Here is a 57,671-nt window from a genome sequence, read left to right on the forward strand (position 1 = left end):
AAGTCAGTTTGCACTGACTTTCTGGACAGCCCCGCTTAATCATTTACTTGCTAAAAACTTCAGATACAATTTCATAAGAACGAAGCCGGTCCTCATGATCAAAAATTTGTGCGTTAATAATCATTTCATCAGCTTGTGTTTCATCCAGGAATGCCTGCAGTTTTGCTTTAACCGTTTCAGGTGTCCCGATCATGGTGGTGCGAAGCTGCTGGTCAATGGAAGCTTTTTCGAAAGGAGACCAGATTCCCTCCATGCTTTCAACCGGCGGCTTCAGTTTGGACGGAATACCGCGGACAAGATTCAGGAACTGCTGCTGCATGGACGTCGCAAGAAAAGCGGCCTTTTCCTCGGTATCGGCCGCAATGACGTTTACCCCGACCATGGCATATGGCTTATCAAGTACCTCTGAAGGTTTAAAATTACGTCGGTAAACATCCAGCGCCGGCAGTGTGTTATCCGGTGAAAAATGGCTGGCAAACGAGAATGGCAAACCAAGCTGCGCGGATAGTCTTGCACTGAACCCGCTTGAGCCAAGGAGCCAAATCGGAATGTCCAGTCCTTCTCCAGGAATGGCACGAACTCTGTTTCCTTCACCGTCTGCTTTTAAGTAAGCACGGAGCTCATCGACCTGTTCCGGAAAATCTTCGCCATTGCTCATATTCTCCCGGCGTAGGGCATGGGCAGTGACCTGATCTGTTCCAGGTGCTCTGCCAAGTCCCAGATCAATTCTCCCCGGGTAGAGGGATTCCAGTGTGCCGAAGTGTTCAGCAATAACAAGAGGCGCATGGTTTGGCAGCATGATCCCGCCTGAACCTACACGAATCCGTTCAGTGCCTCCTGCCACATGCCCAATCACAACTGAAGTGGCTGAACTGGCAATGCCGGGCATACTGTGGTGTTCTGCCAGCCAATAGCGGTTATATCCCCATTTTTCCGCATGCTGGGCCAGGTCCAATGTTTTCTTTAATGAATCTGCAGGTGTTTCTCCCACAACGACTGGAGAAAGATCCAGTACAGAGTATGGAATGTCATGAAGCTGCTTACTGGACATTTAAAAGTCCCCTTTCTGTATATCAACGACAGTTCTAATTATTTTTACCTTCATTTTGATTGTAACAAGTAAATGTAAAGCTTCTAAATTTTTTGCTCATGAGGGGTCAAGGAAAATATTAGAAAGAAGTTCATAGGAATGAATGCGGTCACGGTTATCATGCGCAATGGTTACAATCATTAATTCGTCTGCCTGGTATTGAGTTCGCAACTCTTCAAGACGCTGTTTCACTTTTGCCGGGCTGCCGGTTATCGTTCTGCTTTTCATCTGCTCCAGAAGTTCTTTTTCCTCTTCTGCGAGTGAATAATCTTTCGCTTCTTCCAAGGAAGGAACGCCTTTTCGCCCCTCTCCCTTTTGCAGCTGAAGTTTCCATATGTGATTGGGCAGCGCCAATTCTTCTGCCCTTTGAGCTGTTTCTGCACAAAAGACGGATACCGTTAAAATTGTGTATGGATCAGCCATCCAGGAACCTGCCTTAAACTCGGAACGGTACTGTTCAAAAATTTCCGTACCTTCCTGATCACTCATAAACTGCCCGAAAACATAAGGCAGCCCGTGTTTGGCCGCGAGTAAAGCGCTCTTTTTGCTCGTTCCAAGCATCCAGGGTACCGGCGGCATGTCTGGTACAGGGGAAGGAGATATCTTGGAAAATATATGATCCTTTGGAAAATCATTTTTCAAAAAACGAAGCAGCTCTTCGACAGACTCGGGCATCCGGCGAACCTGTTCCAAATAGTTATCCGATATCGCCATGGTCGCCTCCGCCGAGCCACCGGGAGCCCTTCCAATTCCCATGTCAATTCTTCCCGGAAACAACGTTGCCAGCAGATTATACGTTTCCGCCACTTTATACGGTTTGTAATGGGGCAGCAACACCGCGCCTGAGCCGATTCGAATGGATTCCGTCTGTCCCCCGATATACCCGAGCATCACTTCAGGAGCAGGACACGACAATCCCGGAAAATCATGATGTTCCGCAATCCAGTATCGCTCATAGCCGAGCCTCTCTCCGGCCTGGGCCAATGCCAGTGAACTTTCCAGTGCCTGCCTGGCCGTTCCCCCGTTTGCAGCCGGCGACTGGTCAAGAATGCTTAATTTCATAGGGAGCCTTCTTTCCTCGTAATAACATCTTTTTATTAATGGGTAAGAAATTTTCTTTGTATGTATGATAAAACAGAATTCCTCTACAACAAATAAAATTGCCTGAAACCATAGTTAGCTTGTCCTGTGCTTCAATCGTTTAACTACAGTATGAAAAACAGAATCACAGGGGTTTATGTGTTTTGTTATTCTTTCGAATTCGTTTTGGACAAACAAAAAAACGCGTACAATCCTATTATCGGATTGTACGCGAAATTTATTTGTTCAATATAATACGTCTTAATGAATTACAGCACCTTTATCACTGTATCCCTGGGGATTGTTATTTTGCCATCTCCCCGAATCTTCGCACATCTCTTTTAGCCCTTTTGCTGCTTTCCAGTTCAATTCTTTATATGCCTTTGTTACATCTGCATAGCAGACAGCAATATCTCCCTGGCGACGTGACACCATTTCGTAAGGGACGCTGCGTCCCGAGGCTGCTTCAAACGCCTGTATCATTTCCAATACGCTGTATCCCATTCCTGTACCCAGGTTATAAGCCTCGACTCCATGAGTGGTTGCCAATTTTTCAATTGCCTTCACGTGCCCGTACGCTAAATCCGTAACGTGGATATAATCCCTGACACCCGTTCCGTCCCTCGTAGGATAGTCATTTCCAAACACTTTCAGCATTGGCAGCTTCCCTACAGCAACCTGTGTAATATAGGGTACAAGGTTGTTTGGTATCCCGTTTGGATCTTCGCCTATTCTTCCGCTCTCATGTGCTCCCACCGGGTTAAAGTATCGTAAAAGCGCAATGCTCCACCTGGAATTTGACACATATAAATCCCTCAGCATTTCTTCAATCATTAGCTTGGTACGCCCGTATGGATTGGTGGCGCCAAGTAAAGCTTCTTCGTTAAACGGAACGGTATTCTGTGCTCCGTATACGGTAGCGGACGAACTGAACACAAGCTTAAATACATTGTACTTTTCCATTGCTTCTATGAGGTTAAGAGTTCCGGAGATGTTGTTCTGATAATAGCGAAGGGGCTGATCTACGGATTCCCCTACAGCTTTTAAGCCGGCAAAATGAATCACTGCATCAATGGTATTTTCTTTAAAAATCGATTCGATCTCCCCTGCGTGTAAAAGATCAACAGAGTAAAACAACAGTTCCTTTCCCGTGATTTCTTTTACTCTTTCCAAAGATTCTTTGCTGCTGTTTGATAAATTGTCAGCAACAATCACTTTATAACCTGCATTTAGCAGTTCGATGCATGTATGAGATCCAATATAACCTGCGCCACCGGTAACCAGGATGTTCATTATTTACTCTCTCCCATCTCCATAGAAAAAGACCATAAGCTCCATAGCTTATGGTCTCTACCTCTTTTGTTATATGCTTGCATTTTTTAATACATTAATCATGATTTCAGCGTTTGGATAGTCGTGCTCTTTATACTGCCGAATCACTTGTTCCATGTCATACCTCACCCGGACAATGCTCGTATGGTAACTCGTTTCATTAACTTCCAACAATAAATAGGATGCCCGGGGGACACCATCAAACGGCAACCCTACACTTCCCGTATTCGCCAGACATTTGCCAGCCAGGTACTTCACGTATGCTTTATGTATATGGCCATATACATAAAATTCAGCCTGTTTCCCCATCATTTTTTCTTTCAAAACAGGTTCACTCTCAGCGGGAGTGACCACTTCAAACAGACTGTCAGGTGTCGCATGAAAAGCATGGACACGAATCGGACCGCTGTTTAACGTTAAATCTGAAGGCAGTTCCTGCAGATACGCAATATCTTCAGGATTCAATCGTTCATAGCACCATAAACGCTCCTTCTCCATCATGTCCATTACATGAGACGGAACTTCTCCTTCTCCAATTCCCCGCACAACCCATTCATCCGCATTGCCTTTAATTACTTTGGTATTGAGTGCCTGAACGAGCTCCAGTGACCGCTTTGGCTCAGGCCCCCGAAAACATAAATCTCCCAACACGACAACCTGGTCAACACTCTTTCCCTTCACATCTTGCAAAACTGTCTCCAATGCTACTGCATTCCCATGAATATCTGAAATAAAAGCGATTTTCATTCAAGCACCTCCAAAATTTCAACAATAATTATGCAAGTTTGTCTAATTCGCCCTATCACTCTACTATAATCTGAATACTATGTTTTTAGAAGAAGCGGGACAAATGACTATTTTTTAACGTAAACGTCAAGCATTTACTTCTACTGACACCCTCACTCTACCAATTTTCTGTCAGTATAACCATTAATGAGGTGCATGTAATGAAAGGTTTTTGTATTAAACGAAATGAAGGGAATACTCCTAAATGAGCAGCTATGTACTAGAGCTACAGCGATGGAATGTCAAAAATGATGGTACGGATGCTCCAAATACTTCAAAAGGTATAAATGCTGCTCTCGTTTGGGCTGCCCAGCAAAACTACACAGAAGTGGTATTGCCAAAAGGAACTTATTTAATAGATGAAACGAATCCGATTCAACCTCAGAGTTACCAAACTCTGAACCTTGGCAGCGCGACCTTACGAATAAGAGATAACGGGCTACCAGGTTATTCTATTGTTTCTTTTCGAAGTAAACAGCAATACTCCCGAGTAACCAATGGAAAGATTGAAGGTGACCGCTATTCCCATAACTACTCCAGCGGGGGAACTCATGAATTTGGGGTAGGTGTGGAATTAAAATACGGTGTGAAAAATATCACCGTTGACCAGCTTGAAATCTATAACACAACCGGTGATGGTGTTATCGCTATTACGTCGTATGGTGGAATCAGCAGTGCAATGGACGCCATTGCAAGAAATTTAGAATTAGGTGGAATAAATACACGAACTGGAATCCCTGAGACCAATCCAAAAAGGATACGAACCAGAGATAAAATCCCTATGGTTCCACAAATAACAAATGTCGGTTTCTTTGGGCTCTTTGGCGACAGTTACGGAGGGATTGGCCGTGAAATCACAACAGATACGTATGATATGATTTTTTATAAAAGTGATGACTCATTCCTTTCTTCCGCAACTGATCTGCACTTTTTTGACACAGTTGAAATTCCTCAGGGTGCCAGTTATGCAAAAGCAACTCTTCACCAAGCAACTCTTCCCTCTACCACAGGGAACACACTCACAATCAGGACACCAGAGTTCCCTACTCATTGCTATATTGAAAAATGTAACCTGCACCACTGCCGCAGGCTTGGAGTGGCCATTTGTGGGGTGAAACATTTTTATGTAAGAAATTGTGAGATCCATCATATTAGTGGAACTGCTCCTGCAGGTGCTATTGATATTGAAGATGGATATGATATTAACCAATTTATCTATATTGAAGAAAATAACATCTTCGATAATTCCGCTTATAACATTATTGCAGTAGCAGGCAGGCATATCACTATTACTAAAAACAGAATTCATTTAGGTATTTTCACCATCAATCCAGGTGTAAACCTTGCCTTTGTCACAGATAATTACTTTGTGAACGCTGGTCCCCGTCTTTCTGGGGAGTGCCAGTTTTCTAATAATCAACTGAGTAACTGCCGATTGCTGCTATTGGATCAGAAAGAAGCACTTATTGATAATTGTTTTTTTCATAACTCGCCTATTAATTTCAGTAAAACAAAAGCTTATGTCGCTCAAGTTAACAATTGCAAATTCCTTTATGATGACGACTTTTATAATATTTCATCAAATTCTGGAGCACCACTGATATTTAGTATTGAGCCACAAAGTATTACAGACTGTGTGTTTGAAGGCAGTGGAATTGAGGCATTTACTGTGGTCCCAGTCAATGCTTTTGGCTGGCTACTCGATTCCGTAACATTTCTTAATATCAAACATCGACAAGGAAGAATGACTGGCTTACCACCTGGCAGCTATACGGGATGCCAGTTTATCAATACTGGTTCATTAACGTATGGCACAAATTTAAATGCAGAGTTTAATTTTACTAGCTGCATATTTAAATGGGATTCTTACGACTTGTTTTATCTTGGTTCAAAAATTGCAAAACTCAGCTTTAAAGACTGTAGTTTTTTTGGTGGCAAACAAAGAACTGCTTTCTTCTTTTGGGATATTGGAGGAAAGATAGAATTAATAAATAATTCTTTTTCCTTTCCTGCTTCTGAAACAAATACTGCAATTATCGACTTTTGGAGCAGCACATTTACAGCTGAATCAGTTCTAATATCGGGCAACAAATTCGCATCTAATAGACCTATGATTGCTGTAAACGCAAGCACTTTATTGGATACTATCAGGCTTATATTCAGAGACAATATCTTAAGCACAGTTATTGTAAGATTAGCCAGTAACCATATAAAATTAAATAATATTTATAACGGGGTTTTAGGTAATTAATTGTTTTTCATCAATAAGTCCACTTTGGTGGACTTATTGATTTTTTGCTTGTGTAGGAACGATCAAAATCTCTTCCCTTTTACTATCATTTTCTCTCATTACAAACTTTAAGACAGGATGAAATATAAGGTTTATCACAAACGATGAAGTTAAACAAAGGATTAAGAGCCAAAAGAAAATAAACACTGGATATCTTGGTGCAAATGTAAGGACTGGAAATATGGACATATAAAAAAACATATGAGTTAACCATATGTTTGTTGAGTGATTGCCCATAAAGGCAAAAAATCTTTCAACAGATTTACTTTTATTTAAAAGACTAAAGAGACAGATGAATCCTAATGCTGTAAAAGGAGCAATAAACATGGATTCAATTAAAGCATGAATAAAACCTAGGGTTAGAATTCCTAGCAAGCATAAAAGATTTTTCATTGGCACCTTATATACTTTACTTTTTAAATTAGAATAAATTTGCTCTTTAGCAAAAATTGCACCCAGAACAAAAGCAAATTGCGAAGTACCAAGTAAAACAATGGAATTCATAACTCCATCAATGAATGGATTACCGAAGATAAAGATTTGCTTAATTCTTTGAACGTAGGTAAAGAAGTAAATGATTAGAGAAATAAATAATATAATCTTATTTGGATACCGATTAACTAATCTAAATATAGGTGGTGCCAGAAAAACTAAAAGGATATACGTTTGTAAAAACCACCAAGCTCCATTATAAGAATTTGATACGAGGAAAAAGTTGCCTAAGAATTGTGTGAATCCACCACTCATAAATTCAGTTTTTCCTGAAATAATTCCAATAACTATAAACAGAAACATAATGATCCAGAAATTAATAAGCAATTTAGTAATCCGTTTTAAGTTTTTTTTCATAGATGTTTTTATGGAATTATTCTCTTTTTTACTCATAAACAGCCCGTAACCACTACAAAAGCAAAAAATAGGAACGCAAGCATCGCCAAATAATCCTAAATAATAAATCAGTGGAACGTTATTTACCAAGGGATAAGCATCATATAAACCATTTACATCTTTTCTACAAAATAGGTGGAGAAGCAACATAAATAAAATAGCAGTACCCTGCAATACCTTCATTTCGTTCTTCGTAAATTCTCCCACTAATATTTCCCTTTCAGTAAGTGATTTTCATTTATATCATTGGTGTTTTTGCTACTAAATGTATCATAAATCTCTTTAATTTGTTTTTGTTAAAAGAATCTAATCCTAAATTATACAAATAATTTATATCACCTTCTTGTATTGCCATTAGATATTCATCTGAAAAATAATTTTTAGCTCCAGAATTTCGAATGCTCTCACGGACTGCCATGTTGGAAACATAGTTAGAAATTATTGATTTCCTTTGGGTTATATCAAAATCACTATAAAAAAGATTACTCAAACACGTTTTTAATGTGTTAAGTAACATGATACTAATTCCATTCATTTGCTTCTCTAATGTATGATGATACAAATTTTCAATTATCTCTTTTTGTATTAAATACCCATTAACCATATCATCGAACAAAGCAGGCATGTATTTACTAGTAAATCCTCCAGCCCGATAATTATATAGTGACTTATCTATAACTTTTATTCTGTTAGTTTTTGTTAATATCTCAATGTTGTAAAATAAATCGTCTCCGAGAAATTTAATACGATCTAAGTACTTCCCGCTGTTCATCAGTAATTCTTTTTTATATAACTTTGCTGACAAAGAAGACGGAAAAGGATGACCATGAAAGTAAGCAACAACTATGCTGTTCATTATTTTTTCTTTATCGTATATCTTAGAACCTTTAAAGTATGTGTTATCTCCTACTTTTTTTACTAGGTAACCATTACCCAAAACTTTGCTCATATTACAAACAGTAATATCCACGTCATTTATTACTAATTCATTGTGTAATAGTTCAAGAATCCGTGCATTTACCCAGTCGTCTGCATCTACAAACATTATCAATTTAGAATTTGATACATTTAATCCGGCACGTCTGGCTTCTATACTGCCTTTATTTGCTTGGTTAATTAAAAAAATTCTATTGTCTTTTTCAGAAAAATTCCGGCATATTTTTAAACTATTATCTGTAGAACCATCATTGACTAAAATTAATTCAAAATCTCTAAACGTCTGGTTCAGTATCGATTTAATACATTTGCTTAAATATTTTTCAGCATTAAAAATTGGTACAATAACGCTAATTTCCGGCATTTTATCCTCCTACAGATTATTTTAATAGCACACTATTGTAAAATTTTCCGCAGCTTAGGAATCTTCTTTAATAAACGATAATCATTAATATTATTCCCGATTAAATTAATACTCTCGAGGTTACTGAAATATTGTAATCCATCTAGATTTGTAATATTTTTATTACTTAAATCAAGTTGTGTTACATTCTCGAGGTCTTCAATCATAATCCATTTTCTTGAAGAAGCAAATGTATAACGGATATAACTCTCCAAGTTTCGGTCAATAAATGAGGCAATCCCAGCTAATTCTGATGTTGTATAAAAAGCCAGTCCATTTTCTTTTGCAATTTCTATTATTTCTCCCAGCAACTTTGGAGATATCCTCCATTGTCCAGCAGGTTTAGATTCTTTTCCCCATCCAAAATCATCCCAATTCTGCTCATCAGGTAGGATCGAATGGCAGGTTAGGATTAAGTTTTTATTAAACTCTTTTAAGAATTTAAGTATTTTTTTTAACATTTTAATACTTTTAAGAAATTTCACATCAATGCAAATTGATGGAGTAAATCCTGTATAGTTAAAAGGAATTAAATTTTGTTTATCCAAATGTCCTCTAACAACTTTAAAATACTTTGGTACCAAAGCATTAACACATTCTTTGTTAGATTTAAAATATGGGAATGCAAAAGTAGCTGGTTTTTTTAACTTTTCTTTGGTAAGAGAGTGAGTTTGTTCCTCCATCCACTCAAATAAGGTTAAAATTTCCTCACTAATCCATTTTTCCATTCCAAACATTTCAACAAAATCTGTAGCTCTTTTATGTTTAAAACCATGATGAGCTATTTCGTGACCATTTGATTGTAAGTCCAAAAGCATATCAATTTCTTCTTGGGTAAATGATCTTTCATTTTCGAAATGATGGAATGCATTTATATTAAAAGTCACTTTCACATCATAATAACCAAATAAGCCTTTTCCATATTGAAGCCAATGATGTATACGGAAATTGTCATCAAATGAAAAAGCAATCCCTGGCTTATTGAGATAAGTACATGTCTTATTGTGCTGACTATTAATATCCTTTAAATTGTATTTCATACTTTGAATAATATTTTGCCAATATCGGTAATTATAATAAGCATTTAACATAGATTTTTTGTATCTAGCTATCAACTTTTGTTTTCCTCTCAATTTTATATATGCATCTTAACTTCTTTCATTTTTAATGTTAGTTTTTGTATGACGTTTTTTAGAGGGATTAAAAACAAGCTTTTCTCATAGTTATTCATACCAGCAAACCACATTATTAATATGTAACTTATTGAGAAGATTAAAGTTTTAAAAATAAAAAATAACCAGTCGTTTGCTGAAAAATTTAAATTGATTGTCATAGAATAAATAACACTTAACAGCATTGGAAAACTCATTTTTAAAATGTTCTTCCAAAAAAGGGGGATATTAATACCTACTTTTCTCCAATAATAAATGTTAATAATAATGATATTTCCTATTGTATAAGCTAAGGCAGTCCCAAGTGCACAACCTATTGCTCCCCAATACCGTACAAATATGATACTTATTACTACATTTACAATCGCAATCAACACGTTTACTACAGATTTAAACTTTTGCATATTTTTAGCTTGTAATACTATTCCGCCCATCCCCTGTATTAAAGAAACAATCATAGGAATCAAAATAAGCAAAGCAATTATGAATGATTCACTATAGTTTTTCCCTACCCATAACACAATAAATTCTTTTCCGAAAACAATAAAACCGCTTAAAGCAAATGAAATTACAATATATTGAACTCTGCCAATTCTAATAAATAAATCAGATATTTCCTTATCAGGGAGATTTTGAGCCACCATTCGTGAAACCTTACTCAAGAATACGTTAGAAATAGCAGAGGAAAAACCAGAAAAATATCCTGTAAAAGAGGCTGCAAGTGAGTAAATTGAAACAGCTACCGTACCACTGTAAATCCCCAAAATCACTTGATCCGTTGACCAATACAATTGTCCAATTACCAGATTTAAAAAGATATAAGAAGAGAAGACTAAAATTTCTTTCAATAAACTCGATTCGAATTTTTTAAAAACTATTTTTATTTTTAATACTTTGAAACAATAATGTATATTTAATAGAATCGTTATCAGACTTATAACAGTATTTACAACTGATATTGTTATTACTCCATAACCCATTTCTAATAGAGGCCACGTTAATAAAGGTGTGATCATAGAACTGATAATGTTCAATGTTTTTTGATATATAAATTTTTCGTGCGCTAGTACAATTACACTAAATACCCCGAATCCAATACCAACGGCTAAATTCAATGCCATTATACCTATAAGCACTTTCAATTTAATGACTTCTTCCCCAGTCAAGGAATTTGAAAAAATAGTTTCTGAAAAAAAAGTCACAATGATACCAGCAATCAAAGCCAAGAACCCTAATACACCATACATAACGCTGAACATACCGTATAATTGATTACATTTCTCTTGATCACCTATAGCCTTATATTTGGCCGTATATCTGATTACCGCATTTCCAAGACCAAAATTCAATATGCTAACATATCCAATTGCAGAACTGGCAAGGCTAAATAAACCATAGTCTGACTGGCCAACAAGCTTTAACATTATAGGAGTATAAACTATCGATATTGCACTATTCAGCACGAGTAATAAATAAGATAAGATTGCCCCTGCTTTGAGTTGGCTTCTCATAGTTAACTACCTTTCACTTCATTTTTTTTGCTGCTCAGCAACTATGCCCTATATTATTTTTAGCAGCTGACTAATGTCAGATTTATTTTCAACATCAATATTTGATAAATTTTTTTCAAAAGTTTGCATTAGTACATTGTTATTTAACAAGCAAAGAATTTGTTTATATATAAAGTCTTCACCGTATTCAACTATCAATCCTGTAGTGCCATGAATTATTTGCTCTCTTGCACCAGCAAAATCTGTAGTAATAATTGGTCTATTAAATAGTCTTGCTTCAGCAAGCGTGATACAATACCCTTCATGTTGAGAAGGTTGTACATAGAGGTCGCAATCCCTTAAATAACGATAAGGATTATTCTTGGATCCAAGTAATATAAGGTTGTTTTTTAAATGTAACTCTTTGATTCTTTGCTCCAACACTCCCCTGTTTACCCCGTCACCTATACAATACCATCTAACGTTAAGACCTTTTGAAAGCAATTTCTTTAAAATACCTGGAATTAATTCTTGTCCTTTTTCTGACGTCAATCTTCCAATTGTGAGTATTTTAAATCCATTAAAACCGTCATCATATTGTTCTCCAGTTTCAGATAATAATTTCAATCTCTCTTTATCTAACATATTATAGAATAATTCTGTTCGTCCTTTTAAATTTGGAAGGAATTTGTTAAATTCCTCCATAGCCTGGTGTGATACACAAAATATCTTATCGTATTGTTCATAGTATTTAATATATCGCTGAAGAGGATCAATATAATTAGAAACATCACTATGAATCCATGCCACTTTGTGTTCTGCATTTAAGCTATTAATAACATAGATTACGGGAAAAGACGCAGGGACATGATAAGCTATAGCTAAATCGAATTTTTCATTCACAATAGGAGCAATTTTAGATAAGTACATTTCTTGGTCAAAAACTGTTTTTGTTTTTTTTGCTAGAATGGAATACCATCCAACTTCAAAAGCATGAATAATTTTTAATTTTTTAATAGATTTCGATACTTTCTCAAAGATACTCTTCTCATAACCATATAAACATTCTAACTTCACGTTCTCTGGTAAATCTTCTTTGAGTTCACCCCCGGCTCCCATCACAAAGACTGTAATATCATAGTCTTCCTTTGGAATGGCTTTTAACATTGTAATTAATGCTTTTTCAATCCCACCTAAAACTAATTCTCTGGTTACAATCGCAATTTTTCTCATTAATTTATAGTCCCGTTAAATTGTATTTTCAAGTAAATATTTAATTGGACTTTCATTCTTCATGTGTGTTTCTCTTTTTAATTGAGAAACAAATCCTTTGCACTTATCTGGGTTATCCAATATCTTTTTAATCGCCAGATACAAATCTTCTTCATTAATATCAACGATTAAACCAGTTAGCTCATCGGTTATTTGTTCTTTAGCGCCAGTAAAATTGGTAGCAACAATGGGCTTTAACAAATGCTTTGCTTCAGCTAACGTAATACAATATCCCTCGTGTCTGGACGGTTGCACATAAAGGTCGCATTGTTTCATGAAGGGATACGGATTTGGGGTAGAACCAAGCAATACATAATCCTTTTCGAGTTTGTACTGTGCAATTAAGTTCTCATACTCTTTTCTAGCAGAACCCTCTCCAATGCTATACCATCGAATAGGATAACCCTCTCGCTTAAGTCTGGCCATTACACAAATGGTCATATCCTGACCTTTTTCTTTACTTAATCTCCCGACAGTAAGAATTCGTATGCCATCAAAATAATCAGTAAATCCTTTTCCTCTTTCAGACATTTCAACAATATGTTTTGATGAAATAATATTCTCAAATCTAACTGTTTTATGTTTCAAAAACGGCATTAACTTACAAAACTTTTCTTTTCCTTCTTCTGATACAGTATAAATTCTATCGAAATGAGAATAAATTTTCCGAACGAAATTTCTATTAAATCCAATCTTTGTTACGTCAAAATGAATCCATTGAACTTTATATTTTGCTCTGATTTTATAAATAATAAAATAGCTTATGAAGTCCATAGGACCAGCATAAGCTACAGCAATATCATAGTCATTTTCATAAGTGTTAAACTTTTTTAATAGATACTTATAATATTGTGTTCTTTCCTTCATCACCTTTGCCATGCCATGGTAAGCACAAATCTTTATTGTTTCTATTAACCTTCCTTTTTTAAAATAATTTATAGCGACTGTTTTGGGAGGGTTGTTCAATTCGTCCTTTATCTCCAAATATCCATCTAAAATTTTCACGTTTACCCATGCTGGTATTAAATCTAGGAAGCCACCGTACTTTTCCAGCATTAAAACTGTCACATCGTACTTTTCCTGAGGAATCTCTTGGAGTAAAGATAAAAGAGCTTTCTCTGTTCCCCCAATATTCATATTTATAACCATGAATAATAGTTTTTTTTTCATCGCCAAAACTCTCTTTCGATATTTTATTAACCAATAAGTTGGTAGAACTTATTGATTTCCTTGATATTTCCTTTCTTTTCTATTTTAAGGTAATTAACAATACTTTCTCTCAACTGATGGTCGTTTAACATTTTTAATATTCCTTCGTAAACAGCGTCACCATTCATATCCACTACCAGACCATTTTTACCATCCACCATCTGATTGTAAACTGCATCAAATCTTGTGGTTACAACCGGAATATTAAGCATCCTGGCTTCTGCCAGTGCGAGACCGAATCCTTCAGTGCGGGAGGTTTGAACATAAATATCGGTATTTTTAATGAATGAATAAGGGTTTGGATCTACCCCTAAAAGTATAAAATGTTCAGTTAAGCCCTGTTCTATAATAGAAGCCTGTATTTCCTTTTTTAAAGGTCCCTTACCCAAGGCATACCATCTAAAATAGATACCTTCATCCTTTAATTTTTTGCATGCCCTCAATGCTATATCATATCCCTTTTGCTTTGCCAATCTCCCGATGGTAAGAATTCTAATCCCATCAAAATTGTCTTTATAGCCCTCCCCTAGTTCCGCCATTTCTGATATAAATTTAGGATTATTTATATCATAGATTACTTCTGTTTTATTTTTATATGAAGGAAAGGTTTCAAGGAATACTTCTTTTGTTGAATCTGAAACTGAAACAATTTTATCTATTTGATCGTAAAACTTAGTTTGAAACTTTTTGTCTTCCTCCAGTAACCTGTAAGTTACATTCACCCAGGCAAACTTTCGTCTTGCTTTGATTTTTTCCGCAACATAAAAAGTTGGGATTCCTTGAGCATAACTGATGGCTATATCATACAATTTTGTACTGGACTCTATTGATGAAGAGATGCTTTGCCAAAACAGCCTTGCTTTTTGTGGGTTGCTGTATTTTTTTCTTCGTATTCTAGTGGAATACTTCAACCTTGCATAAAGCATTTTCCATTCGTTATTTTTTGCTGTGTGGATAAACGCTTTCTTTAACCCTATTTTTGAAAACTTTGTATATTTTAGAGGAGCTAATATATTCACTTGTTCAGGCACAAGTGGCTCAAGTGCTGTTCCATGTGCAAATAACATTAAATCAACATTAAATTTACTATAGTCTAGTAAGGATAATAATGTTACTAAACTCTTTTCAGCACCTGCGCATTCCAATGAATCAATAACAAATAATAGATTTTTTTTCATTTATGGACCACCCTATTTTTCAATAATACTCTTTTATTCAACAACTTCTTAGCAGAGTTCCCCAATAAAAATAAGTTAACGTGAAAAGCCAATAATGAAACAAGAGCTTTATATTTTGCCGGCAGTATAGGATTGAAAAGAATATCCATATATCTCTTCCTCAAAAAAGTTTGCAGTTTCTTTATATACCCCTCTTTCTCCTGCTTATTGTTAATTTGGCTGCAAATATAGTTCACATGATCCATACAAGCAAATGTAAAACAAGCAATTACCTCGTTAAACACTTTTGAGTATCTATTAGACATAAATAAAAGAATCTCTTCCCACGCTATAAACGCTTGGAGTCTTTTTTTTGTATAATGGGAAGTTAAAATGCTGTTTTCCCTCTTAACATAAATATAGCCTGTAAAGTTGGTATAACTTATTTTATTCGCTTGGGCCAGAAGTCTGTATGTGGTTGACAAATCTTCATGGATCCGGCCTTCCGGAAAAGAAACGTCTTGAAAACATTTTTTATTGAATAATTTGTTGCATAAAGAAAAACGATAAAGGATTCCTTTAAACAGCTCCCTCATCGCCTCCTCGTTACTCATTACCTTTGTGAAGCCATGGGTATCAAAGTTAATGACTTTCCCATTTACTTCTCTTCCCAGTTTACATATCGAGATGTCGCACTCGTTTTCAATACAGAGATGATATAACGTTTGATACATATCCTTATCAATATAATCATCTCCGTCAACAAATCCAATAAATTGCCCTTGTGCAGCAGCCACACCTGCGTTTCTCGCGGCGCTTACTCCTTTGAACACTCTGTTTATCACTTTGAATCTCTTGTCCTGGAAGGCAAATCTCTCACATATAGAAAGGCTTTGATCGGTGGATCCGTCATTGACAAGAAGAACTTCTATGTTTTCATAGGATTGTTGACGTATACTTTCTAAGCATTTCACCAAATACTGCTCTACATTAAATATCGGTATGATAATGCTTATAACCGGAGTCACTTACCTCACCACTTCTTTATAGCTAATTTTTTCTTTCAATAATGTGGAGGAGACTCCTTTTGTGTAAGGGAAATATACAATATCAACCCCTACTTCATTAAATTTGCTCTGTAAATCTTTAAATAGTGGATTTCCTTTCCAGTCATCCCCCACAAACATAGCGTCAAACCTTAAGTTCTCCCATGCTTGATACTTATCTCTGTTGATTTGACCAACCACCATATCCACATATTTAATTCCGGCTACAATAGCTACTCTGTCTTTATGCGGAACAACAGGCTTTTTATTTTTATACTCCATGACCAATTCATCTGTACTAACTCCAACAATTAAAAAGTCACATAACTCTTTCGCATTCTTCAAGATATTTAGATGCCCAACATGAAAAAGATCAAAAACACCCGTGGTATATCCTAATTTATACGGCTTCATGATAAGAACTCCCTTTCTGCTCAAAACAAATTTTATGTAAATGGTCTACAAGTTTTTTACAAGCATTGCCATTTTCAAATGTTCCTATCTTGCTCAGAAATTCAGCTAATGAACGTTCATACTCTTCTTTTTTATAGCTGTCTATTTTTTCGAGCAGTTCTGGATGTGTCTTTGCTTTTAAAAAAGGGAGCTGTTGTATATCAAAATAAAGCTTTCTGTCATTTTTTATATAGCTTTCTACATCAGGGATATATTGAAAACAAGGACGAGAAGTAATGGAAAAATCAAAAAGCAAGGATGAATAATCCGATATTAATACATCAGATGCTGCTAATAATTCTTGGATATCGTCATAATAAGTAACGTCTTTTACATTTGAACTGAAATGAAGCTTATTGGATTCTCCCATCAAATGTGGATGAAGTTTAACGAGACAAACCCAATTGCCGCCAAACCTTTCTTTTAAACTTTTCAAAATGGTATCAAATGGGAGATGATAAATCTCTATATCGTTATTCTTTCGAAATGTAGGAGCATATAATACTATTCTGGCATCAACTGGTATTCCTATTGTTTTTTTTATACTATCCTTAATCATTAATGAGCTGTTGAAAAAAACATCATTTCTCGGTGTACCATGTTCAAACATAGCACCTTCATACCAGAATGACCTTTTAAATATGAAAGAACTACTTTCGCACCCAGATAATAATAAATCACATTTTTCAGAATCCCTTTGGGCCATTTGTATATATTGGTCTGGAAGCGAATCTATTGCATCCATTTCAATTTGCTTTAATCGTAATGAACTGTGCCATGTTTGAACATAATATTGTTCTTTTCGCTTAACAAACAAATCCGTTGTTCGGTAATTTGTAATGATTACTTTAGACGTGCATAACTCATAAAAGCAACGTAAAGACATTGTATTAACTTTCCGGAAACCTGTTAATTGTTGCTTTGATTTTGGATTATTAAATGCCCATACGATATCAAAATACCCATCTGGATAATGAGCCCTGATATACTCTGTTATATATTTTGGGTTGCATCCATATTGGCTTCCATAATAACTGAAACAGAAGATCTTATTATTTTGGATTGGTAAAAAATTAAAGAGATGAATAAACAACAGTGCTACATACTTTTTAAAAAGCGCTACGATCTGCATCTATCAACCTTCTCCTTTTTTGCCCCCTAAAGATCAATCTTTTTTAACTGCAGCTGCTTTGTTCTTTTTATATACTTCTCAGCTGCCTTTTTTAATAGAACATAAAGCATATTAACGTTGGGATGAATGGAAAATAGAAACAACTGATACCTTAAATCTTTATCTTCTTTTACCGCTTCAAAGAAGTGACTATAATTCAGCTTTACGTCTCCATGTATCATCTTTCTAAAATATTTGTCTTTATCCTTGCTATTGTTCATCATAAGCAGCCAATAATGAATGATACTCGTTTTTAACAAAAGCTTGTATGATTCTAATTTTAAGTCGCTGTATTTCTTTTCAATAAACTCATGACGTTCTTTTAACCCCTTAATGATATCCAAATTTTTCGGGCTATAAGAAGAAACAATACTATCCTCACGCTGATAGTAGTAATACAATGGCTGGTGTATCATTACATATCTCTGAATTCGGTCCATTACAAGGTGTGTCCAGAAAACATCCTCGAACAATACACCCTTTTTAAACGGAAGATCATTTATCATACTTGTTTTAAACAACTTACCCCAAGCAAAATTTTTCACTTTTTCATTAATGACCAATTCTTTCATTAATGAGTTTCGATTGAAAAGAATTGGAGGATCATCTTCAGCATAATACCGGTTGTCATAAAGCAAATGGTCATCATGGGCATAAAAAAAAGCGGCCTGCACCGCATCTGCTTTATATTTCAACATATAGTTAACTAGAACTTTTACCATGTTGGTATCGAGCCAGTCATCACTATCTACAAAAAGAGTGTAATCCCCGGTAACCAGTTTCATACCCGCGTTTCTGGCATCAGAAAGCCCACCGTTCTCTTTATGAATAACTTTTACTCGTGGATCCTTCTTTTGGTATTCATCAGCAATTTTCCCACACTGATCAGGTGACCCGTCATTTACCAGGATAACTTCCAGATTTGTGTAGGTTTGGCCAAGAACACTTTTCACACACCTATGAATATATTTTTCTACCTTGTAAATAGGAATAACCATGCTTACTTTATCCATCAATCCCCCCTCCTGCTTTATCGATTGACTGCCGAAACAGTGAGTAAACACCGTTTCACACAACTGATCACTTTGTCTTGGTCATATTGTGTAAGGTTTGAACCCGAAGGCAAGCAAATACCGTTGTTGAACAATTTCTCTGATACACTCATTCCTTCTTCACCATGAGAATAAAAATGTTTGCCCTCAAATAGTGGCTGTAAATGCAGCGGCTTCCATACAGGACGAGCTTCGATATTTTCCTTTTCCAACTCATTTATTATTTGAGGTATTGATATTACTTCTGGATCAACTGTTAGTACAGATAGCCAGCGATTGGAAAATGTGTTTTTAAGTTCAGGCATAAATTCAATACCTGATAAACCTCCAAGTTTTTGCTGATAATAGGAGAACACCTTTCTTCTTTGAGAAACCCGCTGATTCAATACTTCAACTTGAGCTCTTCCCATACCAGCCAGGATATTGCTTAACCTGTAATTGTAACCCATTTGGCTATGCTGATAATGCAAAGCTGGGTCTTTCGCTTGAGTCGCAAAGAAACGCGCTTTCTTCAGGTCATCTTCATGATTGGAAACGAGCATTCCTCCCCCGGAAGTGGTAATAATTTTATTTCCATTAAAAGAAAAGATACTGTATTTTCCAAAGTTGCCGCTGCGTTTTCCAAAATAAGAGGACCCCAATGATTCAGCTGCATCCTCGATAACTGGCACCTCATACTCATCACAAAGTTCCAAAAGTTCCTTCATCTTGGCAACCTGGCCATAGAGATTTACAATAATAACCGCTTTTGGCAGGTTGTTTTGCCGGTCCGCATCTTCAAGTGCTCTTCTTAACGCTGGAGGAGACATATTCCATGTTTCAGGTTCTGAATCAATAAATACAGGCTCAGCACCTTGATAGAGGATAGGGTTTGCACTTGCCACAAATGTCAGGGAAGAACAAAAAATCCGGTCTCCCTTTTTAACATCCAGCAACAATAGAGCTAAATGAATGGCCGCGGTGCCTGAGCTCACCCCTACAGCTCCACTTGCTCCAACATATTTGGCAATTTCTTTTTCAAAAGCATCAACATTGGGACCAAGAGGAGCAATCCAATTAGAATCAAAAGCTTTCTGTATATAGTCTTGTTCCTGGCCGCTCATATGAGGAGGTGAAAGAAAAATTCTTTCATTATTTTCCGCTAGCTGCACCTTACACACCTTCTATCTTTTGTTTTACTTTAGCGGGAACTCCAATTGCTGTTGAACTAGGTGGTATATCATGAATAACCACTGACCCTGCACCGACAACCGACCAGCTCCCTATTCTTTTTCTAGGTATAACTGTAGCTCCCGCCCCAACATGTACCCCATCCTGAAGGATAACTCCTCCGGTTAATGTTGCACTTGGAGAAACATGAACAAAATCACCAATCTGATTATCGTGTTCTATAACGGCATTTGTATTAATGATGGAATGCCGGCCTACACAAGCATCAGCCTGGATCACTGAATTCGCCATAACAACCGTTCCGTTCCCTATCAATGCTGAGGGGCTTATGATGGCTGATTGATGGATAACAGTAATGTAGTCTTCACAATGAAGATTCAACTTCATACCTATCTTTTTTCTTACCTCATTATTTCCGATTCCTATAACAAACTTGACCGCTCCATAGTGCTCTTGTACTTGTTTAATCGCCGTAAGTGGTCCGTAGAATACATCTTCTTTTATAAAAGTACGTGTAAACTTATCATCCAGGTATCCCGCAAGGACGTTTCCGTCTTGAGATAAAATGATATCTTTAATCACTTTGCTGTGCCCTCCATGACCAACAATGACGATATTCATAGTATCTCTTCCTTCGTATGCTGAGAACCTTTAAATGCTTCCATAGTAACCATCGGTGAGTGATTGACTCCCTCTGAATTTACAACTTTGAAAAACGTCAGCCACAATATTTTAAGATCCAGCCAAAAGGATTGGTGTTCAACATACCACACATCCAGTGTAAATTTTTCCTCCCACTCAATGGCATTCCGTCCGTTAATTTGTGCCCATCCAGTGATTCCCGGCTTTACCAAGTGACGTTTTGCCTGCTCGGGAGTATACAGCGGGAGATAATCCATCAGGAGTGGACGCGGCCCCACCAGGCTAAGTTCTCCTTTTAATACATTGATCAGCTGCAATAGCTCATCCAAGCTGTACTTACGCAAAAACCTCCCCGTTTGGGTTAAACGAAGATGATCAGGCAATAAATTTCCGTTCCCATCCTTTTCGTTTGTCATCGTTCTGAATTTGTAAAGGTAGAATGGCTTTCCGTATAATCCCGGACGCTGTTGTCTGAAAAGGACCGGAGAACCAATTTTGATTTTGACAAGTAGAATGGTTATTACGATGATCGGTGACAAGCCCATTAATAACAATATTGCCATTGTTAGATCCAGCGTCCTTTTCAACCTCTCCGCCTCCTTTATTGTTTTATTTTGTTGATAGCAGAATTTGTTTTTTTATTTCCTCAATGATGTCCTGTGCACTTCTATTCATGTTTTCATCGCTTTTACGGCAGATTTCAAGCAAAATTTCCTGAAGCTTTTGCTGAGTCAGTTTCTCGGATATACTCATTTTTCCGTATCACTTCCTTTACGCCATTTCAATCAGTTCATATAGCTTTTCAACTTCCTTGGCATTGCCATAGCTTCTATTCTTAATATTTTCACGCAAGGAAGCTACTTTCTGATGATTATTGATCAATTGAATGATCCCTTCAGCTATACCTTCAACTCCCTGCCGGATGATTACACCGTCTACCCCATCTTCAAGCTGGCTCTTGGATGTTGGGAAATCAGTAATCAGTACAGGCTTTTCCAGGATCTGAGCTTCACGTACGGTTACTGCTTTTCCTTCATATCGGGAGGGCTGAACATAAATATCACATGCTTTGATAAATGGATAGGGATTCGTTTGCTTACCCAATAAAATGAAGTGTTCGTGAAGAGTTAATTCATCAATTAATCTCTTAAGTTCATTTTCTAATGGACCATAACCGACAACATACCATTTCACTTGATACCCCTGGTCTACTATTTTCCTGCAGGCTTTTACTGCATCATCAATTCCTTTCGCATGTGAAAGCCTTCCTACGGTAACCAATATGGTTTCATTCGCATGTTTTGTCAGTTTCGGCAAGTCACTCACTCGTGCTTGTTCATAAATAAATTCAGGTGTCAGAATGTTCTCGATCACTTCCATTCGATCTTGAAAGTGAGGGAAAACGGAAAGAAAAGAATCTTTGCACCCCTCTGAAACTGCCACAAGGTGATCCATTTGCTCCCACATTTTCGCTTCTTCTGCCTGATTTACGGAAATGGTTGAGTAATCGGTGTGAATCCATCCTATTTTCTTTTTGGCTTTTACTTTTTCAGCTACAAAATAATGCGGCCATAAGAAACTGATGGCCGTATCATATTCTCCTTTCAGCTTTGGCAGGTAGGGAAGCGCAAATTTCCATCCATACTGGATAATGTAGTAGCCTGGTTCAGCGCTGCCTGACAATCTTCCATGGAGTGCTCCTGCACATCGGGCAAACACTCTTGAAAAAAGAATGGGAAATGCCCGTTGCTGCATCACTTGTTTTATCGATTTTCGAAAGGTGGTGTATTCTGCTATTTCGTTTAATAATCTTGGCCCTTCGGGAAGCAATGGCAGAAACTCTCCTTCGTGTTTAAAAAGCATCAGGTCCACATCATACCTGGAGTAGTCGATACTGTTTAACAACCCTATTAAACTTCTCTCCACCCCGCCAATCGCCAGATCGAATGAAGCAATCAGTATCTTTTTCTTCATCAGCTATCCCTCACCTTATGCTTTTATCCCATACAGCTCCATCCATGCAGGGAGATTGCCTGTTATGCTGTACCCTTGATTAGTTATGCTTTTACTAATCATCTCCCGCCTCGGTCTATGAACCATCAGAGCTTCATTAACCGCCTGAGTCCAACTGCTTATCTCAGCGTTAAGATTAAGGTATGAAACCAAGCCCATCCCCATCTCTGTACTGCGCGGCACTGCATCCGACAATACACATGGGGTTCCAGCGCATTGAGCTTCCAGTGCTGCAATTCCAAACCCCTCAAATTTGGACGGAAATAAAAAAACGTCCATGGCATTCATCAGCCGTGAAACGTCAGTTCTAACTCCCAAAAACTTTATATTTGATAATAGATTCATCTTTTCAGCTTTTTCTTCAACTTCCTTTTGCAATGGACCGTTCCCGATGAACAGCACAACCCATTTCTTATCTTCCCTGACCAATTGTTCCAGTATGTTCAAAATGAATGCCTGATTTTTAGATGCTGAAAAACGGCCAACATGTCCTAAAATTTTCACATCGGCTGTCAGCTGCAATTCCTGAATGACACTGCTTCTGGACTCTTTCCGGTTTAAGGATTCAAACGGCTTTAAATCGATCCCATTTTTTAATATGCTTACTTTGTTTCGCTTCAAAGAATGCTCTCCATAGAGGAACCTTGCTGCCTCAATACTGCAGCTGCAGTATTGATTGGCTGAAGCCTTTATTGTCGATTGAAGCAGTTTAAGAGCTATTCGTTCTTTTATCGATTTCCCTCTAGGCCAACCGGTGCTGTGAGAATGACTAATTCTTTTTTTAATACCTGAAAGCCTGGCAGCCAGGGCAGGAAAACCGCTTTGATAATCTGTATGGGCATGTATTGCAACGTATCGATGATCCCGCATGATTCTGACAAGATTTTTTATATACATAAAGGGACCAGAAGATCCAAGGCTTGGAATGGAATAAATGAATCCCCCAAGAGACTTGATTTCATCATCATACTCTCCTTTGAGCGAGTTATGGGTGACAAAATCAAATTGAACTTTCGTACGGTCAATGTTTCTGTAAACATTCATGATCAGTGTTTCTGCCCCGCCACGATCCATGGAGCTGACAATGTGCAGAACTCTTTTTATTTCTATATCTTCATCCATAGTCAACAACTGCCTTATAGAAAATTACTTTCATACATAATATTCAAGCTAATCACATTCTCGAAATAGTAATAAGCAAGGTAACAGATCAACAAAACATAATAGAAAAATTTCTGGTCCTTCTTTCTGAAAAGAAGCACGAGCCACGAAATTAAGATCATTTGATAAAGAGTGAAATAAATGGAAAAACGAGCAAATATCCAATTCTGTGAAGAAACGATCATAAATACAAAACCAATGATCGCCATATTGATGATATAGTCACTTTTGGGGAAGAGCTCTCTTAGTCGCTCCCTGCCAAAAAAAGCCACCAATAATGGTGCACCGTTAACCGCGACCCTGATCGTGCTTGCACCACCCTCGGAAAAATCCTGATAATGTCCATATTGAGTGTCCTGTATCGCTGAAAATAATAGGGTGGAAAACTGATCAAAAGCGGCTACAACGAGGACGGAAAGAAATAAAAGGAAAAGTGTACCTTTGGACCAGGCTTTAAAGCGAGCAATGAAATAGATAGGAATTAATACCAAGGCACTTTCGTGAAATAACGAAGCGAAAAGTACGATAAGCATGTACTTTTTCCAATCACCATTCAATAGATACTTGGTTGCTGTGAACACGATGGCTGCAGCCAGACACTGCCTCATACCATTCATGGAAACAAGATATAGACCCCCTGTAATATATACAAAAATACTAAGCTCTATCATTCTTGAGTACTTATAAAGAACCATGATAATAAGAAGATTGGTAATCAGGGCAGTAGTAAAAATAAGAACTTGAGGATCATTGCTGAACATCTTCAGCAACTTTTGCAGAATCCCAAACCCAATGTCTTTTTGGTTCAGAATATAGTCCCAGGTAAAATCACTGATTTCATACGTATGTTTATAAAAATAAGTATCCCCAATATTGGATCGCAGCCCCGATACCAATACCAATGATAAAAACGCCACAAAGACTAATAGTTTGTTAGGCCGTATAAAAGATAACGAAGAGGCAACCATTGCGGGAGCTATGGAAAAGTACCTGGCTAAGAACGCTACGGCAAAGACAACGGCAAGATTCATCCAAAGTATAGCCATTTTGCAGTTCCTTTCTTCTATGAGGTCTCAAAGTCGAAGCTGGATATGGATTAAGCACTTCTGGTTTTTGTCCCAATATACAAATAGAGGAGCAATCCCATTGGCAGCGCCAGCAGTGTCAGCCCTTTCTCCGGTGTTTCTCTTATAAAGCTGCGGTTATTCATCATCAGACTGCTTGATACATAGTGTACGGCCTGGCGAAATTTGAAGACCAAACCGGCTGATGGCAGCTTCATTAATTCTTTGCGATAAAAGGAAAAACCCTGAGGATTTTTCTGATACTGCAGAAACATATTTAGAGATGAACCGTCCGGAAGATATTCCACACAGCAAATCGTTTCGTTCATCAATAACATTTCAAATTCCTGATCCAGCTTGAAGTATTTATAGGCAAGTCCTACATATTTCTCTCCCTCAAAGAGAGGGTAGGGATAGCGTTTTGTCAGTGCCGACCGGTATACGAGCTTCTTGTCCCCTTTTACACCGTGCTTTTGATACAGATCAAATAATGTGGACGTCTGTAAATTTTCCGGCAGCCTTGTTCCAATGATGCTCCCGTTCGTATCGGCATCCAGTCCAATTAATCCGCTTACCTTGCTGTTTCCGTATTTGGTCCAAAAGAGAACGATCTTTTCAACTGCATCAACCGGCATGTAATCGTCTGAATCAATACAAACGTTGAGCTCTGTAGTGATCCGTTCATAGGCTGTATTATGAGCTCCATGCATACCTTGATTGTTTTGTTTAATGTAATCAATCTCGATTTCTTTTTCCTTAATCCATTTTTCGACCAGTTCTTTTGTGGTATCTGTGGAGCCATCATCGATAATCAGCCAAACAAAGTCTTTGCAGGTTTGTTTCTTCAGGCTTTCATAACACTGATGAAGGCAATAAGCTCGGTTATAGGTAGGCGTAAACACGGTTAGCAGTTTCACCTGGCTCCTCCTCCCAATAAGAGATAGGTTTCCTGCGTTTGCCTGGCTGTTTCACGGATATCAAATCCTCGGGATGCGAAAGCATTACTTTCAATACTCCGGTCTTTACTCATACATTGTGTATAATGCTGGAGTTTGTCCAACCAATTTTTCTTGTTATCCAAGGGTAGAAAGTTCACAAGATTTAAACCCAAATCAGCTTGTTTTGTTATGGTGTCGGAGATCATACAGGGTAATCCGGTTCCCTGAGCCTCAATCAGCGTGACCGGGAGTCCCTCATGAAGAGAGGGAAAAACAAATACATCAAACACCTGGTATAAACGCTGAACATCATTTCGAATGCCCAAGAATTTCACACTAGAATTTAAATTCAGCTGCTGTACCTTTTTCTCCATCTCCTGGCGCAGAACTCCGTCACCAGCCAAAAGCAAAACAGCTCGTTTATTGATTTTGTGATATTCAGAAAATAGTTCAATTAAAAAAGAGTGGTTTTTTTGCGGAGCAAACCTGCCCACATGGCCCATCACAAACGTGTTATCTTCTATGTTGAGTTCTTTTCTTACAGCATTTCGACATTCCCTGGTATATAAAAACTTTTCGGGTTCAATTCCATTGTTCAGTACTCTTGCCTTTTGCGCGTCTTGTGAAAACAGCCATTGAGCCGCTTCATTAGAGCAGGCGAATAAATGCGTAGCATTTTGTTTAATGCGGGTCCCTGCGTACCACTTATAAACCCGGGCAGCTTTCCCCCCCTCACTTCTTGTATTATGACTATGAGCAATGCGATGAGGGATTTTGTGTTTTTTTGATGCCCGCAGCACAAGGCCGCTCATCTTATCCATGTGAGAATGAATGATTCTGTACCCGCTGTTTTGTTTAAAAAATCCATTCAGAGCGTCCACATACTTAAAATGGCCAATATCAGTAAGGTAAGGGATCCGGTGAACCTTTCCGCCCATTTCTATGATCTCTTCATCAAATACTCCTTGGCGGTTGGTTAAAAAGTCGAATTGCACCTTTGTTCGGTCAATATTGCGGTACAGGTTCATAATTAATGTTTCAGCGCCGCCACGGTTCATATTCACCACGGCATGAAGGACTCTTAATGGATTTCCCATTTTTCTTCCTCCAATTCATTCATGTATTCTTTGCAAATGGCTGTTTTTTCTGCCAGTACTTTGGTTATAGAGAACTTCTCCAAAACCACGCTTCTTCCGTTTGCCCCCAATCTTTTTCTTAATTCAGGATTAGAAGCAAGCAAACGAATCTTTCTGACATATTCAGCAGCGTGTTGGGTTTCAACCATCCAACCTGTTTTATTGTTTTGTATTAAATCGTGGTGCCCCCTGTTTTTGTTGGCCAGCACAGGTAATCCGCACGCCATCGCTTCCAAAATGTTTACAGGAAGTCCTTCCCGTAAACTTGATGCGACAGCAAGATCACTGACATTCAGAAAGGGAAGAATGTCTTTTTGATAACCAAGAAACTCGACCTTATCTTCAACTTTCTTATCCTTAGCCAATTTACGGCATTCCTCCAGCAATGGACCTTCTCCAGCAAGAAGTAATTTTACCTGTGGAAGCTCTTTTGTCAAATCAGCAAGGATGTTAATGAGTAATTGCTGATTTTTGTTTTTGTTAAATTCTGCAGCGTAAAAGAGCAGGAATTCATTTTCCACATACCCCAGTTTCTTTCTTAATTCTTGCTTTACAGCATCGGGAATGGGTCGGAAACGGGTGGTATCAACTCCAACACCATGTACATGGTGAATGGCTGCTGCCCTGAACCGGTTACTGGTCGCTGTCTGATAATCCTCTTTATTAATGGTTATCAGGCTGTCTGTATTCTTAGCCAGCAATTTTTCAATGGGATAATACAACAGCCAGTTTAGGCGAGGTGCCCCTTTATAAAAGTGAAATCCATGTGCAGTATAAATCACCTTTGTCCTTTGGCTTTTCGCTGCCAGACGGGCGAGAACTCCGCCCATCGGCGTATGACAATCAATAATTTGATACTGATTCTCATCAATTAAGGCCTTCAGCTCACGATAAGCCAGGAGATTAAGCTTACTTATGGGAGATCTCTGAATGGGCAAATTAAACTTTTTATCCGTATAGGGAAGTTCAAGGTTTCCATGAGCTGCAACATGCACGCTCCACCCCTGCTCCTTAAACCATTTCATGACAGGTAAGTGGAATTTTTCAAAGTGAAAATCAACGGTTGCACAAAACAATATCTTTTTCATAGGTATCCCTTTTTCTATTAACTTTTTTAACTCGGAACAGTGACCAATTGTTCTTGAGCTTGATATTCATTGGTATAGTACAGCAGCTTTGCCCTCAAAGTGTTGGCATCAAGCAAGGATGTCTGTACAATAAGTTCGTCAATCTCGCTTCGGTAAACTCCTGGTGTTGTTTTGCCTACATATATTTTTGGAAAGACCTGCTGATCATGAACCTCATCAGGCTTTAATAATTCTTCAAACAATTTTTCTCCTGGTCGGATCCCAGAGAATTCAATACCGATATCTTCAATGGAATGGCCTGAAAGGGTGATTAAATTTCTGGCAAGGTCCACAATCTTAACTGGATCTCCCATGTCCAGCACAAAAATTTCTCCGCCTTGTGCAACCGCTCCAGCTTGAATAACAAGCCTGGAAGCCTCTGGAATGGTCATAAAGTAGCGAATCATCTCGGGATGGGTGACGGTTACCGGTCCGCCTTTTTCAATCTGCTTTTTAAAGAGCGGAATGACGCTCCCCCGGCTGCCCAGAACATTTCCAAAACGGACCGCAACAAACTTTGTTTTGCTTTTGGTGTTTAAATCCTGAATCACCATTTCGGCCAGCCGTTTGGTTGCACCCATCACACTAGTTGGATTGACGGCCTTGTCAGTCGAAATCATGACAAATGTCTCAACCCCATGCCAGTTTGCCGCTTCAGCAATATTTCTCGTTCCCATCAAGTTATTTTTCACAGCTTCTTCCGGATTCCGTTCCATTAAAGGAACATGCTTATGTGCAGCTGCATGATAGATGACATGCGGACGATGCTTGCCAACCACCGTCAATATTTTTTGCTGGTCCTGCAAATCTGCAATTTCAGTTATAAACTCAATGCTTGAATGTCCAAATGATTCTCTCAGTTCCATTTCAATAGAATAAATACTGTTTTCACCATGTCCTAAAAGAATCAGCTTACCAGGTGAGAACTTGGAAATTTGACGGCAAACCTCAGAACCGATGGACCCGCCTGCTCCTGTTACAAGTACGGTTTTACCGGTTACATACTCGGAGATACTGTCAATGTCCAAATGAACAGGCTCGCGCCCCAATAAGTCCTCCACTTTCACGTCACGAAACTCGTTAATTGACACCTTTCCTGTCATTAAATCCTCGAGCATGGGAATGATTTGTGTCTTAACATTGGTTTTCGTGCATGCATGCGCAATGGTGTTTAATTCTTTTTTTCTGAGCGAGGGAATAGCGATCACGATATTCTCGATTTCGTATTCTTTCACAGCTTGTTGAATTTGACCAAGTCCTCCAATGACGGGTATCCCCATAATGTCCAAATACTGTTTTTTGGGATCATCATCAATAAAACCCACAGGCTGTAACTTGCTGTTACTGTTTTTCAACAATTGCCGTACAATCATTGTCCCCGCCGATCCCGCTCCAACAATCAATGTTTTTTTCTTGTCCGTTGCTTTTAAGAGATAGGTGTCCCTAAACATTCTCCAGCAAAAACGCGAACCACAAATGGACAGGACATGAATCAGCCACGTTACAACCAGCAGCCGGAAATAGATATCTTCCAAAAGAACTTCCTGAATAACACCTGCACACAGAATGGATATGGTAACAACCTTCAGAATGACAATTAACTCGCCTATGCTTGCATATTCCCATGCCTTTTTATACAGCTTGAATTTGATAGAGAACAAATGGTGGCTGATTAAAATAACCAGCGAACTTAAGACAATGGGCGGGGTCAAGACATGAATATCAGCACTCACTAAAAACCGGCTAAAAAAGATCGCGGTTAACACAATGACCGAGTCAATTGCTAAAAATAAAGTAAGCCTTTGTCTGTATGTCATAGCCTTCCTCCTCTTTTTCTTTATCTTGGCTAATGTAAATAAAAGAATTTAAGTATAGGTTCTTCGTAAAGAGCACATACTTAAATTCTTTTATGTACAGTAATACCGCCCGCTCCTGCTAAATGCAGAAGCGGCCAGCTTACGTAATACCGGGGGCATTTAACCCCACCTCACATCACACTTCCGACGACAAGCGTCTAAGGTTCCTTAATAACCCACAGCATGACCGAGTGCCTCCATTGATATCAGGAAGGAGACATCCCCATTAAAATCTCAATACAGAACGTCTTATTCTTAATAGAGAACAAAACAATTAAAAAAATAGGCAGTTATCGATTAACAACTGCTCCCAGGATTGGTGTTCTTGATAGCTCAAGAACACTTTGGGTCTCATATACTTTTGCTTTTTTTGTGACACCCCGTCTCATGACAAGGATAATACCATCGCTGTGTTCAGCAACCAGCTTCGTGTCCGTAATATCCAGTACAGGAGGTGTATCAATCAGGATGATGTCATATTTATCATACATACTGTTCAGAAAATCTTTTAAAAAATTTGAACTTAGTAATTCTGCCGAGCTTAGCGGTGATGGTCCGCTTGTCACAATATCCAGCCTTCCGATTTCAGTAGATTGAACGACCTTGCTTGATGGCGAAGAACCATTGAGAATCGTAGAAAGCCCCTGCTCGTTGTTTATCTTAAATATAATGTGTAGAAAAGGATCTTTAAGGTTTGCATCAATGAGCAAAACCTTTTCTTTATGCTGGGCGATTGAAACCGCTAAATTGGCAGCAGTGGTCGATTTTCCCTCTCCCTTTTCAGGGGAAGTAATTACAAATACTTTCTTATTGTCCTCTTTTGTAAGGAAGTGAATATTTGTGCGAATGGTACGATATTGCTCTGAAACAGAGGAATGTGGATGTGAAAATGTCACTAAATTTCTTTTTTTGTTGACTTTTCTTTTTTTATTTAACATCAACACTTTCACTCCTTACTTCATAGGGCTTCTCATTTTTTTGAAGTTTTCGTTGATCAATTTTCGGAACGCTTCCCAATAGAGTAATGCCCAAATCATCCAGTTCTCTTGATCCGCGTATTGTATCATCCAGTGAATCACGCAAGAAAGCAAGTCCAATGCCGGCCATTAATCCGATTATAAAAGAAATGGTCATCGTTCTCGTATCATTTTCATTTATTGGATATGGATTTACCTTTGCTGGTGATAGATATCTCACATCCTTAAAACTGAGAATATCGGGAATTTCTTTTTTAAATACGGTGGCTGTGGTGTTGGCTATTCGTGCCGCCATTTCGGCGTTAGTGTCTGTGACATTGATGCTGACGACTTGGGATTCATCCACACTTTCAACATTAATTTTCCCTGCCAATGATTCTGGTGTGATGTGCAAGTCTAATTGATCTACTACCTTTTGCAGCACGGTGACATCCCTGATAATGACTTGGAGGGTCTTCATGTTATCCTGGTTTGCTCCAATAATAATACGTGTGGAAGATTGGTAGAGCGGTGTTGTGTAATAGGTGGCATAAAGACTTCCACATAAGGTGAAAAGAATTGTGACTGCCGCAATAATCCAAAGCTGACGCCGCATTACATTAAATAATTCTTTAATATTGATTTCCTTCGCTCGTTCTCCATCCATTAACATCACCCGCTTGGTTGTAGTAAAAAACTTATGTTCTTTGTGAAGAACACTAACGTTAAATGTTTTTGTTCAAATTGGAAAATATATAGTAATATTTTAGTTCTTTATAAAGAACAAGTCAATGCTTAATAGGTATAATTACATGCTTAAACGAACGTTAGGAACAGATTACCTTCTCTTCCTCAAAGAAAAAAGAGATTTCAACATTGTAAAACTGAGACAGCTTGCTCAAAAGTTCAACTGACGGCATTCGGCTGCCCCTTTCTATTTTTGAGAGATTGCTATAATTAAATTGAATCTCTTTTCCCAATTCCTGCAATGTCACTCCATGCTCGAGACGGAGTGTTTTCATACGTTGTCCAATACCCTTCATCGTATTCCCCTTTTTCGCGTGTTCTTCAATCTAACTTAAATTGCCGATTTGTTTACTTAATAAATGCTGAAACATGCCCTTTCCCTCTGCTAGTTGTTTGAATCCTCCTTTTTGAACGATCCTTCCCTTTTCAAGAACGACTACCTGATCCGCATTACGTATGGTTGACAAGCGGTGGGCTATTACGATAATGGTCATCGATCCTTTAATTCTCTCCAAGGCCATTTGTATTTTAGATTCATTTTCTGTATCCAGAGAGCTGGTGGCTTCATCCATGATTAGTATGGATGGTTTCTTCAAGATCGCTCTTGCCAATACAAGCCGCTGTCTCTCACCTCCGGATAGTTTTACACCTCTGTCACCTATCTGTGTATCCAAACCGTTCGGAAGCTTTCTGACAAACTCTGCACATGCGGAAAATTCAAGAGCTCCCCAGATGTCCTCTTCACTTGCATCAGGATGAACAATCAGGAGATTATCCCTGATACTTTCATTAAAGAGAAAGGGATCCTGCGGAACATAACTTATCGATTGTCTCAAGGCTTTCACATTTTCTCCCGAAAGCCGGTGTCCATCAATGAGTACATCTCCTTGCTCCGGTTGATTAAGGCCCGTTAAAATATCTATCAGCGTACTTTTTCCTCCCCCCGACTTTCCTACAATGGCGGTCATTCGGTTGGCAGGAATCGATAGATTAATATCTTCAAGAGCATAATGATACTCTTTTTGATTATATCGAAACGTTACGTCTCTGCACTCTATCTCATTCACTAATTCTAAACGTTCGCTTTCCATTTCCCTTGCTTCTGACTCTTGAGCCAGTTTGGTTTCTTCCTCTAAAGAATGAATATTAACAAAGGAAGGGATATAAGATGCGAGTTGTTCAAAGCTGGATTGAATCCCTGTAAACCGCGGCCACAGCTTTGAAAAGATAAGCAGGATGATGAGCAGCTGACCTGCTTGTCCCTGGAACAGGTTCACCGAAAGGTAAATAAATACAGCAATTAAAATGGCAGATGCCCCTTTGTAAAAGAGCTGCGAATCTGATTTTAGCCTTGCGTAATCAATTTGCTCCTGTACCATGCCATCATTAAGCCTGGTAAGCCATTGAAGCCGTGACGTTTCTAGATTATTCACTTTAATGTCTTTTATTCCATTTAGCTGATCGGTGATACCAGCAAAATAGTGCTGTGCTAACTGAGACGTCTTGTTCCCAAGTAGCTTTGAACGTTTAATAAATTTTCGTGAGAAAAAGGCAAGGATGAGACCTGATAAAAGAACAAAGGCAGTAATATTGGGCGACAGACAAAAGGCAATCCCAATCTGTATCGCAGTAAAAATCAGCGACGTTAAAAGCTGCATAAACAAACCCACCCCAGCATTTACCCGTGCCAACTCAATTGTCAATAAATTAATAAGATCGGACTTTCGCTTTGTAATGAACAGATTCCAGTTAGAATACAATAATGATTCATAAAGTTTAATCCTAACTTCTTGTATAAACCCTTGGTGCATACTGATTGTAAAAATTGATAATTTTCTCTGAATGATATTTTGTAATACAACGACCAAAACATAGATACCTAGGACTATGGGCAGAATAGCTTTAACCGAATAGTCATCAAAGGAGGGTAAGTACTGCATTAAAAAGCTTGAACCGCTTGATTTCAAGATTCCGCTAACGCTTAAAAGCGGAACCAGAAGGAATATCCCCATGCCTTCGAGAACGCTTACCAGCACCATTCCGGCAAGGTTGATATACCACACTTTGCCACAATAGATGTAAAACCGTTTCATAAACTTAATAACTTCTTTCATACTCTCAGTCCCTTCTAAAACAAAGCTTGCTTTCTTGTTTTTCTCCAAGCACACAAAAAAGGACGTAAAGGGAAATACAATACATGCAGGATGCGGGGCAGTGGAAGCGTCTCAACATCCGTGTAAAATGGATAAAGAAGACTGAGAATATGAAGGATCTTTTGATGTACTGACATAATAGAAATTAAGTACTTTTTATGATAGCTTGCAACATCTGGTGGCAACGGTTCATTATGCAAACTCACCATTTTCTTCAAATAAAACAGAGTATCCTTCGCCAATTTCCCAGGACGATTGCCTCGAAAAAAAGGCTCCATCTCTTTTAAGATCGGTGTGTAAAAGAAATTGGCAGACAACAATAGAGCCTGGCCTCCAATGTGTTTATAGCTGTATTTGTCCATAAGCTCAATGGTGTTTTCCCAATTGATGTTCTGCCTAGCCAGCATGTCAATATCCGCCAGCCAGCGCAAACGGGACCAGCCATGCCTTGCTCCATGCGTCGTCAAAAATAAAAAGAGATCCTCCTTACCCAAAATATAAATCTCGCTAATTGAAAGGGTACTTTTTCTCCTTCTAGCCCATAAATCAACAAAGGAGGGTTCTTTTGCTGGACCAGGATTAAGCCGCCAATGCAATTCAATTTTTATGTTTTTTTCTGGATGTATAAATGTGATATGATGGTGTCGCCATTTCCAGTCATTTAAAACCGTAAGTATGTAGTCGTCTTTTTGATAGCCCAGTTTTTCCAAAATACCTTCAGCTTGTCCCAAATTTTCCATTGGAATTAAAACGTCAAGATCTGAAGATGTCCTTAACGAAATATCCCCATATAAATCCTCACCAAGTACTGGCCCCTTCAATACAATCATTTTGATGCTATTTTGCATAAAGAGTTGATTCACTAAATCCATTTCCCCACAAAGCTTCAGCATGTTAAAAACATTCCATTTATAGTGAGACTGCATCTTTTCTGCAGACTGTTCAGGAATGCCCTCCGGCATGTTTTTACAGAGCAGAGGGTAAAGCTTGTGGTGCATGGCGAATTGAACAAATTTCTCCCAATCCAACTTCTCGAAATGTTCCAGCTTGCGGGCTGATTGATCTTCCTGAATCATTTCAAGGATGACGGTTAGCTCGCCAGGAATCTCTCTTTTATCCAATCCCGCTTCTTTTGACATGATTTTCTCCTCTGTTTTCATTTGCAAATTTGGCTACTACAGAAAAATCCGACATTACATCTGCTCCTGTAATGATGCGGGTTCCACTCCTTAACCAGGCATGTGCAATCAATTTTCCACTTTTATCTTTTGCTGTTCCCAAATAAAGCGTGCTTGGAATCTTTCGGCGACTAAGCATTTTGGATGCTGCAATGGCTCTGACCAGACATTTACTTTCCCAAGGGGTACGGCGACTGATAATATGCAAAGCATCAGATATGCTGTTTAGCACCGGCACATCACCTTTAGTGTCTTCTTTCATTGTCTCCTTCATTGGTGTTCCAAGTGTTGGAGCAACCTTGGAAAAGGGAACCGAGATTAATATACGGCCCAATCCTAAATAAAAAAGGGCTTCGAGAAACAGCCTTTTTTTCTTTGGATCAAGAAAAAGAAAATTTCTTACGATACGAGAGTCATTGGCCATTTCTTACACCTAGGAAAGCTGAACCAATTGTTCTATATGAAGCTGTTCCAAAAACGTCAGTATCTCTTCTTTGCATTGGTCTTCATCAATTTGGTATTCGCTTAACATATCACGAATCAGATTGTTGACGGTTACAGGTGTCTTGATCTTCTCCCAAATGACGCCTCCAATGGCTCCAAGATTGTAGTACTTTCCGTTATTAATGCTCAACATTACCTTTTCTCCACCCATATCACTGACAATGTTGCCACTTGCCTGAACAACTTTCGTTTGTAATCCGACAGTTGAGCTCTTAATCATGTTTTTTCTCCTCCTGATACTGTTGCTAAAATAAGATCTGCCATTTCATTTGCACTGAAACCTGTATTAGGGCGGGAAATCTGATACATCTTCACTTGTTCTGCAATCTTTGCAGCTATCCTGAAATGCCATTCAAGTAGTCCCATACGTTGCAATAGGAGGGAGCGAAACGTTTGATTATACAGCGTCTGAAGCTTCTCCAATTTATTCAAAGGACTAATTTGGAGAAAATCTGCTGGAGGCTTCAGTTCAATTATTCCTTTAAGTGGTATTGCTTCATTTGAAAATGCATGATCAACCGGAACTGCATATTTTGTTTCCCTGCCATACAAAGACTGATAATGTTCTATAGAACCATTAAACTGATTCAAGCTCTCCTGCCAAAGCTTTTGACGGGGATAAGTGGGCATAACTACGGGTGAACCTAAAGCTGAAAAGACAACTGGTATAACATCATCGGTTAATAGAAAGTATCCTTTGTTTATAAAGGCTGCAGCAAGGGTCGATTTCCCTGTCCCCGATTCACCTACAATTGCATAGGCCTCGCCCTGAATTACAACCGCGCTGCCATGTAACGGAATCGTTCCCCGCTGCATCAATATTACTCCCATACAGCTGCCCAGAAGAAATAGCCTGATTTTATCCATGTTGCCGTTTGGATAGGGAGAAACTGTAATATACCTTCCATCCTGCACATAAAAAATGGCTGTATCGGGTACTTGAAACAGTACTCCATTTCCATCTAAAATATTAAACCTATCCAGTTTTGCTCCCGTTTCCTTCCATATATTTGCCAAGTCTCCTACAGAAATGGAAACTTCATAATCCGATGTTTCAATACTTTCAAATAATTCCGGAAACGGTATATCACTTTTAAACTTTAGCCCAAAGCCTTTATAAAAATAGGATACAGCTTGTTCAATAATCACCTAATCACTCCAGCAGGATTTAATAATTGCCCTTATACAAGTTAGAATTTGTATAAGGGCATCATAGTAAGTATAAGTTTAAAATTCACAAGGTAACTTAACTGTCGTAGTGAACTACTTCATCCTCATCTGGTTGAACAGCATCTGGTGTTTTTAAACCAGGACCTGCCATTGTCATATTGACATTAAGCACTTCAAGAGATGGTTTTTCCCACTGTTTTTTCATATTCTCACCCCCTTCCATGAAAAGTCTTTTTGATAAAGCGATAAAAAATTAGTGAACGCATAATTATTCTAAATTCGTGTTCAAAAACGTTCTTCGAGGTCGGGCTACCCTCAATTTTCTTAAGTGCAACTCGAATGTTTTCTACGTTTAAAAAATTCCCAATCCATTGATCCTCGCACATAAGCCTGACTTCTTTTATGAAATCTCTCCAGTACGAAACCATCCGGTGAATCCCATCTGTTCCTTGTACTCCTCTTGTCCTTTGGTTAAGCCTTATGGTATCAGGAAGATAATTTTCGGTAGCTCTCCGAATCAATGATCGATCCTGCCCATTCTGTACGTACTGTTCTTCAGGAATTGAGATACAGAACTTAACAATTCTTAAATCATTTGTGGGGTCTCTGTCCCAAAGCTTGTGTTTTAATGATAGTTTAGTTGTATATGTCCCATTTACATTCCAATAATATAGTTTATCGAATTGTATCTTCTTTACTTCATAAACATTTTGGTTTGACATACCTCGAGCATCAATTTCATTTTCTTTTAATCTGTCGAACACGTTCATTTTTCGAGCAAATTCCGGATTGATAATTAACGGATATAAATCAGTATCCTCTTTATGCAGATTGGTAAAAGGAAAAGCTTTTTTACGAACATGTTTAAATACTTTGGATCCTTGCACGCCTACTTTCTCGCTATATAAGCGTAACTCCCTGATAAAACGGAATAATTTCAGTCTTTTTAATAGTAGCGTTTGATACGCGAGCGCTGGACCCCATGAAATCGTCCAATTTCCTCTTTGCCCATTCAACAGAACACCTATCCCTTGTAGATGAGCATACTCATAAATTCCCTTGAGCCAAAATGAATTTTCAAAAAACTTATACGGCATTTCCATCGTATCGAGCCAGTCATCAATTTCCGTATAAGGACTTTTCCCCTCGAAATCAAAATAATGGTCTTGAATATTCCCAACATACTTTACGGTGGATTCAATAAATGGCCTTTCATTTGCCACCCGCCTTTTCGGTGTCCAGTCAACAAAGTCTTTAACCGGTACATAGCTGTATGAATACAACGATTTATTTTCTTTTCTTAATGACCTTGCCGCAAAGCTTGCCACAGAACCTGAATCAAGCCCGCCGCTCAAATGGGCGCCTACTTTAAGATGAGTTCGGAGTCTATCATCCACTGCAGTCTTAAATACTTCTCGAAATGCTTCTTCATATTCCTTATTGGATTTCAATTTTAATTTTTTATCAAACTCCAGGGTCAAATAGCGTGTAAGGGTTGAATTACCGTTGATGATTGAAATGGTATGTGAAGGTGGTAGTTGTTGAATATTGTTGTATACAGTAGAACGAACATCTACGGATTCAAAGTTCCACGGAATAGCGAGGTAATCGGCGAGCCATTGCTCATTTAGGTCTTTAGTCACAAAACGAAGTGTTAACAATGGATTTATTACTGTACAAAAGGCAAAGTGATTGTTCTTGTTTGTATAGTAAAGCGTCCGGCATCCTGAAAAGTCTCTTGCTCCGAACAGCTTCCGTTTCTTCTCGTCCCAAATCATGAAAGCGAAGTCACCAACCAAATACTTAGGACATTCCTCTCCCCACTTTTCATATGCGAGGAGAATGATCTGGCTGTCAGACATTTCTTTCTGTTGCGCGTGGTGAACTTGCAGGCGTTCAAATAATTCTTTTCGGTTATCAATAATCGCATCAGATGCAATAACCAGCTGTTTTTCATAGTCATAAAACGGTAGCTGTTCTCTAATTGATTCAGGAGTAATCCATTGCGAATGACAACCAAGAAAAATTTGCTGGTTATGCCAGGTCTGTACAGCATCAGCCGGATATCTGCTTAATGATTGCATAAGTTTCATACCAGCTTCTGGATTGACAGGTTCATTGTTGAAATGGAGTATTCCGGCTATTGCACTCATGATTGTCCTCCAGACATTCTTAATTAAGAACATTTACGTTAATGTAAAATTGTATAAAAAAAATTTTTGTTTTTACTTTTATACAACTTACTAAATCGAAGTAATTTTTGTTCTCTAAAAAGAACATAATATTATTCTAAAATTAACACCCATAATCTTCCTTGTCAATACGAATTATGACTATTTACCTAAAAAAGATTCGACAAAAAAAGAGCTTCAATCATGGAGAAATTCCATCGATTGGAGCTCAGTTCATCATTTACGCATGCTTCTTTTCTGTTTGTTCCTTCTGTTCTTTCAATTTCGGAAAACCGACCAAAATGGCAATCACGCCACAAACCGCAATTAAAATCGGATAGAACGAATATGTCAAAAGGCTTACTGGTGAGATAGATCCGATTTTGGCGGCCGTCAGGATTTGGGCACCATAAGGGATCAAGCCCTGGATGGCGCATGAAAAGATATCAAGAAGACTTGCTGATTTGCGCTTATCGATTCCATATCGATCGGAGATCTGCTTGGCGAGCGGGCCTGCAGTAATAATGGAAATCGTATTGTTGGCGGTGGAAAGGTTGGTTGCGCTCACCAATCCTGCAATGCCAAATTCCGCGCCTTTCTTTGTTCGAATGTTCTTGGTTAATACATCTAAAAGATACTGAATTCCGCCATTATAGCGGATCAGCTCTACTGTCCCTCCAATGAATAATGCCAGGAAGACAAGTTCGGACATGCCGAACATTCCGTCTGTGATCGTTTTGAGGAAGGCTGAAAGTGTATAAGCTCCATCGGCAAGACCAATCACACCAGCCAGGACGATTCCGCCTGTTAACACGACAAACACGTTCATCCCAAGCAGTGCGGCAATTAAGACACCGACATACGGAAGGATTTTCACCGCTTGAAAGCTGTCTGCCGGTACGCTTGAGTGGCTGCCCATCGTTACAACAAATAGGATGACACACGTTACAACAGCGGCTGGAAGAACAATGAAAAAGTTAACCTTGAACTTGTCCCTCATCTGCGTCTGCTGGGTGCGGACCGCAGCAATGGTGGTATCCGAAATAATGGATAAGTTATCACCAAACATCGCACCACCTACAACAGCTGCCATGGACAGTGCCATTGGAATATCCGTTTGTCCGCTGATTCCTGCACCAATTGGTGCCAGAGCCGCGATGGTTCCCATTGACGTTCCCATGGACAAGGAAATGAAGGCACCGATCACGAAGATCCCGACAATCAGGAAGTTCTCAGGTACAACGGTCAAAGCAAGATTGACCGTTGATTCGACGGCTCCCATTCCTTTTGCGGCTTCAGCAAATCCTCCCGCAAGGATAAAGATAAAGACCATTATGATAATGTCAAGATTCCCCGCCCCTTTGGCAAAACGCTCAATTTTACTGTTGAGTGTTTCTTTTCTATTCATCAATAGAGCTGCCGCGGCTGCCACAAGTATGGCTATAACAACAGGCATCTTATAAAAATCTCCGGTAATCAATCCCGAGCCAATAAAAAGGGCCAGGAAAATAACCAGCGGCAACAGGGCCAGCGCATTTCCTTTTTTTACTGCTTCCATCTTTTAAACACCTCTACATTAGTTATTGCTGCATGTACATATATGAAAAAAGACCCCTTCTAAAAGAAGAGGTCCTATATGCTCATAAGGAACTCTTCTCATCTCTCAAGCATGAACTGCTTGCTGGATTTGGCACAGCACCTTTGAATTTCAGGTCCGCTGCCGAGACGTCTTTGGGCCAGTCCCTCAGTCTCTCGTGATAAGAAGTATCCAATTTTCAGTTATAACAGCTTTTATTACTGTAAAGGGTTTAGGCGTTCTTGTCAAAAGTTAGTTTTTGGCAATACCTACTTTTCCCCTGTGAATTTAATGCCTTTTACAAAATAGCGGTTAAAGAAGGCGTAAAGAAGCAATATTGGCAGGGTAAAGACCATTGAAGCTGCCATGATGTAATTCCAGAAGCTGATAAACTGTCCTTTAAAGGAATTCAAGCCTAACGGCAGCGTGAACATGCTTTCATCAGACAGGATGATCAGCGGCCTCATGAAATCATTCCAGAAGGCCATAAAGACAAAGATGGTTTGCGCCGCCAACGCGGGTTTGGCAAGCGGAAGAACAATCCGGAAAAAGGTTCCGAATTTGCCCAGTCCATCAATGGCTGCCGCTTCCTCCACTTCTTTTGGAAAATTGATAAAGAACTGGCGCATCATGAATATGAAGGTGGCGTTGACCGCTCCCGGGATGATCATTCCCTGATACGTATTCAGCCATCCGAATTCTTTTAAAATCAGGAAGTTCGGAATGAGGGTTACCTGAAACGGAATCATCAGCACTGCCAAAATGATAATAAAGATACTTTTCTTACCCGGAAAGCTAAGACGGGCGAGTGCGTATCCGGCCATCGAGTTGAACAGCAAGTTCAAAAAGGTGCCGATCACCGCAATAAACAAGCTGTTAAACAACCAGCGGCCAAAAAGAGGCTCCCGCGTGAAAATCTGCTTATAGTTATCAATGGTAAAGTCTTTCGGTATAAAGTTAATGCTTCCGCTTACGATTTCTCCCAGTGATTTAAAGGAGGATGAAAGAGCCCACAAAAACGGAACAAGGGTAATCACCGCGTAAACAATCAAGACCACATACAGAATGGTTTTTCCTATCGGTCGTTTTTTCATGGTATCCCTCCTTAATAAAGTGATTCTTCCTTGGAAAATTTCCGCTGCAAGAGAGTTGCTACTAAAATAATAATGGCAAGCAAGAAGGCGAGTGCTGTTGCATAGCCCATGGTGCCAAGCGACTTAAAAGCATACTGATAGATCAAAAGAACAACCGTCAATGTTGAGTTGTTCGGTCCACCCGATCCTCCTGAGAAGATGTAGGACTGATCAAACAGCTGGAAGGTTCCGATCAGCCCCATGATCACCACAAAAGAAGTGACCGGCCGCAAATTGGGAACCGTAATGTGCCAGAATTTCTGTAATCCGGTTGCTCCGTCAAGTTCTGCAGCTTCATAGTGGCTGTCCGGTATATCCTGAAGGGCCGCCAGGTAGATCACCATAAAAAACGGTGCGGTTGCCCAGATATTCATAATCATGATCGCCAGCAATGCAACGCTCGGGTCACCGATCCAGTTATAAGTAGGCAGGTGCAGCGTGTCTAAAATGTGATTGATCAAACCATTCTGATTGTACATCCACATAAAAATCAGCGTCAGCACTGCTGATGAAGTAAGCGTCGGCAGAAAATAAACGATTCTGAAGAACTTTTCCCCCTTCATGCCGGCATTCAGGGAGGCTGCCAACACAAGTGCCAGCAGCGTCTGGAGCGGCACAACAATTACCACGTAAATGACTGTATTTTTAAGAGCGATATGCGCCCGGTCATCAAACGTTATTTTCATAAAATTATCCAGTCCTCTAAATTCGAGGTTGTAACCGCCAAGCAACTCCACTTTATGGAAAGAGAGATAGATTGCACAAAGGATGGGAGCGATTACAAAGATTCCAAGAATGATGAGGACCGGTGCCATGAACAGGTACCCCTGTCCGGCTTCCGTTCTGCTTTTTTTGGAAAAACTGCTTTTTGCCATGTTTCTTCACCTCTCTTTTTTGTTATTCCGCTACCTTAATCTCTTTGTTGGCCTGTCTTTGCGCATCTTTCAAAGCTTCCTTCAGTGGCCGTTCCCCAAGATACGCACTTAAAAATTGGTTGTTGAAGTTATTCATTACGATGGGCAGCATTGGGCCGTCCTGCCATACGGTCGCATATTTGGCGCCTTTTACAAGTGGTCCGCGCAGCGGGTCCTTGTCATAGCCAAGCTCTGCAGCCACTGACTTACGTGTAGGCAAGGCAAAGCCTTTGCTTGTCCACGTTTTCATACCTTCTTTACCGGTCAGGTACTTGATCAGTTCCCATGAAGCTTTCTTATGCTTGGATTCAGCATTCATCGCATACCCGACCGTGAAGGACATTGTTCCCTTCTTGCCATTTACGGTTGGCAGCTCGGCGGTTCCATAATCTATTTTAGGAAACGTATCTTCCATGAATGGAATATTCCAGTTTCCTTCCATCACCATGGCGGCTCTGCCCTGGCCAAACATCTCTCCACCGGATCCTGAACCAACTTCTGATGCTTGAGCCGCTGTTTTGTCTTTTAAATGCATGTCCAATATCGGCTGAAGAGCACGTGCAACTCGGTCCTCCGCGAATGTCGCACGGTCATTGGTGATGACCTGTCCGCCCTGCGACTGAGCCATGTAATAAAGACGTTCGATCTGCGGCATCACACCATATCCATAGACTTTTTTGCCTTTGGTAAGTTTTTTCGCATCCTGCTCCAGCTCCTCCCACGTTTTTGGCGGACCATCTATTCCTGCTTCACGAAACATTTTCTTGTTATAGAAAAGGGCCAGTGTGGAGTAGTCCTTAGGAAACCCGTAAGTTTTACCTTTATCTTTAAACGCATCGAGCATTGGCTTCTCAAAATCATCCACATCAAAATCCCTGGTCACATACTTGTCGAGCGGTTCAATTGCACCTGTTTCGATCAAACCGGGCGCTTCGAACGCGTCAAGGTAAAACACATCGGCGGCTGTTCCGCCAATCAGACGGGTTTTCAATACATCCATGTACTGATCACTGATCTGGTTAAACCTTACATCGATGTTGGGGTGGGATTTTTCAAAGTCGTCCAGCACTTCTTCCAGAAGCTTTTTCTCGACCGGATTTCCTCCCCAGCCGCTCAGCGTAATTACGGTTTTGCTGCTGTTATCCGATTCATCCGGCTGGCTGCATCCTGTAAGCAGAGAAGCAGCCAGCAGGGCAGTCAGCCCCGCTGCTGAAACCACTTTTTTCAACTTCATAGAAACCTCTCCCTTCGAAAGCATAGTTTAGTTTTCGGTATGGATACTATAGCCCGTTGTATTCTCATGGACGGTTAAAATACTCTTTCCATTTTCCTTATGGACACCGACAGCCAGATGGCCGTTTCCAATTTTGATGGAACGGACGGTCAGTTCATTCACATCTTCCGGAAGTTCGGGAGATAAACAGATGACTTCGTTGATCGCATCAGGAAACAATCCGAGAATCGTTTGGATAAAAACAAGCGGTGTACCGGCAGCCCATGCTTGAGGTGAACAGGCAACCGGATACTTTACCGCACGTCCGCCAGATGAACCATAACCGCAAAACAGCTCTGGCAGCCGGTCATATTCAAAATGCTGTGCCGCGTCCATCAAGCCATTGATCACCTCATTCGCCTGCTTCTGGCGGTTCAACTTGCTCATGCCAAGCAGAATCATGCTGTTGTCATGAGGCCATATGCTGCCATCATGGTAGCTCATCGGGTTATACCCCGCTTCACCTTCTGCCATTGTCCGGATACCATAACCGGATAAAAAAGCTGGCGATACGAGCTTGGATATCGTCTGATCCGCCTGTTCCTGTTCCAGCATGCCGGAAAACAAGACATGTCCTGGATTGGAGGTTAACGTTCCCACTTTCTCTTTTTCTTTATCAAGTGCAATCGCATAGAAGGATTGATCCTCCATCCAAAACTTTTCATGAAATTTTGTTTTCAGCGCTTCTGCTTCCTTCTGCAGCCGCGCCGCTTCCTCAGTCCTGCCCTGCTTTTCATAGATTGCGGCAATTCCTGTTTTGGCCTGATACACATAGCCCTGAACCTCTGAGAGCGCAATCGGTGTTTCTGCGTAATCGCCGTTTCTGTGGACAACGGAATCTGCGGAATCCTTCCAGCCCTGGTTGGCAATGCCTTTGCTTGATTCCTGGTGATATTCCACAAATCCGTCGCCATCCCGGTCTCCATACTCGTCGATCCACATAAGGGCATTCTCTATCGTTTCCTGAAGCTCTTCTGCCAGCGTCAGATCCCCTGTCCATTTTGTGTATTCGGTTAAAAGCATTAAAAATAACGGTGTAGCATCAATCGTTCCATAATATGGAGTAAACGGAATCTGTCCGGTTCCCGCAAGTTCTCCGTATCGGATTTCGTGCATAATTTTGCCCGGCTGTTCGTCCCGCCACGGATCTACCTTGGTGCCCTGTTGAGAGGCGAGTGTCCTGAGCGTGCCCCTGGCAATTTCCGCATTAAACGGAAGCATCTGCAGCGCGGCAATCAGGCTGTCACGTCCAAACGGGACGCCAAACCACGGAAGTCCTGCCACCGGAAACTGGCCGTAGCCGATGTCTGTCATTAACACTCTGAGGTCAAGAATTCCCCGGTCAACGAGGCGCTGAAGGCGGGAGCAATCGGTCTGTACCCGGGCCGTATTCTGTTCCCAGGCCTGATAAGAGGCTTTCAAATTCTTCAGAGCCTGTTCAGGTACCATGATGTTACCGGATACCCCATCCACTTCAGGAGTAACCGTAAACGTGACGGATTGGACTTCCCCATGGTTCAATGAAAAGTGAAAGGCTACTTCCGCATCGGAAACGCTTATTGACTCACGGTCCCAGCCGACTTGTGTCGCCCGTTTGACTCCGTCCGCTCCTTCATAATGGTAAGTAATGCTCTTGTCTGTGTGATCGATTCCCGTTCGTTTGCCGGTATCTCCGGATTGGAATCCGCGGACAATAAACATGTCCGTAAAGTCTGCATCCAACTGTAAGTTGATATCAAATGAAACAGGCTTCGGATAAAAGCTTTTGACCTCAACGGTTTCATACAAAACGCCATCATAAATTAAGCGCTTTCTTTGAAGCTCGACCGACTCTCTCCAGAGAATCAATTCTCCGTCCTTTTCCATATGAGGATTGGTCATGATGATGTTGGCGCTGAAATTCTCGTCTGCTGACGAAGAAAGCAGAATCGGGTCTTCGTTATTAATTTTCAAATCAAATTTGCTTAAAAAGCGTGTATCCTTTGTATACAGTCCCAGTCCGTAATCGTTGTTCAAGGGGATGTTTCCTTTGTCATCTGTTAATAAAAATAAATCATTTTCCTTAATTACTCGATAATCCACTGTTTTGCCTCCCCATAATTCCGAAACGTTTTGGAAAACCCCAAAAAAATATATTCATTCATCCGAAACGTTTTCGATTTGTTCTTAAAGTAAAACCAACTATCGTTTTGGTCACAATCGACATTGTCGGTTTTACTCTTAAGTACTCTGTGTTTTACTGGTTGATTCACGTTTCACTAATGAGGTTTTCAACACTTTTTTATGTGCGCCCTCTTTTCCTTCAAGCATATCAATCAGCAAAATAGCTGATTCAAAGCCCATTTGATACCGGTCCTGCGCAATGGTTGTCAAGGTCGGTGATGAATAGGAGGCGAGCATGATATTATCAAAACCAGCCACCGATAAATCTTCGGGTACTCTTTTACCCATTCGGCGGGCAGCTTTCATCGCACCGAGCGCCATGAGGTCACTTGCGCAAAAAATCGCCGTCATTTCCGGATATGCAGTAAGCAGCTTTTCAGCTTGCACTTCCCCTTCAGATTCCAAAAATGAACCGTTAACAACGTATTGCTCCTGAAAATCGATCTTGGCCTTAACGAGTGCTTCCTGGTATCCCAGAAGCCGCTCTTTACTGACAAAGGCCTGCTCATGGCCATTAATCATGCCAATATGCCGGTGCCCAAGGTCAATGAGATGATCCACAGCCAGTTTTGCTCCTGCCTTGTTGTTGGTCGTTACATATCCCACACTGGTGCTTTCAATGGGAATATCAACAAGCACACAAGGAATATCGCTTTCTACTACTTCATTCAAATACGGATCATCTATTTTAATTCCCTGCAGGATCACACCGTCCACTTTCCGTTCCTGACAAAGCTGGTTGTATGTTTTTTGCTGCTGCTGCTCGGAATTGGTGCTGAAGAGAATAAGATCGTATCCCCTCTCGCCTGCACAGTCATTGATTCCGCACAGTACTTCATACGTGAAATTGTCTTTGCTGCCTTCTATTCGCATCCCTGAAACGAGCAAACCGATCGTTTTTGTTTTTTTCATGACCAGACTTCTTGCCAGCAAATTCGGACTGTACTGAAGTTCACGGGCAACGGCTTTAATTTTTTCTCTTGTTTTCTCATTCACATCAGAATATCCGTTCAACGCCCTCGAGACTGTTGTAACTGAAACTCCGGCATGTTTTGCAATGTCTTTGATTGTAGCCACATTCAATCCTCCAAAACGTTTCGGAAACGTGATGCTTATACTATACTCTTACGGGAAGGCGCTTTCAACCCCTTTTTTCACTCATCACTCTAAAGCACTCCAAACTCTTCATCTGTCCAATCCGTGATAAACATATGTCCGGGTGAATGGGTAATCACGAGTTCGGGTTTAACATTCATCACTACGGCTTGAGGAGTTACCCCGCACGCCCAGAATACAGGGACTTCTCCCTCGTTAATCGTCACTGCATCCCCGAAATCCGGTGTATCAATGGATTCTATTCCAATCGATCGGGGATCACCGATGTGCACGGGTGCTCCATGTACCGATGGAAATCGGGAGGTTACCTGGACCGCGCGAACCACATCTTTTTCAGGAATGGGACGCATGCTCACAACCATGGGACCTTCAAACCGGCCGGCTTTTACGCAGTTTATTGATGTTTTGTACATAGGAACATTGCAATTTTCTTCGATATGCCGCACCGGGATTTTATTTTGCATAAGAGCTTGTTCAAATGAAAAACTGCAGCCAATGAGAAAGCCGGTCATATCCTTTGTCCAATAGGAATGGATATCCTGTACTTCCTCGGTAAGGATGCCATTGCGGTAGACTCGGTAGCTTGGCAGATCACTCCGCAAATCCGCTGAAGGAGCGGCCAGCTGTGGAACTGGGCTGCCCGGCTCGGTGACATCCAATACCGGACATGATTTTGGGTTGCGCTGGCAGAACAATAAAAATTCGAATGCCAGCTCCTTGGGAAGGATAACTAGGTTCGCCTGTGTATAGCCGTTGCTCATTCCTGCCGTCGGGCGGTTCCATTGCTTTTGGCGGATCATTCTGCGAGCTTCTTCTGGATGTATCATACTGTTGTTCAGCAAGCTGTTTCCTCCTCATGTTTTATTCTTTACAAATATTCTAACACTTTTTTCGTTTTGTGCATGTCAGGATAAAAAAGAGACCTTATGGCGTTGCTGCCATACAGGTCTCCTTTTTCTTATTTCGCTTTTCTTATAGTGAACTGGTCTTCAAGCATGCTCCAGTTTTGCGGGAACGGTTCGCCGAGCACCCAATAGGCAATACCGCGAAGATTATAGAACTTCACTTGATTGAATTTCGCCTGTGCACTTTCTTCATTTTCAAACCAGACAACATGTTTCTTGCCATTGTCATCACTGTAGTTAAAGTAGGGAGAATGCGCTTTATTGTCATATTTAATTTCAGCGCCTTCTTTAATGGCCAGTTCGGTTGCTTCCTGAGGCGCAATGCGCTTGGCGAAAGGATTTCCCTTTTTATACGGAAGAATCCAGTCATATCCGTAGAGCGGCGCCCCCATTACAATTTTTTTACGGGGGATTACAGATACCGCATAATCGATGACCTTGCGGACTTGGGGAACCGGGGAAACTGCCATTGGCGGGCCTCCTGACCATCCCCATTCATACGTCATGAGAATAACAAAGTCTGCCAGCTCTCCATGCCGTTTGTAATCATGTGCCCCATGCCACGGACCGGATTGCTCATCACTGGTCTTCGGTGCAAGGGCAGTGGATGTTATGAATCCTTCTTTTTTCACTTTTGGTAAAATGGTTTCCAGGAATCCGTTGTAAAGATCCCGGTCTTTTGCACGAATATGTTCAAAATCAATATTTAACGCTTTGTAGCCTTTTGCTTTCATGGTTTTGATCACGTTATTGATCAGTCGGTCAGATACCGTTTTATCTGTAAAAATGGTATGTGCCACCTCTGGAGAAAAATTCCCCTCCGTGAAATTGGTCAGCACAAGCATCGGGACCGCTCCCTGTTTACGTGCGGCTGCCAGCGCCTGATCATCCTTGATGCCAATTAATGTGCCATCCGGTTTTACACGATAGCTAAAAAAAGCAGCATACGATAAATGCCGGCCTACATCCTTAACTTCTTTTACCGCTGCCTGAGGGTCAACCGGCTCCAAAAAACCAATGGATGTAATTTTTGTTTTCTTGTGCCTGGTTTGAGACGGCGTTACTTCTTTTTGTTTGCTGCCATTATACTTTACCTGCTGCAGCCTCGGGTGATCGCTGCCATTTTTCCCGGCATCTGCTGTTCCTTCCGACTGTCCTTTCATGTTTCCGCAGCCAGAGAGTACAAGGGAAAACGCGATTAGTAATGCTGATATCGTTCTAAACATTCGGTACCTCCTTTTTCCCTTATGCTTCCTTGCCTGTTATTCCCTTATTCAGCAGGAAGGAGAGCAAAATTTGGAAGAGTAAGCTCTCTCATTTGAGAACTTCTCCATTGTGAGATACGCTTGAAAAGTCGAAATGCAGTGGAGGTGTATTTGCTTGAAATGGCCATACCTATGGATCGCCGGGGGAGCAGCATTGTGGGGAACGATCGGCATTTTTATTAGAGAATTATCCTCTATGGGATTCACCCCGATCCAAATCGTTGTTTTACGCGCGTTAAGCGCGGCAGTTTCCTTTTTCATACTTTCCTTTTTCCTGGACCGTTCGCTTCTTAAAGTAAAAATCAAGGACATCTATTATTTTATAGGTACCGGGCTGCTCAGCATCGCCTTTTTCAATTGGTGCTATTTCAAAACCATGGAAGAGGTATCGCTTTCCGTTGCGGCCGTCCTGCTTTATACAGCGCCCGCCTTTGTCCTGATTTTATCAAGAATTTTCTTTCAAGACCTGATTACAAAAAAGAAAGTGGCTGCACTGGTTGTCACCTTTCTCGGGTGTGTGTTTGTCGTAGGCTATTTGCCATCTTCAAACGGAGGTATCACATGGACTGGTTTTCTGACGGGGCTCGGATCGGGATTGGGCTACTCGTTGTACAGCATTTTCGGTAAGGCAGCTTCCGCCAAGTACAAAACCTTAACCATCACGACGTATACGTTCGTTTTTGCCGGGTGCGCTCTCTTTCCTTTCAGCGGATTATCTCAATCTGCCCACCTGTTCGAGGACGCAAGAGTGTGGCTCTATATCGTAGGACTAGGTATGGTTCCCACTGTTATCGCTTATATTCTGTATACAGTCGGATTGCGTCAGGTAGAGCCGAGCAAGGCGGCGATTGTTGCAACCATCGAGCCGGTCGTGGCGACTCTGGCCGGTTTTTTTCTTTTTCAGGAAAAGCTTACACTATGGCAATGTGCAGGAATCCTGCTTGTCATCTTTTCTGCCGTTCTCGTTCAAGACAAGCAAAAGAAGGCTTCACTCGGCAAGGGAGCTTCTCTGACATAGAGATCATCAAAAAAGGAGGCACCCTTGGCTCAGGTGCCTCCTTTCCTCTTATTTTTTACTGGCCAGCCATGCTGCCACGTTTTCCGCTTCATCACCGTTGATCAAACCGGCTGGCATGCCGCCTCCGCCATTTTTGATTTGCTTCATAATTTCGTCTTTACTGTGCTCTTTGCCGATTTGTTTTAAAGCAGGTCCTGTCCCGCCCTCCAGGTTATTTCCGTGGCAGCTTGCACAATTTTGCTTAAAAGACTTTTCTGCCGCTGCGGAATCTACCGAGCCTCCGCCTTTTCCTCCTCCGCTGTCCCCTCCTGAGGAACAACCTGCTAACAGAAAAACAATAGCGGTCGCGATTGCAACATTTTTCAGCATCATAAAATGCCTCCCATCCAAGATATAAACCGATTCCACCACGGTTAAGTCATTAAACCTTTTTCTTGTTTAATCATCTGCCTAGTGAATTTGACTCATTTTGTATACAATGGGGATATTACAGTTGAAGTTAGGAGCATTTGAATGAAAGCACTGACCTTCCATACATTTGGAGGACCTGAAGTCCTTCAGTACCAGGACGTTCCCACTCCGGAATTGAAAGCAAATGAAATTTTGGTTGAAATGAAGGCCATTGGACTGAATTTCGCCGATGTTTACCGCAGAAAAGGAAATTACCACTTAGTCGGAAATCCTCCCTATATTGCAGGCTATGAAGGAGCTGGCGTGGTAAAGCAAACAGGCACCTCCGTTCGGAATGTGAAAGAAGGCGACCGTGTCGCATTTGCGGATGTTCCATATGCCAATGCGGAATTTGTTGCCGTTCCAGAGGATCACCTTATTCCTCTGCCTGAAGAAATATCCTTTGAAACGGCTGCTTCCATCCTTTTGCAGGGATTGACGGCGCAGTATTTAACCCGTGACAGTTACAAAGTTGGCAAAGGAACGCTTCTTGCAGCCCATGCTGCAGCAGGCGGTGTCGGCCAGCTTTTGATCCAGATTTCGAAAGCGCTTGGAGCAGAAGTCATTGGGCTCACCTCGACAGAAGCAAAAAAGGAAGCGGCCCTTGCTGCCGGAGCTGATCACGTTTTTCTGTATAGTGAAGACTGGGTCAAAAAAGCAAAACAGGTGTCATCCGGCCAAAAAGGTGTTGATGTTATTTATGATTCTGTCGGCAGCACATTGATGGACAGTTTTGAATCGGTGAGAACCGGTGGTACGGTCGTTTTTTACGGTATGGCCGGCGGTGACCCATCCCCGGTTGATCCCCGTATGCTGATGGACACCTCGAAAACATTAACCGGAGGAGATCTTTGGAATGTCATCACCTCCCATGAGGAGCGTGTTTCAAGATCACGGGAGCTTTTTGATTTAATCCTTTCCGGCGCTGTGAAAGTGCCCGAAATGACAAGTTTTCCACTTGAACAGGGCGCAGAAGCTCATCGTTTTTTGGAAAGCAGAAAAAGCACCGGAAAGATTTTGCTTATTCCTTAATTGTAAAAACGGATGGACCGCTCCGGATCCATCCGTTTTTCTATTAATTCATTAATAATCGCAACGCCTTTAACCGCTCATTCGTCATGGTTAGCAAAAGCTGATTGTTCAGTGTTTCCGCCATCTTGTAGGTTAGGTTTAAAAAAGCTTCCAGCCCTGCCTTGTACCCTTTATGAAAGGCGAGCTCATCGCACTTTTTCTCGGAATACAAATCGATGTTCCCCTCTGTTACCGGAAATTGCGCATGGCCGATTTCATGCCAGATAATCGCTTCTTTCATTTCCTGATCTTCGCAGAAAAACGCATAATCATATACGACAATGAACCGGTCAAACGCCGGATCCAATGAATGATAGCATAAAGTTAATATTCGGTTGTCAATATTCCAAAGCTGCAGCCAATCTTCCTTTTCAAGGCCAAAGGTTCTCATAATTTCCTGCTTGTTTTCTATGATGGCAATCCGCTCATGATAGATTTCCTGATTCAGCACCTCGCCCAAACAGATCATCAGAATTCCCCTTCCCTTGCCTCGTCTGATTTTTTTACTATAATATGTTGGCGGGTGTCATTCTATTCACTATCAAAGTGCTTTCATTAGCCTTTTTTTCTCCCAACAGGATACTTGTCCCTATCTATCAGACAAGAAGGTGAATATAGTATCTCAAAGGGGTGAAAATAATATGTCAAGAAGAAGAAACCGACGCCGGTCTTCATCAAGCAGCAGTAGCAGTTCAAAAACCGCCTACTTCACGTTTGATATTGAATCATCATCAAGCAGTTCCTGGACTTCCAGCAGCTCGAAAAGGTCTAACCGCCGATCAAGGCGTCCTGAGTATCCGGTAGCTGGCGCTCAGAACCAGCGAAACCGCGGAGTCAATGTGATCCAAAACTGTAATTGCGGTGGTTCACAAAACTCCAACCAGAATCCAGTGATGGGTGCGATGGACAACAATGGCTCTAACCAGCGGCCAATGCAGATTACTCAAAACTGCAATTGTGGACAACCTTCCAATGTAAGCCCGGAACAGACCCAGCGGCCGAGCTGCAGACGTTTCTGTGAGAACGTTTGCCGTTCGTTGTATGGCAAAGGCAGACAAAAATGCATTCAGGACTGTCTCGCCTGCAGAGGAAACCAGGGAAACACCATGGGGACTATGGATTACAATGATGATTGCGATTGGAGAACTCCAGGCCCCAGAGGCGATGTAATGGGTGTTCAAAGCGATATGAATGACGGCCATTACTGGGACTCTGATTATTAATTGAATCAACACAAAAATCCCTCTGTCTTTTAAAGGCAGCGGGATTTTTTAAAAGGATATTTTCTATCATCCGCGGGCATTCTTTTGTTATAACAAAATGGAGGTGGATACATAAATGAGAGCATTTGACCTGGCGCACCTGACAAATGAACAAAAAGCAAAATTGGATGCCATGGAGAAAGAATTGAATGTGGTCCTGATTGCCTGGGATCAAGCGGAACAAAAGGGGAATTCCCAGGAACAAATGAATTATGATATTTAATCAAAAAAATGGATAGTCCAATAAGTCTGTCTTTGAAGCTCTTGAAAGCGTTACTTTCCGTTCCATGATGCTCGCTTTTACCGGCGCGAGCGCCTACTTTCGCAGGGCGTGCGCTGAGCCCCACCGGCGCAAGCGCCTGTGTACCGGCGTAAACGCCTACCTTGTCTCACCTGTCACGCTTCCCCTGCAGGAGTCTCGCACCCTCCACTCCAAGTAACTATCAGTGAAGATGATGACGACACTCGACTATGCAAAAAAAGAGCTACCAGAAGTCAATTTACTCTCTGGATGGCTCTTTTTTAACAAGAAAAAACCACTGTTTGTACGTTTAATCCTTTGAACGATGCAAACAAAAAATTTTCTTTAAAAATCGCACGTACTTTCAACCGTGTGAATCAATTCCTTTAATAAGCCGATCGACGGCTCCAGAGCAAGGGAATAAAACCGCTGTGTTCCTTTTTGTTCGATGGTTACCAGCTGTGTGTCCCTCAGAATTTTCAAGTGATGAGAAATGGCTGGCCTTGAGAGCGTGGAATGCTCAGTAATTTCATTGACGGTTAAATGGTCTTCCTCCGCCAGCAATAATATAATATCCTGTCTTGCCGGATCACTTAATGCCTGCAAGAGCGGAATACAGGAACGAAAGACCTCAATCGCTTGCTGTCCCATAGTCCTCCCCCTCTGCTAAAATGGTTTTCATACATAAAATTATATTATAGAAGTATGATGGGTTGTTCAAGAATTATCGCGTTTTCTCTTGCACGCTCCGTACCGTAGCTGTTACCCATTTTCTTGGAACAAACCGGCTGGACTGGGCCAGCATCTTGTTTTTCATTCCTGGAATAACGACCGATTTTCCATCCATCAGCCCTTCGTATCCCAGCTTTGCCACTTTTTCCGCATCCATTACCCCGCTTTTGAACAGCTTGGAATCGCCCAGGTTTGCACGAGATTCAAATCCGGTTTTTGTAGGACCTGGACAAAGTGCAGTAACCGTTACACCGCTTCCCTTTAATTCATTCTCAAGTGCCTCGGAAAAGGATAAAACATATGCCTTTGTTGCATAGTAGACCGCCATCAATGGACCAGGCTGGAACGCCGCGGTTGAAGCCACATTTAGAATTTTACCTTTGTTCTTGCTTTTCATTTCCGGCAAAAATACCTTGCTCAAAGCAGTCAATGCTTTTATGTTAATATCGATCATCGACATTTCATCCTCCAGATTGGTTTCTGAGAACTCACCATATAAGCCATATCCTGCATTGTTTACTAAAACATCTATGAAGATGTCATGCGCATGCAGTTCTTGATATAAGGAAGCGGCATTTTGCCAATTGCTTAAATCCACACTCTTCACCAGGCAATTGATCCCGAATTGGCCTTCTAGTTCAACGGCCAGCGCTTTCAGCTTCTCCTCGCTTCTGGCTGCCAGAACAAGATCATACCGGCCTCTTGCGAATTGTTTGGCCAGCTCAAGGCCGATCCCCGATGATGCCCCTGTGATCAAAACTCTATGCTTATTCATTTTTATACCTCCGAAATGTTTATTGTTTTAAACGTTTAAACTTATAAACGGATTGTAAATAATAAATGATGAACTGTCAAGCAGTAGGCAACAAAAAAAGCGCTGCAAGTATGCTGCGCTTATGAGGCTGCCTTGGAAACCCGGAACGTGACAGGCTTCATGGTTTTTTCAATTCTTTTCATAGTATATCCGTTGCTCTTTAGATAATCCAGCAGTCTGGGAAGACTTTCGAGCGTTTCTTGCCGTTCATGCATCAGAATAACAATCGGCTCCGAACGGCTTCCCATCTTTTTTAATTGGCTGATTGAATTTGCCACATATTGCGGACTTCGATAGGACCAGTCCATGCTATCAATCGTCCAGTCCCAGAGCTCATAGCCTTTTTCTTTGACCGCCCGCTGGTATTCCGGCTTCATGTATGGAGCGCTTCCGTATGGCGTTCGGATCAGTGCTGTTCGTTTACCGGTAATTTTTTGCAGTGCCCGGTTGGCTTGATCCATTTCCTGAACAACGGTTTCCTTTGAACGATAAATCTTTTTGGCATCATGGGAAACACCATGGAGCCCCAGACTGTGTCCTTCCCTGTCCATCCGTTTCACTTGATCCTGAAAACGCAGCATATTGGGTTCAAGCATAAAGAAGGTTGCTTTGACCTGATACTTATTGAGCACATCCATAATGCCGTCAGAAGTCCTTGAAGGACCATCATCAAAGGTCAGAAAAACGGTTTTCGGCTGGTATTTCGCTGTCGCCGGTTTCGTATGTACTGCCGTTGCGCCAACCGCTTTTTCTTTTGCATTTTTTTCTTTTTCAGGAGCTTTGCCAGTAGAATTATTTGAGCTTACTTTCTTTTCATGCTCTTTTTGCTGAGCCTTCTTTCCCTGCTGGTGTGCTTCTTTGGAGGCTCTCGCTCCCTTCACTTTTGGCTCGTATTTTTCGTTCTTAATCTTCTCGGTGTAATGTTTCTCTTCCGAAGTGGTAGCTTTAGTCTTATTGGCATGCCATGTACCAAATATAAAAACGAGACCAATCACAGCCAAAACCAATAGAATTGCAGCTTCTCTTTTTCCTGCATGTTTTCTTGCTTCCCCTATATAACCCTTCACCGTACCATCACCTTATCTTTACAATATACCCTCCAAGTATAACGGATTTATTGTAAAAAAAGGGAATAAATTAGGAAATTTTATGAAAAAATTACGAATTTTGTAGACAACCTTTGGTTCCCTTGCATTACTCTTGCTTATCTGGCGGCAAAAAGGAAAGCACCTCTTTTACGATGGCATTAATCTTGTCATCAATAAAGGCACCTCCATATTTATTTTTCGCTTTTTCAATTTCCTCTTGGACCTCTTTTTCAAAATTAATCAGCGGAATGTCATCCTCTGCTTCATTATAGAGATCAATCATGGCTTCAAGCCCCTCTTGCATACGATCAATAGCATCACTGTAGAGCTTCTTGCTCTTTTTATTCAGCTTCATGTCATCACCTGTTTTCATTATCTCCTTATTTTCCCGCCTAAATCCTATTTTATAGACAGGTACCCTTACAGATTGTTAACACACGTCATAAATTAGAGAGTGAAGCAACAGTCAATAATGATGAGAAAAAGGAGAGGTTGCATTATGTATTACGGCTATGGCTGCCACCGCCCGCAAGTCATTGTTCATCCAGCACAGTGTTGTGTTCAGCAGCATTATTATACGGAAGAGGTAATCCATGTTCATCCTGTACAAATTCAGCATGTGAATCACATCTGTTACCAGCATGTTCATGAGTATCCTGTTTCCCAATATGAAACTTGTGAGGTCCATCACCAGGATATCTCCTGTGGTCCACCTCCTTGCTGCTAAACCCGGTTTCAGCCTGCATGCTAATGAGCATGCAGGTTTTTTACATAATTCGGTTTGAAACTCGCTTCGAGGCATGATATATTGATTTCTGGATTATCAAGCCGTTTATTTTCAATATCATACACATGCAGCCAACCCATATGCGGTTGGTTTCTTTGCTTGAAATTTTTTATTTAGGGGGTTTTTTCAATGAACAGCACCGTAAAAGAGTTCACGCTTATAATTATTGGATCCTTTTTTTTCGCACTCGGCGTGAACTGCTTTGCTATACCGAATGAACTTGGAGAAGGCGGAGTCACCGGTGTCTCCATGATTTTATACTATCTTTTCTCCTGGTCACCCAGTTATACGAACTTTATCATGAATGGCATTTTATTAATGATTGGCTACCGACTGCTGAATAAGCGGGTAACAATTTATACCGTATTTTCCATTGTGTTTACTTCTGTGTTTCTTCACCTGACAGAAGGAGTGGGTTCACCTGTTGAGGATACAATTCTTGGCACCGTTTTTGCCGGAATCTTTATCGGAATTGGTCTCGGCCTGGTCCTTCGTTCAGGTGGAACCACAGGGGGTTCAACAATCCTGGCACGGATGGCCAACCAATATTTCGGCTGGAGTATCAGCGGATCCATGCTTGGCATCGACCTGTTGGTGGTCCTGAGCTCTTATTTTGTCATCGGTGCTCAAAATACAATGTATACGGTGATTTCCATTTATATTTCCACAAAGGTTCTTGATTATATTATTGAAGGTTTCGATACACGAAAAGCAGTGACCATTATCTCTCAGCATGCAGAGCAGATTGCCCAAAAAGTGAACCATGATATGGACCGGGGCGTGACGGTTTTTTCTGCCCATGGCAGCTATACGAAGGAGTCAAAGGAGATTTTGTACGTGGTCATCAATAAGCAGGAACTGTTTGAGCTGAAAAAGATTGTTCAAAAAATGGATGAAAAAGCATTCGTGGTCGTCCATGATGTCAGAGACGTATTCGGTGAAGGGTTTACGTTCCCCAAAACAGAAGCTTCATAACCAAAAAAGGTCTGCCGTTACGCCCAAAAAGGTTACGCCGGCAGGCCTTTTTATTTTTATACCAATGCCTGTTTC

At 40.5% G+C, this 57,671-nt stretch carries 58 protein-coding genes and 1 riboswitch (1 of these 59 running past the window's edge); of the genes, 7 read left to right on the forward strand and 51 right to left on the reverse strand.

Annotated features, from left to right (window positions below; genetic code table 11):
- Positions 1 to 43 precede the first annotated feature (43 nt).
- The 4 genes from QYB97_RS19675 to QYB97_RS19690 all read right to left on the reverse strand — a co-directional run bounded on the left by QYB97_RS19675 (position 44) and on the right by QYB97_RS19690 (position 4,249).
- The gene (locus QYB97_RS19675) at positions 44 to 1,051 is read right to left on the reverse strand and encodes an LLM class flavin-dependent oxidoreductase (protein ID WP_301167732.1); all 1,008 of its coding nucleotides are present in this window, start codon (positions 1,049 to 1,051) and stop codon (positions 44 to 46) included.
- Between the two features lie 96 nt (positions 1,052 to 1,147).
- Positions 1,148 to 2,152 carry an LLM class flavin-dependent oxidoreductase gene (locus QYB97_RS19680; protein WP_301167733.1) on the reverse strand — a complete coding sequence of 335 codons (1,005 nt, stop codon included), beginning with the start codon at positions 2,150 to 2,152 and terminating at the stop codon, positions 1,148 to 1,150.
- A 279-nt stretch (positions 2,153 to 2,431) separates the two neighbouring features.
- The gene (galE, locus tag QYB97_RS19685) at positions 2,432 to 3,463 is read right to left on the reverse strand and encodes a UDP-glucose 4-epimerase GalE (RefSeq protein WP_301167734.1); all 1,032 of its coding nucleotides are present in this window, start codon (positions 3,461 to 3,463) and stop codon (positions 2,432 to 2,434) included.
- 69 nt (positions 3,464 to 3,532) lie between these two features.
- Positions 3,533 to 4,249 (reverse strand): metallophosphoesterase family protein, encoded by a 717-nt coding sequence (locus QYB97_RS19690; protein ID WP_301167735.1) that lies wholly within the window; start codon positions 4,247 to 4,249, stop codon positions 3,533 to 3,535.
- Positions 4,250 to 4,493: 244 nt separating this feature from the next.
- On the opposite strand from QYB97_RS19690, the gene QYB97_RS19695 reads away from it, so the two are divergent.
- Complete coding sequence (locus tag QYB97_RS19695) at positions 4,494 to 6,539, forward strand: right-handed parallel beta-helix repeat-containing protein (protein ID WP_301167736.1); 2,046 nt, start codon at positions 4,494 to 4,496, stop codon at positions 6,537 to 6,539.
- 33 nt (positions 6,540 to 6,572) lie between these two features.
- Here QYB97_RS19695 and QYB97_RS19700 read toward each other — a convergent pair whose 3' ends face one another.
- The 40 genes from QYB97_RS19700 to QYB97_RS19895 all read right to left on the reverse strand — a co-directional run bounded on the left by QYB97_RS19700 (position 6,573) and on the right by QYB97_RS19895 (position 49,119).
- Positions 6,573 to 7,673 (reverse strand): acyltransferase family protein, encoded by a 1,101-nt coding sequence (locus QYB97_RS19700; protein ID WP_301167737.1) that lies wholly within the window; start codon positions 7,671 to 7,673, stop codon positions 6,573 to 6,575.
- A 31-nt stretch (positions 7,674 to 7,704) separates the two neighbouring features.
- Positions 7,705 to 8,766 (reverse strand): glycosyltransferase family 2 protein, encoded by a 1,062-nt coding sequence (locus QYB97_RS19705; protein WP_301167738.1) that lies wholly within the window; start codon positions 8,764 to 8,766, stop codon positions 7,705 to 7,707.
- A gap of 32 nt (positions 8,767 to 8,798) precedes the next feature.
- Positions 8,799 to 9,920, reverse strand: coding sequence for a DUF2334 domain-containing protein (locus tag QYB97_RS19710; RefSeq protein ID WP_301167739.1), 1,122 nt, complete (start codon positions 9,918 to 9,920; stop codon positions 8,799 to 8,801).
- A 20-nt stretch (positions 9,921 to 9,940) separates the two neighbouring features.
- Entirely contained in the window at positions 9,941 to 11,488 is a 1,548-nt protein-coding gene (locus tag QYB97_RS19715) for a lipopolysaccharide biosynthesis protein (RefSeq protein WP_301167740.1), read from the reverse strand.
- A 48-nt stretch (positions 11,489 to 11,536) separates the two neighbouring features.
- Positions 11,537 to 12,700, reverse strand: coding sequence for a glycosyltransferase (locus QYB97_RS19720; RefSeq protein ID WP_301167741.1), 1,164 nt, complete (start codon positions 12,698 to 12,700; stop codon positions 11,537 to 11,539).
- Between the two features lie 15 nt (positions 12,701 to 12,715).
- Positions 12,716 to 13,909 (reverse strand): glycosyltransferase, encoded by a 1,194-nt coding sequence (locus QYB97_RS19725; protein WP_301167742.1) that lies wholly within the window; start codon positions 13,907 to 13,909, stop codon positions 12,716 to 12,718.
- A 26-nt stretch (positions 13,910 to 13,935) separates the two neighbouring features.
- The gene (locus tag QYB97_RS19730) at positions 13,936 to 15,126 is read right to left on the reverse strand and encodes a glycosyltransferase (RefSeq protein WP_301167743.1); all 1,191 of its coding nucleotides are present in this window, start codon (positions 15,124 to 15,126) and stop codon (positions 13,936 to 13,938) included.
- Complete coding sequence (locus QYB97_RS19735) at positions 15,123 to 16,133, reverse strand: glycosyltransferase family 2 protein (RefSeq protein WP_301167744.1); 1,011 nt, start codon at positions 16,131 to 16,133, stop codon at positions 15,123 to 15,125. The genes QYB97_RS19730 and QYB97_RS19735 overlap by 4 nt, the downstream gene beginning before the upstream one ends.
- Positions 16,134 to 16,565: an FAD synthase family protein gene (locus QYB97_RS19740; protein ID WP_301167745.1), complete on the reverse strand. Its 432-nt coding sequence runs from the start codon at positions 16,563 to 16,565 to the stop codon at positions 16,134 to 16,136.
- Positions 16,552 to 17,736, reverse strand: coding sequence for a CDP-glycerol glycerophosphotransferase family protein (locus QYB97_RS19745; protein WP_301167746.1), 1,185 nt, complete (start codon positions 17,734 to 17,736; stop codon positions 16,552 to 16,554). Before QYB97_RS19745 ends, QYB97_RS19740 begins: the two co-directional genes overlap by 14 nt.
- A 26-nt stretch (positions 17,737 to 17,762) precedes the next feature.
- Positions 17,763 to 18,788, reverse strand: coding sequence for a glycosyltransferase family 2 protein (locus QYB97_RS19750; RefSeq protein WP_301167747.1), 1,026 nt, complete (start codon positions 18,786 to 18,788; stop codon positions 17,763 to 17,765).
- A gap of 17 nt (positions 18,789 to 18,805) precedes the next feature.
- The gene (locus QYB97_RS19755; protein WP_425589829.1) at positions 18,806 to 19,978 is read right to left on the reverse strand and encodes an aminotransferase class I/II-fold pyridoxal phosphate-dependent enzyme; all 1,173 of its coding nucleotides are present in this window, start codon (positions 19,976 to 19,978) and stop codon (positions 18,806 to 18,808) included.
- Between the two features lies 1 nt (position 19,979).
- Entirely contained in the window at positions 19,980 to 20,618 is a 639-nt protein-coding gene (locus QYB97_RS19760) for an acetyltransferase (RefSeq protein ID WP_301167748.1), read from the reverse strand.
- Positions 20,615 to 21,226 (reverse strand): sugar transferase, encoded by a 612-nt coding sequence (locus QYB97_RS19765; protein WP_301167749.1) that lies wholly within the window; start codon positions 21,224 to 21,226, stop codon positions 20,615 to 20,617. Before QYB97_RS19765 ends, QYB97_RS19760 begins: the two co-directional genes overlap by 4 nt.
- 22 nt (positions 21,227 to 21,248) lie before the next feature.
- A complete protein-coding gene (locus QYB97_RS19770) occupies positions 21,249 to 21,392 on the reverse strand; it encodes a hypothetical protein (RefSeq protein ID WP_301167750.1) in 144 nt (47 codons plus the stop codon).
- 18 nt (positions 21,393 to 21,410) lie between these two features.
- Entirely contained in the window at positions 21,411 to 22,616 is a 1,206-nt protein-coding gene (locus tag QYB97_RS19775) for a glycosyltransferase (protein WP_301167838.1), read from the reverse strand.
- A gap of 12 nt (positions 22,617 to 22,628) precedes the next feature.
- Complete coding sequence (locus QYB97_RS19780; protein WP_301167751.1) at positions 22,629 to 23,774, reverse strand: glycosyltransferase family 1 protein; 1,146 nt, start codon at positions 23,772 to 23,774, stop codon at positions 22,629 to 22,631.
- A gap of 14 nt (positions 23,775 to 23,788) precedes the next feature.
- Entirely contained in the window at positions 23,789 to 24,859 is a 1,071-nt protein-coding gene (locus QYB97_RS19785) for an EpsG family protein (RefSeq protein WP_301167752.1), read from the reverse strand.
- Between the two features lie 50 nt (positions 24,860 to 24,909).
- Entirely contained in the window at positions 24,910 to 25,794 is an 885-nt protein-coding gene (locus tag QYB97_RS19790) for a glycosyltransferase family A protein (RefSeq protein ID WP_301167753.1), read from the reverse strand.
- Positions 25,791 to 26,912, reverse strand: coding sequence for a glycosyltransferase family 1 protein (locus QYB97_RS19795; RefSeq protein ID WP_301167754.1), 1,122 nt, complete (start codon positions 26,910 to 26,912; stop codon positions 25,791 to 25,793). The genes QYB97_RS19790 and QYB97_RS19795 overlap by 4 nt, the downstream gene beginning before the upstream one ends.
- Positions 26,897 to 28,045: a glycosyltransferase family 4 protein gene (locus QYB97_RS19800; protein ID WP_301167839.1), complete on the reverse strand. Its 1,149-nt coding sequence runs from the start codon at positions 28,043 to 28,045 to the stop codon at positions 26,897 to 26,899. The genes QYB97_RS19795 and QYB97_RS19800 overlap by 16 nt, the downstream gene beginning before the upstream one ends.
- A gap of 20 nt (positions 28,046 to 28,065) precedes the next feature.
- Positions 28,066 to 29,895 (reverse strand): polysaccharide biosynthesis protein, encoded by a 1,830-nt coding sequence (locus QYB97_RS19805; RefSeq protein ID WP_301167755.1) that lies wholly within the window; start codon positions 29,893 to 29,895, stop codon positions 28,066 to 28,068.
- A 329-nt stretch (positions 29,896 to 30,224) separates the two neighbouring features.
- Positions 30,225 to 30,872, reverse strand: coding sequence for a CpsD/CapB family tyrosine-protein kinase (locus tag QYB97_RS19810; RefSeq protein WP_301167840.1), 648 nt, complete (start codon positions 30,870 to 30,872; stop codon positions 30,225 to 30,227).
- Positions 30,862 to 31,557, reverse strand: a complete 696-nt coding sequence (locus tag QYB97_RS19815) for a YveK family protein (RefSeq protein ID WP_301167756.1) — start codon at positions 31,555 to 31,557, stop codon at positions 30,862 to 30,864. The genes QYB97_RS19810 and QYB97_RS19815 overlap by 11 nt, the downstream gene beginning before the upstream one ends.
- Before the next feature lie 160 nt (positions 31,558 to 31,717).
- Entirely contained in the window at positions 31,718 to 31,933 is a 216-nt protein-coding gene (locus QYB97_RS19820) for a helix-turn-helix domain-containing protein (RefSeq protein ID WP_301167757.1), read from the reverse strand.
- 30 nt (positions 31,934 to 31,963) lie between these two features.
- Positions 31,964 to 33,751, reverse strand: coding sequence for an ABC transporter ATP-binding protein (locus tag QYB97_RS19825; RefSeq protein WP_301167758.1), 1,788 nt, complete (start codon positions 33,749 to 33,751; stop codon positions 31,964 to 31,966).
- A 14-nt stretch (positions 33,752 to 33,765) separates the two neighbouring features.
- Positions 33,766 to 34,929, reverse strand: coding sequence for a nucleotidyltransferase domain-containing protein (locus QYB97_RS19830; RefSeq protein WP_301167759.1), 1,164 nt, complete (start codon positions 34,927 to 34,929; stop codon positions 33,766 to 33,768).
- The gene (locus QYB97_RS19835; RefSeq protein ID WP_301167760.1) at positions 34,904 to 35,392 is read right to left on the reverse strand and encodes a lasso peptide biosynthesis B2 protein; all 489 of its coding nucleotides are present in this window, start codon (positions 35,390 to 35,392) and stop codon (positions 34,904 to 34,906) included. The genes QYB97_RS19830 and QYB97_RS19835 overlap by 26 nt, the downstream gene beginning before the upstream one ends.
- A gap of 9 nt (positions 35,393 to 35,401) precedes the next feature.
- Positions 35,402 to 35,692: a lasso peptide biosynthesis PqqD family chaperone gene (locus QYB97_RS19840; protein ID WP_301167761.1), complete on the reverse strand. Its 291-nt coding sequence runs from the start codon at positions 35,690 to 35,692 to the stop codon at positions 35,402 to 35,404.
- Entirely contained in the window at positions 35,689 to 36,621 is a 933-nt protein-coding gene (locus QYB97_RS19845) for an aldolase (RefSeq protein WP_301167762.1), read from the reverse strand. Before QYB97_RS19845 ends, QYB97_RS19840 begins: the two co-directional genes overlap by 4 nt.
- 97 nt (positions 36,622 to 36,718) lie before the next feature.
- Positions 36,719 to 36,847, reverse strand: a complete 129-nt coding sequence (locus QYB97_RS19850; protein WP_301167763.1) for a paeninodin family lasso peptide — start codon at positions 36,845 to 36,847, stop codon at positions 36,719 to 36,721.
- A gap of 4 nt (positions 36,848 to 36,851) precedes the next feature.
- Positions 36,852 to 38,795 (reverse strand): asparagine synthase-related protein, encoded by a 1,944-nt coding sequence (locus QYB97_RS19855; protein WP_301167764.1) that lies wholly within the window; start codon positions 38,793 to 38,795, stop codon positions 36,852 to 36,854.
- A gap of 259 nt (positions 38,796 to 39,054) precedes the next feature.
- Positions 39,055 to 40,371 (reverse strand): Na+/H+ antiporter NhaC family protein, encoded by a 1,317-nt coding sequence (locus QYB97_RS19860; RefSeq protein WP_301167765.1) that lies wholly within the window; start codon positions 40,369 to 40,371, stop codon positions 39,055 to 39,057.
- A gap of 95 nt (positions 40,372 to 40,466) precedes the next feature.
- Positions 40,467 to 40,577, reverse strand: a riboswitch (SAM riboswitch).
- Positions 40,578 to 40,658: 81 nt separating this feature from the next.
- The gene (locus tag QYB97_RS19865) at positions 40,659 to 41,483 is read right to left on the reverse strand and encodes a carbohydrate ABC transporter permease (RefSeq protein ID WP_301167766.1); all 825 of its coding nucleotides are present in this window, start codon (positions 41,481 to 41,483) and stop codon (positions 40,659 to 40,661) included.
- Between the two features lie 11 nt (positions 41,484 to 41,494).
- Complete coding sequence (locus QYB97_RS19870; RefSeq protein ID WP_301167767.1) at positions 41,495 to 42,397, reverse strand: carbohydrate ABC transporter permease; 903 nt, start codon at positions 42,395 to 42,397, stop codon at positions 41,495 to 41,497.
- A 22-nt stretch (positions 42,398 to 42,419) separates the two neighbouring features.
- Positions 42,420 to 43,670 carry an ABC transporter substrate-binding protein gene (locus tag QYB97_RS19875; protein WP_301167768.1) on the reverse strand — a complete coding sequence of 417 codons (1,251 nt, stop codon included), beginning with the start codon at positions 43,668 to 43,670 and terminating at the stop codon, positions 42,420 to 42,422.
- A 27-nt stretch (positions 43,671 to 43,697) separates the two neighbouring features.
- Positions 43,698 to 45,791, reverse strand: a complete 2,094-nt coding sequence (locus QYB97_RS19880) for an amylo-alpha-1,6-glucosidase (protein ID WP_301167769.1) — start codon at positions 45,789 to 45,791, stop codon at positions 43,698 to 43,700.
- A gap of 138 nt (positions 45,792 to 45,929) precedes the next feature.
- Positions 45,930 to 46,949 carry a LacI family DNA-binding transcriptional regulator gene (locus QYB97_RS19885; RefSeq protein ID WP_301167770.1) on the reverse strand — a complete coding sequence of 340 codons (1,020 nt, stop codon included), beginning with the start codon at positions 46,947 to 46,949 and terminating at the stop codon, positions 45,930 to 45,932.
- Between the two features lie 89 nt (positions 46,950 to 47,038).
- Positions 47,039 to 47,815 carry a putative hydro-lyase gene (locus tag QYB97_RS19890; RefSeq protein ID WP_301167841.1) on the reverse strand — a complete coding sequence of 259 codons (777 nt, stop codon included), beginning with the start codon at positions 47,813 to 47,815 and terminating at the stop codon, positions 47,039 to 47,041.
- Between the two features lie 131 nt (positions 47,816 to 47,946).
- Positions 47,947 to 49,119 (reverse strand): glycosyl hydrolase family 18 protein, encoded by a 1,173-nt coding sequence (locus QYB97_RS19895; protein WP_301167771.1) that lies wholly within the window; start codon positions 49,117 to 49,119, stop codon positions 47,947 to 47,949.
- A 154-nt stretch (positions 49,120 to 49,273) separates the two neighbouring features.
- Here QYB97_RS19895 and QYB97_RS19900 point away from each other — a divergent pair, with 154 nt between their 5' ends.
- The gene (locus QYB97_RS19900) at positions 49,274 to 50,176 is read left to right on the forward strand and encodes a DMT family transporter (protein ID WP_301167772.1); all 903 of its coding nucleotides are present in this window, start codon (positions 49,274 to 49,276) and stop codon (positions 50,174 to 50,176) included.
- Between the two features lie 48 nt (positions 50,177 to 50,224).
- Here the strand turns inward: QYB97_RS19900 and QYB97_RS19905 are convergent, their stop codons facing one another.
- Positions 50,225 to 50,548, reverse strand: a complete 324-nt coding sequence (locus QYB97_RS19905; protein ID WP_301167773.1) for a c-type cytochrome — start codon at positions 50,546 to 50,548, stop codon at positions 50,225 to 50,227.
- Positions 50,549 to 50,689: 141 nt separating this feature from the next.
- Between QYB97_RS19905 and QYB97_RS19910 the strand changes: the two genes are divergently transcribed.
- Positions 50,690 to 51,658: a quinone oxidoreductase family protein gene (locus QYB97_RS19910; protein ID WP_301167774.1), complete on the forward strand. Its 969-nt coding sequence runs from the start codon at positions 50,690 to 50,692 to the stop codon at positions 51,656 to 51,658.
- A 43-nt stretch (positions 51,659 to 51,701) separates the two neighbouring features.
- Here QYB97_RS19910 and QYB97_RS19915 read toward each other — a convergent pair whose 3' ends face one another.
- Complete coding sequence (locus QYB97_RS19915; protein ID WP_301167775.1) at positions 51,702 to 52,166, reverse strand: hypothetical protein; 465 nt, start codon at positions 52,164 to 52,166, stop codon at positions 51,702 to 51,704.
- 172 nt (positions 52,167 to 52,338) lie between these two features.
- Between QYB97_RS19915 and QYB97_RS19920 the strand changes: the two genes are divergently transcribed.
- Positions 52,339 to 52,920: a hypothetical protein gene (locus QYB97_RS19920; RefSeq protein ID WP_301167776.1), complete on the forward strand. Its 582-nt coding sequence runs from the start codon at positions 52,339 to 52,341 to the stop codon at positions 52,918 to 52,920.
- 115 nt (positions 52,921 to 53,035) lie between these two features.
- Positions 53,036 to 53,182 (forward strand): hypothetical protein, encoded by a 147-nt coding sequence (locus tag QYB97_RS19925; RefSeq protein ID WP_301167777.1) that lies wholly within the window; start codon positions 53,036 to 53,038, stop codon positions 53,180 to 53,182.
- 363 nt (positions 53,183 to 53,545) lie between these two features.
- On the opposite strand, the gene QYB97_RS19930 is transcribed toward QYB97_RS19925, so the two are convergent.
- From QYB97_RS19930 to QYB97_RS19945, 4 genes are all read right to left on the reverse strand, one after another.
- A complete protein-coding gene (locus tag QYB97_RS19930; protein WP_301167778.1) occupies positions 53,546 to 53,851 on the reverse strand; it encodes an ArsR/SmtB family transcription factor in 306 nt (101 codons plus the stop codon).
- A gap of 73 nt (positions 53,852 to 53,924) precedes the next feature.
- Positions 53,925 to 54,707: an SDR family NAD(P)-dependent oxidoreductase gene (locus tag QYB97_RS19935; RefSeq protein WP_301167779.1), complete on the reverse strand. Its 783-nt coding sequence runs from the start codon at positions 54,705 to 54,707 to the stop codon at positions 53,925 to 53,927.
- Between the two features lie 119 nt (positions 54,708 to 54,826).
- Positions 54,827 to 55,813, reverse strand: a complete 987-nt coding sequence (locus QYB97_RS19940; RefSeq protein ID WP_301167780.1) for a polysaccharide deacetylase family protein — start codon at positions 55,811 to 55,813, stop codon at positions 54,827 to 54,829.
- A gap of 127 nt (positions 55,814 to 55,940) precedes the next feature.
- Positions 55,941 to 56,207, reverse strand: coding sequence for an atypical membrane-integrating protein (Mistic protein) (locus tag QYB97_RS19945; RefSeq protein ID WP_356948197.1), 267 nt, complete (start codon positions 56,205 to 56,207; stop codon positions 55,941 to 55,943).
- A 126-nt stretch (positions 56,208 to 56,333) separates the two neighbouring features.
- Here QYB97_RS19945 and QYB97_RS25245 point away from each other — a divergent pair, with 126 nt between their 5' ends.
- On the forward strand, positions 56,334 to 56,561 hold the full coding sequence (locus QYB97_RS25245) for a CotD family spore coat protein (RefSeq protein ID WP_356948198.1): 228 nt from the start codon (positions 56,334 to 56,336) through the stop codon (positions 56,559 to 56,561).
- Positions 56,562 to 56,750: 189 nt separating this feature from the next.
- A complete protein-coding gene (locus tag QYB97_RS19955; protein WP_301167782.1) occupies positions 56,751 to 57,596 on the forward strand; it encodes a YitT family protein in 846 nt (281 codons plus the stop codon).
- A 56-nt stretch (positions 57,597 to 57,652) separates the two neighbouring features.
- Here QYB97_RS19955 and QYB97_RS19960 read toward each other — a convergent pair whose 3' ends face one another.
- Positions 57,653 to 57,671: the end of a Cof-type HAD-IIB family hydrolase gene (locus QYB97_RS19960; protein WP_301167783.1), read on the reverse strand. Its footprint extends 848 nt past the window's final position; only the last 19 of its 867 coding nucleotides appear in the window; its start codon lies beyond the right edge, outside the window — the gene reads right to left on this strand; it ends in the stop codon at positions 57,653 to 57,655.

This window comes from Fictibacillus fluitans, assembly GCF_030418125.1.
Taxonomy (GTDB): Bacteria; Bacillota; Bacilli; order Bacillales; family Fictibacillaceae; genus Fictibacillus_C; species Fictibacillus_C fluitans.

Coding starts and splice junctions, on each gene's coding strand:
- QYB97_RS19675 (WP_301167732.1), bottom strand. CDS start 1,051: ATGTCCAGTAAGCAGCTTCATGACATTCCATACTCTGTACTGGATCTT.
- QYB97_RS19680 (WP_301167733.1), bottom strand. CDS start 2,152: ATGAAATTAAGCATTCTTGACCAGTCGCCGGCTGCAAACGGGGGAACG.
- galE (WP_301167734.1), bottom strand. CDS start 3,463: ATGAACATCCTGGTTACCGGTGGCGCAGGTTATATTGGATCTCATACA.
- QYB97_RS19690 (WP_301167735.1), bottom strand. CDS start 4,249: ATGAAAATCGCTTTTATTTCAGATATTCATGGGAATGCAGTAGCATTG.
- QYB97_RS19695 (WP_301167736.1), top strand. CDS start 4,494: ATGAGCAGCTATGTACTAGAGCTACAGCGATGGAATGTCAAAAATGAT.
- QYB97_RS19705 (WP_301167738.1), bottom strand. CDS start 8,766: ATGCCGGAAATTAGCGTTATTGTACCAATTTTTAATGCTGAAAAATAT.
- QYB97_RS19715 (WP_301167740.1), bottom strand. CDS start 11,488: ATGAGAAGCCAACTCAAAGCAGGGGCAATCTTATCTTATTTATTACTC.
- QYB97_RS19720 (WP_301167741.1), bottom strand. CDS start 12,700: ATGAGAAAAATTGCGATTGTAACCAGAGAATTAGTTTTAGGTGGGATT.
- QYB97_RS19725 (WP_301167742.1), bottom strand. CDS start 13,909: ATGAAAAAAAAACTATTATTCATGGTTATAAATATGAATATTGGGGGA.
- QYB97_RS19730 (WP_301167743.1), bottom strand. CDS start 15,126: ATGAAAAAAAATCTATTATTTGTTATTGATTCATTGGAATGCGCAGGT.
- QYB97_RS19740 (WP_301167745.1), bottom strand. CDS start 16,565: ATGAAGCCGTATAAATTAGGATATACCACGGGTGTTTTTGATCTTTTT.
- QYB97_RS19745 (WP_301167746.1), bottom strand. CDS start 17,736: ATGCAGATCGTAGCGCTTTTTAAAAAGTATGTAGCACTGTTGTTTATT.
- QYB97_RS19750 (WP_301167747.1), bottom strand. CDS start 18,788: ATGGATAAAGTAAGCATGGTTATTCCTATTTACAAGGTAGAAAAATAT.
- QYB97_RS19760 (WP_301167748.1), bottom strand. CDS start 20,618: ATGAATATCGTCATTGTTGGTCATGGAGGGCACAGCAAAGTGATTAAA.
- QYB97_RS19770 (WP_301167750.1), bottom strand. CDS start 21,392: ATGAGTATATCCGAGAAACTGACTCAGCAAAAGCTTCAGGAAATTTTG.
- QYB97_RS19780 (WP_301167751.1), bottom strand. CDS start 23,774: ATGGATGAAGATATAGAAATAAAAAGAGTTCTGCACATTGTCAGCTCC.
- QYB97_RS19785 (WP_301167752.1), bottom strand. CDS start 24,859: ATGGCTATACTTTGGATGAATCTTGCCGTTGTCTTTGCCGTAGCGTTC.
- QYB97_RS19795 (WP_301167754.1), bottom strand. CDS start 26,912: ATGGGAAATCCATTAAGAGTCCTTCATGCCGTGGTGAATATGAACCGT.
- QYB97_RS19805 (WP_301167755.1), bottom strand. CDS start 29,895: ATGACATACAGACAAAGGCTTACTTTATTTTTAGCAATTGACTCGGTC.
- QYB97_RS19810 (WP_301167840.1), bottom strand. CDS start 30,872: ATGTTAAATAAAAAAAGAAAAGTCAACAAAAAAAGAAATTTAGTGACA.
- QYB97_RS19815 (WP_301167756.1), bottom strand. CDS start 31,557: ATGGATGGAGAACGAGCGAAGGAAATCAATATTAAAGAATTATTTAAT.
- QYB97_RS19820 (WP_301167757.1), bottom strand. CDS start 31,933: ATGAAGGGTATTGGACAACGTATGAAAACACTCCGTCTCGAGCATGGA.
- QYB97_RS19825 (WP_301167758.1), bottom strand. CDS start 33,751: ATGAAAGAAGTTATTAAGTTTATGAAACGGTTTTACATCTATTGTGGC.
- QYB97_RS19830 (WP_301167759.1), bottom strand. CDS start 34,929: ATGTCAAAAGAAGCGGGATTGGATAAAAGAGAGATTCCTGGCGAGCTA.
- QYB97_RS19835 (WP_301167760.1), bottom strand. CDS start 35,392: ATGGCCAATGACTCTCGTATCGTAAGAAATTTTCTTTTTCTTGATCCA.
- QYB97_RS19840 (WP_301167761.1), bottom strand. CDS start 35,692: ATGATTAAGAGCTCAACTGTCGGATTACAAACGAAAGTTGTTCAGGCA.
- QYB97_RS19850 (WP_301167763.1), bottom strand. CDS start 36,847: ATGAAAAAACAGTGGGAAAAACCATCTCTTGAAGTGCTTAATGTCAAT.
- QYB97_RS19855 (WP_301167764.1), bottom strand. CDS start 38,795: ATGAGTGCAATAGCCGGAATACTCCATTTCAACAATGAACCTGTCAAT.
- QYB97_RS19860 (WP_301167765.1), bottom strand. CDS start 40,371: ATGGAAGCAGTAAAAAAAGGAAATGCGCTGGCCCTGTTGCCGCTGGTT.
- QYB97_RS19865 (WP_301167766.1), bottom strand. CDS start 41,483: ATGAAAAAACGACCGATAGGAAAAACCATTCTGTATGTGGTCTTGATT.
- QYB97_RS19870 (WP_301167767.1), bottom strand. CDS start 42,397: ATGGCAAAAAGCAGTTTTTCCAAAAAAAGCAGAACGGAAGCCGGACAG.
- QYB97_RS19875 (WP_301167768.1), bottom strand. CDS start 43,670: ATGAAGTTGAAAAAAGTGGTTTCAGCAGCGGGGCTGACTGCCCTGCTG.
- QYB97_RS19890 (WP_301167841.1), bottom strand. CDS start 47,815: ATGATACATCCAGAAGAAGCTCGCAGAATGATCCGCCAAAAGCAATGG.
- QYB97_RS19895 (WP_301167771.1), bottom strand. CDS start 49,119: ATGTTTAGAACGATATCAGCATTACTAATCGCGTTTTCCCTTGTACTC.
- QYB97_RS19905 (WP_301167773.1), bottom strand. CDS start 50,548: ATGATGCTGAAAAATGTTGCAATCGCGACCGCTATTGTTTTTCTGTTA.
- QYB97_RS19910 (WP_301167774.1), top strand. CDS start 50,690: ATGAAAGCACTGACCTTCCATACATTTGGAGGACCTGAAGTCCTTCAG.
- QYB97_RS19915 (WP_301167775.1), bottom strand. CDS start 52,166: ATGATCTGTTTGGGCGAGGTGCTGAATCAGGAAATCTATCATGAGCGG.
- QYB97_RS19920 (WP_301167776.1), top strand. CDS start 52,339: ATGTCAAGAAGAAGAAACCGACGCCGGTCTTCATCAAGCAGCAGTAGC.
- QYB97_RS19925 (WP_301167777.1), top strand. CDS start 53,036: ATGAGAGCATTTGACCTGGCGCACCTGACAAATGAACAAAAAGCAAAA.
- QYB97_RS19930 (WP_301167778.1), bottom strand. CDS start 53,851: ATGGGACAGCAAGCGATTGAGGTCTTTCGTTCCTGTATTCCGCTCTTG.
- QYB97_RS19935 (WP_301167779.1), bottom strand. CDS start 54,707: ATGAATAAGCATAGAGTTTTGATCACAGGGGCATCATCGGGGATCGGC.
- QYB97_RS19945 (WP_356948197.1), bottom strand. CDS start 56,207: ATGAAAACAGGTGATGACATGAAGCTGAATAAAAAGAGCAAGAAGCTC.
- QYB97_RS25245 (WP_356948198.1), top strand. CDS start 56,334: ATGTATTACGGCTATGGCTGCCACCGCCCGCAAGTCATTGTTCATCCA.
- QYB97_RS19955 (WP_301167782.1), top strand. CDS start 56,751: ATGAACAGCACCGTAAAAGAGTTCACGCTTATAATTATTGGATCCTTT.